The organism is Paracoccus shandongensis (assembly GCF_017315735.1).
Classification (GTDB): Bacteria; Pseudomonadota; Alphaproteobacteria; order Rhodobacterales; family Rhodobacteraceae; genus Paracoccus; species Paracoccus shandongensis.
Map to the genome: position 1 here is coordinate 1 of NZ_JAFLRK010000029.1, position 47,874 is coordinate 47,874.

Annotated in this window: 42 protein-coding genes; 31 read left to right on the forward strand and 11 right to left on the reverse strand. The window is 68.5% G+C overall.

From position 1 onward, the window contains the following. A partial coding sequence (locus JX613_RS15080; protein WP_237168605.1) for an ABC transporter permease occupies window positions 1-1,190 on the forward strand: 1,190 nt, incomplete at its 5' end. Window positions 1,191-1,196: 6 nt separating this feature from the next. Here JX613_RS15080 and JX613_RS15085 read toward each other — a convergent pair. Beyond that, the gene (locus JX613_RS15085) at window positions 1,197-2,246 is read right to left on the reverse strand and encodes an NAD(P)-dependent alcohol dehydrogenase (RefSeq protein WP_207102296.1); all 1,050 of its coding nucleotides are present in this window, start codon (window positions 2,244-2,246) and stop codon (window positions 1,197-1,199) included. A gap of 151 nt (window positions 2,247-2,397) precedes the next feature. Between JX613_RS15085 and JX613_RS15090 the strand changes: the two genes are divergently transcribed. The 13 genes from JX613_RS15090 to JX613_RS15150 all read left to right on the forward strand — a co-directional run bounded on the left by JX613_RS15090 (window position 2,398) and on the right by JX613_RS15150 (window position 13,476). Then, entirely contained in the window at window positions 2,398-2,586 is a 189-nt protein-coding gene (locus JX613_RS15090) for a hypothetical protein (RefSeq protein WP_207102297.1), read from the forward strand. A gap of 3 nt (window positions 2,587-2,589) precedes the next feature. Then, window positions 2,590-2,799: a hypothetical protein gene (locus tag JX613_RS15095; protein WP_207102298.1), complete on the forward strand. Its 210-nt coding sequence runs from the start codon at window positions 2,590-2,592 to the stop codon at window positions 2,797-2,799. A 135-nt stretch (window positions 2,800-2,934) separates the two neighbouring features. Continuing rightward, window positions 2,935-3,765 (forward strand): PaaX family transcriptional regulator, encoded by an 831-nt coding sequence (locus tag JX613_RS15100; protein WP_207102299.1) that lies wholly within the window; start codon window positions 2,935-2,937, stop codon window positions 3,763-3,765. A gap of 123 nt (window positions 3,766-3,888) precedes the next feature. Further along, on the forward strand, window positions 3,889-5,094 hold the full coding sequence (pcaF, locus tag JX613_RS15105) for a 3-oxoadipyl-CoA thiolase (protein WP_207102300.1): 1,206 nt from the start codon (window positions 3,889-3,891) through the stop codon (window positions 5,092-5,094). Window positions 5,095-5,106: 12 nt separating this feature from the next. Continuing rightward, window positions 5,107-6,105, forward strand: a complete 999-nt coding sequence (gene paaA / locus JX613_RS15110; protein ID WP_207102301.1) for a 1,2-phenylacetyl-CoA epoxidase subunit PaaA — start codon at window positions 5,107-5,109, stop codon at window positions 6,103-6,105. A 51-nt stretch (window positions 6,106-6,156) separates the two neighbouring features. Beyond that, window positions 6,157-6,441 carry a 1,2-phenylacetyl-CoA epoxidase subunit PaaB gene (paaB, locus tag JX613_RS15115; RefSeq protein WP_103174222.1) on the forward strand — a complete coding sequence of 95 codons (285 nt, stop codon included), beginning with the start codon at window positions 6,157-6,159 and terminating at the stop codon, window positions 6,439-6,441. Then, the gene (gene paaC, locus JX613_RS15120; protein ID WP_207102302.1) at window positions 6,441-7,292 is read left to right on the forward strand and encodes a 1,2-phenylacetyl-CoA epoxidase subunit PaaC; all 852 of its coding nucleotides are present in this window, start codon (window positions 6,441-6,443) and stop codon (window positions 7,290-7,292) included. The genes paaB and paaC overlap by 1 nt, the downstream gene beginning before the upstream one ends. A 4-nt stretch (window positions 7,293-7,296) precedes the next feature. Beyond that, a complete protein-coding gene (gene paaD / locus JX613_RS15125) occupies window positions 7,297-7,818 on the forward strand; it encodes a 1,2-phenylacetyl-CoA epoxidase subunit PaaD (protein ID WP_207102303.1) in 522 nt (173 codons plus the stop codon). 26 nt (window positions 7,819-7,844) lie between these two features. Then, window positions 7,845-8,918: a 1,2-phenylacetyl-CoA epoxidase subunit PaaE gene (gene paaE / locus JX613_RS15130; RefSeq protein WP_207102304.1), complete on the forward strand. Its 1,074-nt coding sequence runs from the start codon at window positions 7,845-7,847 to the stop codon at window positions 8,916-8,918. A gap of 7 nt (window positions 8,919-8,925) precedes the next feature. After that, window positions 8,926-9,678: a Phenylacetic acid catabolic protein gene (locus JX613_RS15135; RefSeq protein WP_207102305.1), complete on the forward strand. Its 753-nt coding sequence runs from the start codon at window positions 8,926-8,928 to the stop codon at window positions 9,676-9,678. Window positions 9,679-9,709: 31 nt separating this feature from the next. Beyond that, complete coding sequence (gene paaZ / locus JX613_RS15140) at window positions 9,710-11,773, forward strand: phenylacetic acid degradation bifunctional protein PaaZ (protein ID WP_207102306.1); 2,064 nt, start codon at window positions 9,710-9,712, stop codon at window positions 11,771-11,773. After that, the gene (locus JX613_RS15145) at window positions 11,770-12,387 is read left to right on the forward strand and encodes an acyltransferase (protein WP_237168606.1); all 618 of its coding nucleotides are present in this window, start codon (window positions 11,770-11,772) and stop codon (window positions 12,385-12,387) included. The genes paaZ and JX613_RS15145 overlap by 4 nt, the downstream gene beginning before the upstream one ends. 69 nt (window positions 12,388-12,456) lie before the next feature. Further along, a complete protein-coding gene (locus tag JX613_RS15150) occupies window positions 12,457-13,476 on the forward strand; it encodes a nucleotidyltransferase family protein (RefSeq protein ID WP_207102307.1) in 1,020 nt (339 codons plus the stop codon). Between the two features lie 295 nt (window positions 13,477-13,771). On the opposite strand, the gene JX613_RS15155 is transcribed toward JX613_RS15150, so the two are convergent. The 4 genes from JX613_RS15155 to paaG form a co-directional block, all read right to left on the reverse strand. Further along, window positions 13,772-14,371: a TetR/AcrR family transcriptional regulator gene (locus JX613_RS15155; protein WP_207102308.1), complete on the reverse strand. Its 600-nt coding sequence runs from the start codon at window positions 14,369-14,371 to the stop codon at window positions 13,772-13,774. A 78-nt stretch (window positions 14,372-14,449) separates the two neighbouring features. Then, entirely contained in the window at window positions 14,450-15,760 is a 1,311-nt protein-coding gene (paaK, locus tag JX613_RS15160) for a phenylacetate--CoA ligase PaaK (RefSeq protein ID WP_207102309.1), read from the reverse strand. Between the two features lie 22 nt (window positions 15,761-15,782). After that, complete coding sequence (gene paaI / locus JX613_RS15165; protein ID WP_207102335.1) at window positions 15,783-16,208, reverse strand: hydroxyphenylacetyl-CoA thioesterase PaaI; 426 nt, start codon at window positions 16,206-16,208, stop codon at window positions 15,783-15,785. Window positions 16,209-16,222: 14 nt separating this feature from the next. Next, a complete protein-coding gene (gene paaG, locus JX613_RS15170; RefSeq protein ID WP_207102310.1) occupies window positions 16,223-17,017 on the reverse strand; it encodes a 2-(1,2-epoxy-1,2-dihydrophenyl)acetyl-CoA isomerase PaaG in 795 nt (264 codons plus the stop codon). Between the two features lie 113 nt (window positions 17,018-17,130). Here paaG and paaN point away from each other — a divergent pair, with 113 nt between their 5' ends. From paaN to JX613_RS15235, 13 genes are all read left to right on the forward strand, one after another. Continuing rightward, window positions 17,131-18,756 carry a phenylacetic acid degradation protein PaaN gene (gene paaN, locus JX613_RS15175; RefSeq protein WP_207102311.1) on the forward strand — a complete coding sequence of 542 codons (1,626 nt, stop codon included), beginning with the start codon at window positions 17,131-17,133 and terminating at the stop codon, window positions 18,754-18,756. Between the two features lie 25 nt (window positions 18,757-18,781). Beyond that, window positions 18,782-19,924 carry an ABC transporter substrate-binding protein gene (locus JX613_RS15180; RefSeq protein WP_207102312.1) on the forward strand — a complete coding sequence of 381 codons (1,143 nt, stop codon included), beginning with the start codon at window positions 18,782-18,784 and terminating at the stop codon, window positions 19,922-19,924. Between the two features lie 60 nt (window positions 19,925-19,984). Further along, entirely contained in the window at window positions 19,985-20,857 is an 873-nt protein-coding gene (locus JX613_RS15185; protein WP_207102313.1) for a branched-chain amino acid ABC transporter permease, read from the forward strand. Further along, window positions 20,854-21,810, forward strand: a complete 957-nt coding sequence (locus JX613_RS15190; RefSeq protein ID WP_207102314.1) for a branched-chain amino acid ABC transporter permease — start codon at window positions 20,854-20,856, stop codon at window positions 21,808-21,810. The genes JX613_RS15185 and JX613_RS15190 overlap by 4 nt, the downstream gene beginning before the upstream one ends. Next, a complete protein-coding gene (locus JX613_RS15195; protein ID WP_207102315.1) occupies window positions 21,807-22,598 on the forward strand; it encodes an ABC transporter ATP-binding protein in 792 nt (263 codons plus the stop codon). Before JX613_RS15190 ends, JX613_RS15195 begins: the two co-directional genes overlap by 4 nt. Beyond that, window positions 22,585-23,286 (forward strand): ABC transporter ATP-binding protein, encoded by a 702-nt coding sequence (locus JX613_RS15200; RefSeq protein WP_207102316.1) that lies wholly within the window; start codon window positions 22,585-22,587, stop codon window positions 23,284-23,286. The genes JX613_RS15195 and JX613_RS15200 overlap by 14 nt, the downstream gene beginning before the upstream one ends. A gap of 1 nt (window position 23,287) precedes the next feature. Next, window positions 23,288-25,228, forward strand: coding sequence for a 3-hydroxyacyl-CoA dehydrogenase NAD-binding domain-containing protein (locus tag JX613_RS15205; protein ID WP_207102317.1), 1,941 nt, complete (start codon window positions 23,288-23,290; stop codon window positions 25,226-25,228). 88 nt (window positions 25,229-25,316) lie between these two features. After that, on the forward strand, window positions 25,317-25,733 hold the full coding sequence (locus JX613_RS15210) for an acyl-CoA thioesterase (RefSeq protein WP_207102318.1): 417 nt from the start codon (window positions 25,317-25,319) through the stop codon (window positions 25,731-25,733). A 106-nt stretch (window positions 25,734-25,839) separates the two neighbouring features. Next, on the forward strand, window positions 25,840-26,256 hold the full coding sequence (locus JX613_RS15215; protein ID WP_207102319.1) for a CopG family transcriptional regulator: 417 nt from the start codon (window positions 25,840-25,842) through the stop codon (window positions 26,254-26,256). A gap of 21 nt (window positions 26,257-26,277) precedes the next feature. Next, entirely contained in the window at window positions 26,278-27,303 is a 1,026-nt protein-coding gene (locus JX613_RS15220) for an extracellular catalytic domain type 1 short-chain-length polyhydroxyalkanoate depolymerase (RefSeq protein ID WP_207102320.1), read from the forward strand. Window positions 27,304-27,385: 82 nt separating this feature from the next. Next, a complete protein-coding gene (locus JX613_RS15225; protein ID WP_207102321.1) occupies window positions 27,386-28,537 on the forward strand; it encodes an alcohol dehydrogenase catalytic domain-containing protein in 1,152 nt (383 codons plus the stop codon). A 12-nt stretch (window positions 28,538-28,549) separates the two neighbouring features. Continuing rightward, window positions 28,550-29,083 (forward strand): hypothetical protein, encoded by a 534-nt coding sequence (locus JX613_RS15230; protein WP_207102322.1) that lies wholly within the window; start codon window positions 28,550-28,552, stop codon window positions 29,081-29,083. Window positions 29,084-29,239: 156 nt separating this feature from the next. Next, window positions 29,240-30,307, forward strand: a complete 1,068-nt coding sequence (locus JX613_RS15235) for a M42 family metallopeptidase (RefSeq protein WP_207102323.1) — start codon at window positions 29,240-29,242, stop codon at window positions 30,305-30,307. Window positions 30,308-30,467: 160 nt separating this feature from the next. On the opposite strand, the gene JX613_RS15240 is transcribed toward JX613_RS15235, so the two are convergent. Both JX613_RS15240 and JX613_RS15245 read right to left on the reverse strand, forming a co-directional pair. Next, window positions 30,468-33,653, reverse strand: a complete 3,186-nt coding sequence (locus JX613_RS15240) for a DEAD/DEAH box helicase (RefSeq protein ID WP_207102324.1) — start codon at window positions 33,651-33,653, stop codon at window positions 30,468-30,470. Between the two features lie 93 nt (window positions 33,654-33,746). After that, window positions 33,747-35,411: a thiamine pyrophosphate-binding protein gene (locus JX613_RS15245; RefSeq protein ID WP_207102325.1), complete on the reverse strand. Its 1,665-nt coding sequence runs from the start codon at window positions 35,409-35,411 to the stop codon at window positions 33,747-33,749. A gap of 121 nt (window positions 35,412-35,532) precedes the next feature. Between JX613_RS15245 and JX613_RS15250 the strand changes: the two genes are divergently transcribed. Further along, window positions 35,533-35,694, forward strand: a complete 162-nt coding sequence (locus tag JX613_RS15250) for a hypothetical protein (protein WP_207102326.1) — start codon at window positions 35,533-35,535, stop codon at window positions 35,692-35,694. Window positions 35,695-35,742: 48 nt separating this feature from the next. Here the strand turns inward: JX613_RS15250 and JX613_RS15255 are convergent, their stop codons facing one another. Genes JX613_RS15255 through JX613_RS15270 form a run of 4 tightly spaced genes read right to left on the reverse strand, consistent with a single transcriptional unit; the run spans window position 35,743 to window position 44,499 of the window. Then, window positions 35,743-37,020: an NAD(P)/FAD-dependent oxidoreductase gene (locus JX613_RS15255; protein WP_207102327.1), complete on the reverse strand. Its 1,278-nt coding sequence runs from the start codon at window positions 37,018-37,020 to the stop codon at window positions 35,743-35,745. Then, window positions 37,017-39,170 carry a 1,4-alpha-glucan branching protein GlgB gene (gene glgB, locus JX613_RS15260; RefSeq protein WP_207102328.1) on the reverse strand — a complete coding sequence of 718 codons (2,154 nt, stop codon included), beginning with the start codon at window positions 39,168-39,170 and terminating at the stop codon, window positions 37,017-37,019. Before glgB ends, JX613_RS15255 begins: the two co-directional genes overlap by 4 nt. Next, window positions 39,167-42,448 carry a maltose alpha-D-glucosyltransferase gene (treS, locus tag JX613_RS15265; protein WP_207102329.1) on the reverse strand — a complete coding sequence of 1,094 codons (3,282 nt, stop codon included), beginning with the start codon at window positions 42,446-42,448 and terminating at the stop codon, window positions 39,167-39,169. The genes glgB and treS overlap by 4 nt, the downstream gene beginning before the upstream one ends. Further along, window positions 42,448-44,499 (reverse strand): alpha-1,4-glucan--maltose-1-phosphate maltosyltransferase, encoded by a 2,052-nt coding sequence (locus tag JX613_RS15270; protein ID WP_207102330.1) that lies wholly within the window; start codon window positions 44,497-44,499, stop codon window positions 42,448-42,450. Before JX613_RS15270 ends, treS begins: the two co-directional genes overlap by 1 nt. A gap of 171 nt (window positions 44,500-44,670) precedes the next feature. Here JX613_RS15270 and JX613_RS15275 point away from each other — a divergent pair, with 171 nt between their 5' ends. From JX613_RS15275 to JX613_RS15285, 3 genes are all read left to right on the forward strand, one after another. Further along, window positions 44,671-44,952 carry a hypothetical protein gene (locus tag JX613_RS15275; RefSeq protein ID WP_207102331.1) on the forward strand — a complete coding sequence of 94 codons (282 nt, stop codon included), beginning with the start codon at window positions 44,671-44,673 and terminating at the stop codon, window positions 44,950-44,952. 67 nt (window positions 44,953-45,019) lie between these two features. Continuing rightward, window positions 45,020-46,540: an FGGY-family carbohydrate kinase gene (locus JX613_RS15280; protein ID WP_207102332.1), complete on the forward strand. Its 1,521-nt coding sequence runs from the start codon at window positions 45,020-45,022 to the stop codon at window positions 46,538-46,540. After that, window positions 46,537-47,874: glycerol-3-phosphate dehydrogenase/oxidase (locus JX613_RS15285; protein ID WP_207102333.1), on the forward strand; the 1,338-nt coding region annotated here is incomplete at its 3' end. The genes JX613_RS15280 and JX613_RS15285, both read left to right, overlap by 4 nt.

Sequence of the window (47,874 nt, forward strand, 5' to 3'; positions counted from 1 at the left end):
GGGAGTTGCGCGCCCTGGCGCGGCGGCTGGCGCGCCATCCGCTGTTGCGCGGGCGCACGGCGCTGCGGCTGGCCTTCGGCGCGGTGGGCAGCCCGCAGGAAGGGGCGACGGCGGTGGTGCTGTCGCTGGGCCTTGGCCTGACGGTGCTGGCGACCGTCGGGCAGATCGACGCCAACCTGCGCCGCGCCATCGCCACCGAGATGCCGGACCGCGCGCCCTCCTTCTTCTTCATCGACATCCAGCCCGACCAGTTGGAGGGCTTCCTGGACCGGCTGGCCGCCGATCCCGGCGCGCATGAGGTCGAGACCGCGCCATCCCTGCGCGGGATCATCACGGCGATCAACGACATCCCGGCGCGCGAATGGGGCGACCACTGGGTGCTGCGCGGGGACCGGGGCGTCAGCTTCGCCGCCGCCCCGCCGCCCGGCACGGCGCTGACGGCGGGCGACTGGTGGGCCGACGACTACACCGGCCCGCCGCTGGTCAGCTTTGGCGCCACCGAGGCCGCCGAACTGGGCCTGACCCTGGGCGACCGCATCACCGTCAACATCCTGGGGCGCGACATCACCGCCACCGTGGCGAATTTCCGGCAGCTGGATTTCCGCAGCGGCGGGATCGGCTTTGTCATGATCTTCGACGCGGCCAGCCTTGGGGCCGCGCCCCATACCCATATCGCCACCGTCCATGCCGAGCGGGGGGCCGAGGGGCGCATCGGGCGCGCCATCTCGAACGCCTATCCCAACATCACCGCCGTCAGCGTGCGCGAGGTGGCGGAACGGGTGGCCGAGGCGATGGCGGCGCTGGCTTCCGCCACGGCGATGGCGGCGATGGCGACGCTGGCGACCGGCTTTGCCGTGCTGATCGGCGCGGCGGCGGCGGGCGAAGGCCCCCGCGTCTTCGAGGCGGCGGTGCTGAAGACCCTGGGCGCGACGCGCGGCCGGGTGCTGGCCAGCTTTGCGCTGCGGTCGGTGCTGATGGGCGCGGCGGCGGGGCTGGTCGCGGTTCTTGTGGCCGCCCTGTCGTCCTGGGCGATCCTGACGCAGGTGATGGAGATGGACTATCGCCCCGCCCCCGGATCGGCCCTGACGATCATCGCGGGCGGGATCGGGGCGACCCTGGCGGCGGGCCTGGTCTTCGCGCTGCGCCCGCTGTCGGCCCGCCCGGCCAGGGTGCTGCGCGCTCAGGAATGACGCGCGTCAGCCCGCCATGGTGGCGATGTCCATGACAAAGCGGTATTTCACGTCGCCCTTCAGCATCCGTTCATAGGCGTCCTCGATCTGATCGGCGCGGATCATCTCGATATCGGCGGTGATGCCGTGCTTGGCGCAGAAATCCAGCATCTCCTGCGTCTCGGGGATGCCGCCGATCATGGATCCGGCCAGGCTGCGGCGGCGCATGATCAGGTTGAACACATTGGGCGAGGGATGCGGGGTGGCGGGCGCGCCCACCAGAACCATGGTGCCGTCGCGCTTGAGCAGCACCAGGAAGGCGTCCAGGTCATGGGGGGCTGCGACCGTGTTCAGGATCAGGTCGAAGCTTTGCGCATGGGCCGCCATCTCCTCGGGGTTGCGCGACACCACCACCTCGTCCGCGCCAAGCGCCCTGGCGTCGGCGATCTTGCTGGCCGAGGTCGTGAAGGCCACCACATGCGCGCCCATGGCGTGCGCCAGCTTCACGCCCATGTGGCCCAGGCCGCCGATGCCCACCACGCCCACCTTCCTGCCCGGCCCCGCGCCCCAGTGGCGCAGCGGCGACCAGGTGGTGATCCCCGCGCACAGCAGCGGGGCCACGGCGGCAAGCTGGTCCTCGGGGTGGGTGATCTTCAAGACATAGCGTTCGTGGACCACGATCTGTTGCGAATAGCCGCCTAGCGTATGGCCCGGCGCGTCGGGGGTCGGGCCGTTGTAGGTGCCGACCATGCCGTCGCAGTAATTCTCAAGCCCCGCGTCGCAATCGGGGCAATGCCCGCAACTGTCCACGATGCAGCCGACGCCCACCAGGTCGCCGACCTTGTGGCCGGTCACATGGCCGCCCACGGCGGCAACGCGGCCCACGATCTCGTGCCCCGGCACGCAGGGGTAAAGCGTGCCCGCCCATTCGCTGCGGACCTGGTGCAGGTCGGAATGGCAGATGCCGCAATAGATGATCTCGATCCGCACGTCATGGGGGCCCACGTCGCGGCGGGTGATCTCCATGCGGTCCAGCGGCTGGTCGGCGGCTTGGGCGCCGACGGCAAGAATGGTCATGGCGTTTTCCTTTTCCTGTCATGGACCGGCCCCGATGCGGCATCCGGGCCGGGGGCTAGCGTCGAACCCGCGCCGGGGGACAGGGTTCCGGCCCGCCCGTGAAACAAAATGCGCCCCGGGCGGGTTAACCCCGACCTAGAGGAGAAGCATCATGGCCCAGCGACTTCCACCCGTCCCCCCGGCGAACCGCAGCACCAAAGGCCCGGGCGACCCCGCCAAGGGGGGCATATCGACGGATGACGCCATCCCCGATCCCCGCCAGCGCAACCTGGACCAGCAGGGGCGGCAGGGCAACATCAAGCAGAACACCACCAACCAAGGCCACCAGCAGGACAGGTAACCGATGTCCACGTCGAAGAAAACCGATGCCGCCAACCGCCATCACGGCGGCCCCGGCAGCAGCCACCAGCGCCCCGACCTGCCCGATCCGACCGAGAACCGGGGCCCCGCCCCCGGCGAGCCGACCAACGGCCCGGATTCGGATGTCTCGGGCGGGGGCGGGGTGCGCGACAGCCACCACACCCATGACCCCAGGACCAAGGGCGGCCGCTGAGCCATCCGGCGCGGCATGACGTCAGGCGGCAGGGCGCGTTCCTGCCGCCGTTTCGCTGGCCCGGCGCAGGATGCCCTTGATGGGACAAGCGGTTTTCCCTTAGGCGTGGGGGCCCCAACGACGCCCGGACCCGCAATGACCCCCACACCCCTGATCCAGCGCCTGACGGCCGATCTTCCGGTCACCGCCGGATCCTTCATCGTCACCGTTTATGGCGACGTGGTGGTGCCGCGCGGCGAAGTCCTGTGGATCGGCAGCCTGATCGCGATCTGCGCGCGCATCGGCATCAGCGAAAACCTGGTGCGCACCGCCGTGTCCCGCCTGGTGGCGGGCGGGCGGCTGGAAGGCGAGCGTTCCGGGCGGCGCAGCTTTTACCGCCTGGCCCCCGCCGCCCGCGCGGAATTCGCCCAGGCCGCGCGGCTGCTTTATGCGCGGCCCCACGCCTCGGGCGACTGGCTGGTGGTGCTGGATCCCGACCTGCCCGAGGATCTGGCCCGCCGTCACCGCATGGCCCGGATGGGGGGCGACCTGTGGATCTGCCCGGCGCGGGGCGATCTGCCGGCAACAGACGGGCTGGCGTTGCGCGCGGTTCCGGTGGGGGGGCTGGACCGGCTGCCCGACCTGGCGCGGTTCTGGGATCTGGCGGCGCTTGCCCGGGGCTACCAGACCGTCCTGGACCGCTTCGGCCCGCTGGTGGGCGCAACCCTGTCGCCCGAGGACGCGCTGATCGCCCGGCTGCTGCTGGTGCATCTGTATCGGGGCGTGCTGCTGCGCGACCCCGGCCTGCCGCCCGAGGCCCTGCCCCCCGACTGGCCGGGAACCGAGGCGCAGGCCCTGTTCCGCAGCCTTTATGCCGCGCTGACCCCCCTGGCCGAAGGCCATGTCGCCCGTGTGATGGAGGGCGAGGACGGCCCCCTGCCCCAGGCCACCCCCCGGACCGAGGCGCGGCTGAAGGCCCTGGCTTGAAACATTACAGAGCCATGCACATTTTCCTTGGCGATGTAATGTGTGGCCTGCTATAAGCTGACCGAGCGGTCGGTGAATTGGGAGAATCACCGGCGTCATCTGGAAATCTCTGGGGGGTCTTGCATGTCCGAAGCCTTCATCTGCGACGCGATCCGCACGCCGGTCGGCCGTTACGGCGGGGCGCTTGCCACGATCCGCGCCGACGATCTGGCGGCAATCCCGTTGCAGGCGCTGATGGCGCGCAACCCCGATGTGGACTGGTCCGCCGTGGACGACGTGATCCTGGGCTGCGCCAACCAGGCGGGCGAGGATAACCGCAACGTCGCCCGCATGGCCGTGCTTCTGGCCGGGATGCCGATCGGCGTGCCGGGGACCACCGTGAACCGGCTGTGTGGCTCGGGCATGGACGCCATCGGCATGGCGGCGCGGGCGATCCGGGCGGGCGATTGCGATTTCGTGGTGGCGGGCGGCGTGGAAAGCATGACCCGCGCGCCCTTCGTGATGCCCAAGGCGGAAACCGCCTTCGCACGGGCGAACGCCGTCTATGACACCACCATCGGCTGGCGCTTCCCGAACCATGCACTGCGCAAGGCCTATGGCACGGATTCCATGCCCGAAACCGCCGACAACGTGGCCGCCCAATACGGCATCAGCCGCGCCGACCAGGACGCCTTTGCCGCGCGGTCTCAGGACCGCTGGGCTGCCGCGCAGGCGGCGGGCGTTTTCCGGGACGAGATCATCCCCGTGCATGTGCCCCAGAAAAAGGGCGACCATGTCACGGTGGACACCGACGAACATCCCCGCCCCGGCACGACCGTTGAAACGCTGGCGAAGCTCAAGGGCGTGAACGGTCCCGACCTGACGGTGACGGCGGGCAACGCATCGGGCGTGAACGACGGCGCGGCGGCCTTGGCGATCCTGTCCGGGGACGCGGCCAAGGCGCAAGGGCTGACGCCCAAGGCGCGCATCATCGCCATGGCGGCGGCGGGCGTGGAACCGCGTATCATGGGCATCGGCCCGGTGCCCGCCGTGCGCAGGGTTCTGGCCCGCGCAGGGATGTCGCTGGACCAGATGGATGTGATAGAATTGAACGAAGCCTTTGCCGCTCAGGGGTTGGCCGTGCTTCGTGACCTGGGGATTGCCGACGACGATCCGCGCGTGAACCCGAATGGCGGGGCCATCGCCATCGGCCATCCGCTGGGCATGTCCGGGGCGCGCCTTGTCACCACCGCGATGTACCAGCTGATCCGCACGGGCGGACGCTATGCCCTTTGCACCATGTGCGTGGGCGTGGGCCAGGGCATCGCCATCATCATCGAACGCGTCTGAGGGGGAATTGTCATGTATGCACAGATGGTCAAGTCCGAAGGTTCGAAATCGCGCGAGGAAATGACGCCCGAGGAACTCGCCTTCCAGGACCGCATCGACCGGGGCGAAAAGATCGAGCCCAAGGAATGGATGCCCGAGGGCTATCGCAAGACGCTGATCCGCCAGATCGGCCAGCACGCCCATTCCGAAATCGTGGGCCAGCTTCCCGAAGGCAACTGGATCACCCGCGCCCCCACGCTGGAACGCAAGGCGATCCTGCTGGCCAAGGTCCAGGACGAGGCGGGCCACGGCCTTTACCTGTATTGCGCCGCCGAAACCCTGGGCGTCAGCCGCGACGAACTGCTGGAAAAGCTGCACAGCGGCAACATGAAGTATTCGTCGATCTTCAACTATCCCACCCTGACCTGGGCCGACATGGGCGCGGTCGGCTGGCTGGTCGATGGCGCGGCGATCATGAACCAGGTGCCGTTGCAGCGCACGTCATACGGCCCCTATTCCCGCGCGATGATCCGCATCTGCAAGGAGGAGTCGTTCCACCAGCGGCAGGGCTATGACATCATGATGAAGATGTGCGCGGGCACCCCGGAACAGAAGGCGATGGCGCAGGACGCGCTGAACCGCTTCTGGTATCCGTCGCTGATGATGTTCGGGCCGTCGGACAAGGATTCGGTCCATTCCGCGCAGTCGATGGCGTGGAAGATCAAGATGAACACGAACGACGAGTTGCGCCAGAAGTTCGTGGACCAGACCGTTCCGCAGGCCGAATACCTGGGCCTGACCATCCCCGACCCGGACCTGAAGTGGAACGAGGAGAAGGGCGGCTATGACTTCAGCGAGCCGGATTGGTCCGAGTTCTTCGCGGTGATCGCCGGGAACGGTCCCTGCAACGCCGAACGGCTTGGCGCCCGCGTCAAGGCTTGGGAGGACGGCGCATGGTTCCGCGACGGCCTGATGGCGCACGCCGCCAAGGCCGAGGATCGCGCCCGCGCCGCCCGCCTCGCCGCCGAATAGGGACGCGCCCCCGCGCCCCAGCCACAACCCGCTTTCATGGGAGGAGCCATCATGTCCAGCGAATGGCCGCTTTGGGAAATCTTCATCCGGGGCCAGCACGGCCTGAACCACCGCCATGTCGGCAGCCTGCACGCGCCCGACGCCGAAATGGCGATCCGCAACGCCCGCGACGTGTACACCCGCCGCAACGAGGGCGTGTCGATCTGGGTCGTCAAGGCCAATGACATCACCGCGTCCTCGCCTTCGGAAAAGGGGCCGCTGTTCGATCCGTCCAACAGCAAGGTCTATCGCCACCCGACCTTTTTCGACATCCCCGACGAAGTGGGGCACATGTGATGCCGTCCCTTCCCGACATGACCACCCCGAACCTGACCGCGCTTGCCGGTCAGGCCCTGACTGAGAGCGGCCATGTGGCGGTGCCCGCTCCCGATGCCGGGCAGCCCGAATTCGTGGAGTTCCTGCAGCGGATGGGCGACAATGCCCTGATCCTGGGGCACCGCGTGTCCGAATGGTGCGGCCATTCCCCCGCGCTTGAGGAAGACATCGCGCTGGCCAACCAGGCGCTTGACCTGATCGGACAATGCCAGTTGTGGCTGGGCCTTGCCGCCGAGGTTGAGGGCAAGGGCCGCGACGCCGACGCGCTGGCTTATCTGCGCGACGCGGGGGCCTTCCGCAACCTGCTGCTGGTGGAACTGCCCAACGGCGATTTCGGCGTGACCCTGATGCGCCAGTTCCTGTTCGACGCCTTCCATATCGAGATGCTGCGGGCGCTGAAAACGTCGTCCGACAGCCGCGTGGCCGACATCGCCGCCAAGGCGGAAAAGGAGGTCGCCTATCACCTGGAACGGTCCGCCGACCTGGTGATCCGGCTGGGCGACGGCACGGACGAAAGCCGCGCCCGGATGCAGGCCGCGCTGACGAAGCTGTGGTCCTATACGGGCGAGATGTTCGTGGACGATGCCGTGGACCAGGCCATGGCCGATGCCGGGATCGCGCCGCTGCCGTCCTCTCTGCAACCGGCCTGGGACAAGACCGTCGCGGCGGTGCTGGAGGAGGCCACCTTGACCGCCCCCACCGGCGCCTGGCAACACAAGGGCGGCAAAAAAGGCATCCACACCGAACACCTGGGCTATATCCTGGCCGAGATGCAGTTCCTGCAGCGCGCTTATCCCGGCGCCAGGTGGTGATGCCATGTCCGTCACCACGCTGCCCCCAACCGACCAGATCTGGGAATGGCTGTCGCAGGTGCCGGACCCGGAAATCCCGGTCATCAGCCTGACCGACCTGGGCATCATCCGCGACGTGGAATGGCAGGGCGACACGCTGGTCGTGACGGTGACGCCCACCTATTCCGGCTGTCCCGCGACCAGCGTCATCAACCTGGACATCGAGGCCGCGCTGCGCGCCCACGGGATTCAGAAGCTTGACCTGAAGCGCCAGCTTTCCCCCGCCTGGACGACCGACTGGATCACGCCCGAGGGGCGCGAAAAGCTGCGCGCCTATGGCATCGCGCCCCCGGTGGACGGCACGGCGGCGGACGGGGTGCTGGCGGGGCGCGTGTCGCGGCTGATGGGCAACAACCTGACCATCCAGTGCCCCCGCTGCGGATCGACCCATACGCAAAAGGTCAGCCAGTTCGGCTCGACCCCCTGCAAGGCCAGCTATCGCTGCGCCGACTGCCTGGAACCCTTCGACTATTTCAAGTGCATCTGACTGCACGCCCAAGGAAAGACACCCCGATGGCACGCTTTCTGCCCCTGAAGGTCACCGATGTGCGCCGCGAAACCCGCGATGCGGTCGTGGTGACGCTGGCCCCGCGCGAGGAAGACCGCGCGCTGTTCGATTTCACCCAGGGCCAATACCTGACCTTCCGCCGCGACTTCGACGGAGAGGAGTTGCGCCGGTCCTATTCCATCTGCGCGGGCGTCGATGACGGCTGCCTGCAGGTGGGCATCAAGCGCGTCGATGGCGGGGCCTTTTCCACCTGGGCCAACGAGAACCTGGCCCCGGGCGATGAGATCGAGGCGATGCCGCCGATGGGCAAGTTTTCCCTGCCGCTGGACCCCGAAACCGCGCGCCACTACGTCGGTTTCGCCGCCGGGTCGGGGATCACGCCGGTCCTGTCGATCGTCAAGACCGTGCTGCGGCGCGAACCGAAATCGCGCTTCACCCTGGTCTATGCCAACCGCCAGATCAGCAGCATCATGTTCCGAGAGGAGCTTGAAGATCTGAAGAACCTCTATCTCGGCCGCTTCTCGGTCCTGCATGTGCTGGAGTCCGAGGCGCAGGAGATCGACCTGTTCACCGGCCGCATCGACGCCGCCAAGATGACCCAGCTGTTCGACCGCTGGATCGACGCGAAATCGGTGGACGCCGCCTTCATCTGCGGACCCGAGCCGATGATGCTGACCGTGGCGCAATCCCTGCGCGACCATGGCCTGCGCGACGACCAGATCCGGTTCGAGCTCTTCGCGTCAAGCCAGCCGGGCCGCGCCAAGGCCCGCCCGGTGTCCAAGGCGACCGAGGCGGGCGAAGGCACCCAGGCCACCGTCACGCTGGACGGCGCCACCCGCAGCTTTGCCATGCCGCGCGAGGGCCAGACCATCCTGGACGCCGCAATCGCCGCCAACCTGGACGCGCCCTATTCCTGCAAGGCGGGCGTCTGTTCCACCTGCCGCTGCAAGGTGCTGGAAGGCGAGGTCGAAATGGCCGTGAACCACGCGCTGGAAGACTACGAGGTCCGCGCGGGTTACGTCCTGTCCTGCCAGTCCTATCCGCTGACCGACCGCGTGGTCGTCACCTATGACGAATGAGGGCGCCATGAACGACACGATGAACATCGAGGATTATCTGGCCCAGGGCGGCGTGCTGACCGCGCCCGGCAACGTGCCCGCCCGTTACCGGGGCGAATTGATGCGGCTGATGTCGTCCTTCGTGGACAGCGAACTGGCGGCATCGGCGGGCTTTGCCTCGTCCATCAACTTCGCCCCCGGCATCCGCGAACGCATCGCGGCCAGCCGGATCACGCTGGAAAAGGCCGACCATGCCGAGCGCGTGCTGGCGGTGATGGGCGATTTCGGCACCGATACCCGCCGTTACCAGACCCAGCACGACTGGGCCGCCCGCGTTCCCCGCGACAGCGACCTGGGCACGGCGCGGCGCGAAGGCGACATGCGGCTGTCGGTGTTCCACTATCCGATCACCGGCTGGACGGACGCCGTGGTGATGAACGTGCTGCAAGGCCTCGCGACCGGCGTGCAGATGCAGGAGTTGACCCGCATCTCCTACGCCCCCCTGGCCGAGGTTTTCCGCGAGATCGCCCCGCGAGAGGCCCGCCATGCCGAACTGGGCCTGGAAGGTCTGGGCCGCATTGTGGAAACCGGCAAGGGCCGGGCCGAGGCGCATGCCAGCCTTGCCTATTGGCGGCCGCGCGTGGCTGCGGGCTTCGGGGTGGCGAAGTCGGCCCGCTACGACACGCAGGCGCGGTTCGGCATCCGCCATACCCCGAACGAAACGCTGCTGGCCCGCTGGGAAACGCTGGCCCGCGACCATCTGGGCGCATTGGGTCTGTGACCCCCGCGCGATTGACGAAAAAGGAACTGCCATGACCATCATGCCCCGCGCCCCGCGCCGCCTGGAAAGCTTTGTCTGCGGGGAATGGGTGCCCGGCGCAAAGGAAGGGCAGACCCTGCTGGACGCCGCCACCGGCGATCCGGTCGCCACCATCGATTCGACCGGCCTGGATTTCAGGGCGGCGCTTGATTACGGGCGCGCCACGGCCGGGCCCAGGCTGCGGGCCATGACCTTCCACGAACGCGCGGGGATGCTGAAGGCGCTTGGCCTGGCGCTGATGGCGCAAAAGGAAGACTTCTACACCGAGAGCCTGCACACGGGCGCGACCCGCGCGGATGGCTGGGTGGATATCGAGGGCGGCATCGGCACCATGCTGACCTTCGCATCGAAGGGCCGGCGCGAACTGCCCAACACCCGCGTCCTGACCGATGGGGACGTGGAGCCGCTGTCCAAGGACAACAGCTTCAGCGCCCAGCATATCCTGACGCCGCTGCATGGCGTGGCGATCCACATCAACGCCTTCAACTTTCCCGTCTGGGGAATGCTGGAAAAGATCGCGCCCACCCTGCTGGCGGGCGTCCCCTGCCTGGTGAAACCCGCCAGCCAGACCGCCTATCTGACCGAACTGGTGGTGCGCCGCATCGTGGACACCGGCATCCTGCCTGAAGGCGCGCTGCAACTGGTCTGCGGATCGGTGGGCGACCTGCTGGACCACGTCACCGAACAGGACGCCGTGACCTTCACCGGATCGGCGCATACGGGCCGCAAGCTGAAGACGCATCCGGCGATCGTCAACCATTCCGTCCGCTTCACGATGGAGGCCGACAGCCTGAACGCCACCATCCTCGGCCCCGACGCGGTTGCGGGCACGCCCGAGTTCGACCTGTTCGTGCGTGAAGTCGCGCGCGAGATGACCAGCAAGGCGGGCCAGAAATGCACCGCCATCCGCCGCGTCATCGCCCCGCGCGGGCAGGTCGACGCCCTGATCGCCGCCCTGCGCGACCGTCTGGACAAGGCCGCGCTTGGCCTGCCGGGGGATGAGGGCACCCGCATGGGTCCGCTGGCAAGCCTCGGCCAGCGGGACGAGGTCCGCGCGCGCATCCGCGAATTGCAGGCGGTGGCCGAGATCGTGGCGGGCAATCCCGACGACGTGCGCGTGGGATCGGGCGATGCCGAGAAGGGCGCGTTCCTGAACCCGGTCCTGCTTTATGCGGACAAGCCGTTTGACGCCGCCCCGGTCCATGACTGCGAGGCCTTCGGCCCGGTGTCCACCGTCATGGCCTATGAAGACCTGGAGGAGGCCGTGGCGCTTGCCGCGCGCGGGCGTGGATCGCTGGTGTCCTCGGTCTTCACCGACGACAAGGACGTGGCCGAACGCGTGGTCCTGGGCGTGGCCCCTTTCCACGGCCGGGTGCTGATCGGCAACCGCGCCTCGGCCAAGTCCTCGACCGGGCATGGCTCTCCGCTTGCGCCGCTGGTCCATGGCGGGCCGGGCCGCGCGGGCGGGGGCGAGGAGATGGGCGGCATCCGTGGCGTGAAACACTTCATGCAGCGCACCGCCGTCCAGGGCACGCCCCGCCTGCTGTCGGCGGTCACGGGCCGCTGGATCGAGGGGGCGGATACGCAGCAGGGGGAACACCCCTTCCGCAAGTCTCTGGCCGAGTTGCGCATCGGCGACCAACTGGTCACAGCGGCGCGTCAGGTGACGCAAGAGGATGTGGAGCATTTCGCCCATTTCACCGGCGACACCTTCTATGCCCACATGGACAGCGCGGCGGCCAAGGCCAACCCCTTCTTCGACGACCGCGTGGCCCATGGCTATCTGATCGCCAGCTTCGCCGCAGGCCTGTTCGTGGAACCCAATCCCGGCCCCGTTCTGGCGAACTATGGCGTGGACAACCTGCGCTTCCTGACTCCGGTCTATTTCGGCGACACGCTGCAAGTCCGCCTGACCTGCAAGGAAATCAACCCGCGCGAAAACGCCGGCCACGGGGAAGTCCGCTGGGACTGCCAGGTCACGAACCAGAACGGCGCCGTGGTCGCGCAATACGACGTGCTGACCATGGTCGCGAAGACATGGCCCCCGGTGGCATGATGGCGAAGGTCTATTCCTGGGACGGCATCGTGCCGGTGATCGACCCCGCGGCCTTCGTCCACCCCGAAGCCGTGGTGATCGGCGACGTGATCGTGGGGCCGGGCGTCTATGTCGGCCCCTGCGCCGTGCTGCGCGGCGATTTCGGACGGATCGTCCTGCACGCGGGGTCGAACGTGCAGGAAACCTGCGTGGTCCATTCCTTCCCCGGCAAGGATGTCGTGGTCGAGGAACTGGGCCATATCGGCCACGGCGCCGTCCTGCACGGCTGCCATATCGGCCGCAACGTCCTGGTCGGCATGAACGCCGTGGTCATGGACGAGGCGGTGGTGGGCGAGAACACCATCATCGCCGCCATGGCCTTCGTGAAATCCGGCGCGCGGATCCCGCCGAACAGCCTCGCGGTCGGATCGCCCGCGAAGGTCGTGCGGGAACTCTCGGCGGACGAGATCGCCTGGAAGCGACAGGGCACCGGCGTCTATCAGCAGCTTGCGGTCGAGGCGAAGGCGAAGCTGGCCCCCGCCGTGGCGCTGACCGAGGCCGAGCCGGACCGGCGGCGCGCCGAGGCGCCGCGCTTCGACCCGCTGGTGCTGGCGCGGCGGGGGTTCGAAAGCTAGGCCATATGCAGCAAAGATATCCTTGCTGCACACTTGCGCCTGTGTGCAGCAAAATGATATTTGATGCACATGGTCCTTCCTTCCCACTCTCGCGCGGCCCAGGTCGCCTACCAGGATCTGCTGCGGCTGCATCTGGACGACGCCGCATCCACCCTTCTGGGCAGCGTCGAGGAGCGGCGGCGCGGCGGCCGGACCTATCTCTACGACCGCTTCCGCCTGGGGACCGCGATGAAAAGCCGCTACCTGGGCGAGGGCACGCCCGAGTTGCGCGCCCGCCTGGCCCGCGCCCAGGACCTGCGCGCGGATGCCGAGGCGCGGCGCAAGACCATGTCCCGCCTGGCGCGCACCCTGCGGGCCGAGGGCTTCATCGCGACCGACCGGGACACCGGGTCGATGCTGGCGGCCTTCGCGCGGGCGGGCGTGTTCCGGCTGGGCGGCACCCTGGTAGGCACGGCGGCCTATGCGCTGTATCAGGGCGAGCTGGGCATCCGCTTCGATTCCGACGAACTGGCCCAGACCGGCGACATCGACTTTGCCAGCTTTGAACGCCTGTCCGTGGCCCTGGGCGACCAGGTCGAGGAAAACCCCGGCGACATCCTCAGGGCGCTGACCTTCGACCCGGTGCCCGGCCTGGGCGACCGGCAGGTCTGGAAATGGCGGCAGAACCGGGGGCAGGCCATGGTCGAGTTCCTGACGCCCGCCTTTGGCGACGAACGGGTGAAACCCCTGCCCGCCCTGGGGGTCAGCGCGCAGGCGCTGAACTACCTCAACTACCTGATCGCCGAGCCGATCCACGCGGTCGCGCTTTATCGGGCTGGCGTGCTGGTCCAGATCCCGCGCCCCGAGCGTTTCGCCATCCACAAGCTGATCGTCGCCGACCGCCGCCGGGGCGGGCCGGAGCAGCTGAAATCCCGCAAGGACCGCGGCCAGGCGGCCTTCCTGATCGAGGCCCTGGCCCAGGACCGCCCCGACGACCTGGCCGAGGCCTATGAGGATGCGCTGTCGCGCGGCCCCCGCTGGCGCGAGCGGATCGAGGCGAGCCTGAAGCGGATGCCCGGGACGGCGGGGATCTTGAAGGAGTTGGGGTAAGGGCCGTAGGGTGCGTGCTTGCACGCACCTTTTCCCGCACACCCCCCCTCATGGTGCGTGCAAGCACGCACCCTACGCCGGATTTCATGGCGGTCGCAGATGGCGTCGAATACCCGGCCCGCAGGCAGCCCGCGCGTGGGGTTGGCCTGCATCGCGTCATAGGCCGGGGCGACTTCCTCGCGCAGCCAGCGGTCGATGGCGGCATGTTCAGGGGGCAGGCCGACAGTGCGCTTCTCGACGGTGGGCATGGGCGTCTCCAGGCATGGGGAAGTCATGCCACATCCCGAGAGACTTGCTACCGCACCGCCTTGATCCCCTCCAGGATCAGCGTCGTGGCGACATCCGCGTAATCCTCGCGGCTGATGCGCCCGCCGTCCTTGAACCACATATAGACCCAGTTCATCATCCCGAACAGCGACATGGTGACAGGCATCAGCAGCGGGCGTTCGCGGGTATTGAGGTCCGGGTTGATCTGGTCCAGCACCGCCGAGAACCGCTTCACGATGCCGCGCTCCACCGCCATGATCCGCGCCTTCTGGTCGTCCGTCAGGGCGGCGGTGGCGTTCAGCTGCACCTTGTGCTGGTTATCGGCGCCGCGATAGCTTTCCAGGACCGCCCCCACCAGGCTGCGCAACCGCTGGTGCGGCGGCAGGGCGGGGTCGTCGGCGGCCTCGATGGCGTCCTGCAATTCCTCCAGATGCGTCATGATAATCGCGAAGATCAGCGCGTCCTTGGAAGGATAGTAATGATACAGCAGCGCCTTGCTGACCTGGGCCTGCTGGGCGATCTGCGCCATCGATGCCTTGTCCATGCCCTGTTCGGCAAAGACCAGCGCCGCATGGTCCAGGATGCTGCGGCTCTTTTCCTCGAAGTCCTGTGCCCGCGTTCGCGCCATGGGGTCACTTTCCTGTTGGTCGTGTGCCGCTTTAACCGGGGGTTGCGGCAAAGTCACCACCACCCCCGGGCGCGGGCGTCATTCTTTCGGGCGGTTGTCGATCACCCGCTTGGCCTTGCCTTCGGACCGGGCAATGGCGCCGGGGTCGCGCACCTCGATCCGGGTGGAGACACCCACGACCGACTTGATGTGATGCGCCAGTTCCTTGGCCGATACCGCGCGGGCATCGGCCGCCGCGTGATCCTCGGCGCATTCGACGCAGACGGTCATCGTGTCCATGCGGCCAGACCGGGTCAGTTCGATCTGGAAATGCGGGGCAAGGCCACGGCATTTCAGGATCTGCTCCTCGATCTGGGTGGGGAAGACGTTGACGCCGCGCAGGATGATCATGTCGTCGGACCGCCCGGTGATCTTCTCGATCCGGCGCATGGACCGGGCGGTGCCGGGCAGCAGGCGCGTCAGGTCGCGGGTGCGGTAACGCACCATCGGCAGCCCTTCCTTGGTCAGCGTGGTGAAGACCAGCTCGCCCAGCTGGCCATCCGGCAGCACCTCGCCCGTCACGGGGTCGATGATTTCCGGATAGAAGTGGTCTTCCCAGATGTGCAGCCCGTCCTTGGTTTCCACGCATTCCTGCGCCACGCCCGGACCCATCACCTCGGACAGGCCATAGATGTCCACGGCGTGCATGTCGAAGGCGTCCTCGATTTCCTGGCGCATGGCGTTGGTCCAGGGTTCCGCGCCGAAGATGCCGACCTGCAGCGACGATTCGCGCGGGTCCAGGCCCTGCCTGCGGAACTCGTCCAGGATCGACAGCATGTACGACGGCGTCACCATGATGATGCGCGGCTTGAAGTCGTGGATCAGCGTGACCTGCCGTTCGGTCATGCCGCCCGACATGGGGACCACGGTGCAGCCCAGCCGTTCCGCCCCATAATGCGCACCAAGACCGCCGGTGAACAGGCCGTAGCCATAGGCGTTGTGCAGCATGTCGCCGGGCCGCCCGCCCGCCGCCCGGATCGACCGGGCGATCAGGTTCGCCCAATGGTCGATGTCGGCCTGGGTATAGCCCACCACCGTCGGCTTGCCGGTGGTGCCCGACGATCCGTGGATGCGCACCAGCTTCGATTGCGGCACGGCGAACATGCCGAAGGGATAGCAGTCGCGCAGATCCTGCTTCACGGTGAAGGGGAACCTAGCGATGTCCTTCAGGGTCTTCAGATCCTCGGGGTGGACATCGGCCTTGATGAACTGGTTGCGGTAGAAGGGCGAGTTCTCGAAGGCGTGCTTCAGCGACCGCTTCATGCGGTGGAACTGCAGCGCCTCGATCTCGTCACGGGACGCGGTCTCGATCGGGTCGAGATCCTTGGGGTTCGGGGTCAGGTCTTCCATGGGTCTCCTCCCTCGGAATGGGTCAGGCGGGCAGGTGGGTGCCCTTGACGATGCGCGAATGGCCGCGGAATTCGGCCACATGCGCGCCGTCCTGGTTGGTGATGCGGATGTCGTAGATGCCCGACCGCCCCCGGCGCGACGTTTCCGTGGCCGTGGCGGTCAGCCGGTCGCCGATGCGGCCGGGGATCAGGTAGGTGATGGAACAATGCTGCGCCACGACCATCTGGTTGTAGCTGTTGCAGGCGAAGGCGAAGGCGCTGTCGGCCAGGGTGAAGATGTATCCGCCATGGCAGTTGCCGTGCCCGTTCGACATGGCGTCCGTGATGGTCATGGACAGCGTGGCCTGACCAGGGGCGATGTGGTCCAGGGTCATGCCAAGCCGCTGGCTGGCCGAATCGTCGTTCCACATGGCGCGGGCGGATGCTTCGGCGATCTCCTGCGGGGTCATGTCGGTGACGGGTTTCATTGGCCGCTGAACCTTGCCGGGCGCTTTTCCAGGAAGGCGGTGACACCCTCGGCATAATCCGCGCTGCGGCCCGCCTGCTGTTGCGCGTCGCGTTCGGTGTCAAGCTGCTGGTCCAGGGTGGTGGTCGCCGCCTGCTGGATCAGCCGCTTGGTCAGGCCAAGGCCCAGGGTCGGGCCTGCGGCCAGCGACCGGGCCAGGGCTTCCGCCTCGGCCATCAGGTCGGCGTCGTCAACGGCCTTCCAGATCAGGCCCCAGTCGGCGGCTTTTTCCGCCATCAGCGGCTCGGCGGTCAGGGCCAGCGCCTTGGCGCGGGGTTCGCCTAGGATGCGGGCCAGCTGCCAGGTGCCGCCCGCGTCGGGGACAAGGCCGATCTTGGCAAAGGCCTGGATGAAGCGCGCCGACTTCGCGGCCAGCACGATGTCGCAGGCGAAGGCGATGTTGGCCCCTGCCCCCGCCGCCACGCCGTTGACCGCGCAGACGACCGGCTTTTCCAGGGACCGGATCAGCCGCAGGGTGGGGTTGTAGAACGTCTCAAGCGTATGGCCCAGATCCGGCGCGGGCCCGCCCTTGCGGGGATCGCGGTCGCCCAGGTCCTGGCCCGCGCAGAAGCCGCGCCCGGACCCGGTCAGCAGCACCGCCCGCACGTCCGAATCGTCATGTGCCCGCCGAATGCCTGCACGCAGCGCCAGGTGCATGTCTTCGTTGAAGGAATTCAGCTTCTCGGGCCGGTTCAGCGTCAGCACCAGCACGCCATCGGCAAGCGCCGACAGCACCGTGGGGGATGCGGTCATGGTGTTTCTCCCTTCGTGCCGATTTCTCGGCCTCCTCGAAGAAATCTGTTGCATAAACCGACCGGCCGGTCAATGATATTCGCAAGCCGGAGGAGGAACCGGCGGAGGAGCCCATGACCGATTTCTTTGCCCGCCATCGCCCGATGCTGGAGGATGCCGTTCAGGCGCTGCACGCGCGCGGCTTCTGGACCCCCTTCCCCGAGGTGCCCAGCGGCAAGGTCTATGGCGAAACCGCCAAGGCGGATGGCGAGGCGACTTATGCGGCCCTGCCGGGTCAGCCCTTCGCCCTGCCCGGCCACCCCGAACAGCGCCGCCTGGGCGCCGAAGTCTCGCCTTGGGGCGAGGCGCTGCGAATCACCTATCCGGCGGCGGATGCGCCCGCGCTGATCGCGGCGGCGCAGGGGGCGGCTGAGCCCTTGGCAGCGGCAGGCGTGGAAACCCGCGTGGGCGCCTGCCTTGAAATCCTGTCGCGCCTGAACCGGATCAGCTTCCTGCTGGGCCATGCGACCATGCACACCACGGGCCAGGCCTTCGCCATGGCCTTCCAGGCGGGCGGGCCGCACGCCCAGGATCGCGGGCTTGAGGCGGTCGCGGTCGCTTACACCGAAATGACCCGCTTTGCCGATGCCGCCCGCTGGGAAAAGCCGCAGGGCAAGGCCGCGCCGCTGGTGATCGACAAGCACTGGACGCTGGTGCCCGCCGGGATTTCGCTGGCGATCGGCTGCAACACCTTCCCCACCTGGAACAGCTATCCCGGCATCTTCGCCAGCCTCGCCACCGGCAACCCGGTGATCGTGAAGCCGCACCCCGCCGCGATCCTGCCGCTGGCCCTGACCGTGCAGGTCGCGCGCGAGGTGCTGGCCGAGGCTGGCCTGCCCGCCGATGCCGTTCTGCTGGCCGTGGACGAACCGGGGGCCGAGATCACCAAGGAACTGGCGACGGATCCCGCCGTACGGCTGATCGACTATACCGGGTCGTCCACCTTCGGGAACTGGCTGCGGGAACACGCCAGGCAGGCGCAGATCTTCACCGAGGAGACCGGCGTCAACAGCGTGGTCATTGCCGCAACCGACGATTTCGACGGGATGTGCGCGAACCTGGCCTTCTCGCTGTCGCTCTATTCCGGGCAGATGTGCACCTCGCCGCAGAACCTTTATGTTCCGCAGGGCGGGATCGAGACGGATCAGGGACACAAGTCCTTCGACCAGGTGGCCGCCGGTCTGGCCCGGGCCATCGACAGCCTGCTGGCCGATCCCAAACAGGCGGCGGGCATCTGCGGCACCATTGCCAACCCCGCCACGAAGGACCGCGTGGCCCGCGCCCGCAACCAAGGCCGCATCCTCCGCGACGGCACGCCGCTGCTGCTGGCGGTGGACGCCGATGCCGCCATCGCGCAGGACGAATGCTTCGGCCCTGTCGCCTTCCTCATCCCCTGCGCGGACGCCGACGACGGCATCGCCCGCGCCGCCCATCTGGCCGCGACCAAGGGCGCCATCACCGCCGCGCTTTACGACACCGACGAGGCCCGCATCCATCGCGCGGCCCAAACCTTCGCCCGCGCGGGCGTCAACCTGTCGGTCAACCTGACAGGCAACATCTTCGTCAACCAGTCGGCGGCCTTCAGCGATTTCCACGTGACCGGGGCCAACCCGGCCGGAAACGCCAGCCTGACCGACACCGCCTTTGTCGCGACCCGCTTTCGCCGCGTGATGTGGCGCAGGCCCGCCGCCGCTGTTTAACCAAGTTCTCTGGGGAGGAGACGACATGCAGAAGACCCTGACCACCACGGCCCTTGCCACGCTGCTGGCCCTTGGCGCCACCGCCGCATCCGCCGAAATCCGCATCGGCGCCTCGGTATCCGCCACCGGCCCCGCCGCCTTCCTGGGCGACCCCGAGGCGAAGACCCTGGAGATGCTGGTCGAGCAGATCAACGAAAAGGGCGGCATCAACGGCGAGGAAATCGCCCTGACGCTTTACGACGACGGCGGCGATCCGAACAAGGCGCGCACCTTCGCCACCCGCCTGATCGAGGATGACGAGGTCGTGGCAATCATCGGCGGATCCACCACCGGCACCAGCATGTCGATCCTGTCGGTGGCCGAGGACAACGAGATCCCCTTCATCTCGCTGGCGGGCGCCATCGAGATCATCGACCCGGTGAAACCCTTCACCTTCAAGACGCCCCATACCGACCGCATGGCCTGCCAGAAGATCTTCGAGGACATGCAGAAGCAGGGCATCACCACCATCGGCATGATTTCCGGCACCGATGGCTTCGGCGCGTCCATGCAGGCGCAGTGCAAGGACGTAGTGGGCGAATACGGCATCACCGTCGCGGCGGATGAAACCTACAACCCCACCGACGCCGACATGACGACCCAGCTGACCAAGATCCGCAACACCGAGGGCGTGCAGGCCGTGCTGAACCCCGGCTTCGGCCAGGGCCCGTCGATCGTGACGCGCAACTATCGCCAGCTTGCCATCGACCTGCCGCTCTATCAGTCGCACGGCGTGGCGTCCGACGGGTTCATCGAACTGGCGGGGGCCGAGGCCGCCGAGGGCGTGCGCCTGCCCGGCACCGCCCTGCTAATCGCCGACCAGCTTGGCGCGGACGACCCGCAAAAGGCCGTGGTCGATGCCTACAAGACCGCCTTCGAGGAAAAGACCGGCACCTCGGTCGGCACCTTCGGCGGCTATGCCCATGACGCCTTCCTGATCCTGACCGACGCCATCACCCGGGCAGGCAGCGCCGAGCCGCAGGCCATCCGCGACGCCATCGAGGCGACCTCGGGCCTCGCCGGCACCACCGGCGTCTATACCATGTCGCCTGAGAACCACCTGGGCCTGGACCTGTCGGCCTTCCGGATGCTGGAGATCAAGGGCGGCGAATGGACCGTGGTGGAATGATCCGCTGACCGCCGCGTCCCGTTGGGGACGCGGCATCCCCTTGCCAGACAGAGGGTCATCATGCCGGAACTGCTGCAATTCCTTTTCTCGGGCGTGACGGTGGGCGCGGTCTATGCGCTTGTCGCGCTTGGCTTCACCATCATCTACAACGCATCCGACGTGGTGAACTTCGCCCAGGGCGAATTCGTCATGCTGGGGGGGATGCTGACCTTTGTCTGCCACGCGGCGGGCCTGCCCCTGCCGCTGGCCGCGCTGATCGCCATTGCCGCGACATCCGCCATCGGCGTCGCCATGAACAAGCTGGCGATCGAGCCCGCGCGCGGCGCGCCGGTAGTGTCGCTGATCATCATCACCATCGGCGCGTCGATCTTCATCCGGGGCGGCGCGCAACTGCTGTTCGGCAAGCAGATCCACAGCTTTCCGGCGTTTTCCGGCGACACGCCCCTGCGCATCGGCGGGGCCACGATCCTGCCGCAAAGCCTGTGGGTGATTGGCGGGGCGGTCGTGGTCTTCGTGGGCCTGTGGCTGTTCTTCACCCGCACCCTGACGGGCCGGGCGGTGCTGGCCACGTCCAACAACCGCCTGGCCGCGCAGCTGGTGGGCATCAACACCGGCTTCGTGATGACGCTGTCCTTCGCGCTGTCGGCGGGCATCGGCGCGCTTGCCGGCGTGCTGGCGACGCCGATCACGCTGACCTCGTACGACGTGGGCCTGGCCTTTGCGCTGAAAGGGTTCGCCGCCGCCATGCTGGGGGGCATGGGCAACCCCAAGGGGGCGCTGGCTGGCGGCTTCCTGCTGGGCCTGATCGAGGCGCTGACGGCGGGGTATCTCTCTTCGCAATACAAGGACGCCGCCGCCTTCGTGGTGATCCTGCTGGTGCTGTTCTTCATGCCGCAGGGCCTGTTCGGCCAGAAATCGGTGGACCGGGTATGAGAGTTTCCGCCAAATCCGCGACCCTGCTGGTCCTGGTCGTCCTGATCCTGCTGTCGCCGGTGCTGTTCCCCTCGGGTTACTATTACCGCGTCGGCGCGCTGATCTTCGTCAACGCCATCGCCGTCACGGGCATCGTGATCCTGACCGGATATGCGGGCCAGATCAGCCTGGGCCATGCGGGCTTCGCCGGGATCGGCGCCTATGCCTGCGCGCTTGCCCCGGTGCATCTGGGCCTGCATCCCTCGCTGGCGATGATCCTGGGCGCGGCGATTTCCGCCGTGCTGGCTTGGCTGGTCGGGCGGCCCATCCTGCGGCTCAAGGGATACTACCTGGGCGTCGCCACCCTGGGTTTCGGCATCCTGGTGTCGATGGTGCTGAACAACGAACGGCAACTGACCGGCGGCCCGGACGGGATGGAGGTGCCGGATCTGGGCCTGCGCGGGCTGCTGAAGGACGCGGGGCTGGACCTGACCAACGGCCAGTTCTGGTATTTCCTGTGCGGCATCGTCCTGATCGCTGCCGCCTGGCTGGCGCTGAACCTCTACAACAGCCCTACCGGGCGCGCCCTGCGCGCCCTGCACGGGTCCGAGGTCGCGGCGCGCACCGTCGGCGTCGATGTGGCGCGGCTGAAGCTTCAGGCCTTCGTGATTTCGGCGGTCTATGCGTCCGTGTCGGGTTCGCTGCTGGCGCTTCAGAACAAGTTCATCACCCCGGACGTGGCGGGCTTCATGCACTCGATCGAGATGGTGACCATGGCCGTCCTGGGCGGCGTGGGATCCATCCTGGGCGCGATCTTCGGCGCGGCGGTGCTGACGCTGCTGCCGCAGGTGCTGACGGTCTTTGCCGAATACGAACAGCTTGTGCTGGGCCTGGTGATGATGGGGGTGATGATCTTCCTGCCGCAGGGGCTGCTGCCGTCGATCCTGCGCCGCGTCCGGGGGAAAGACGAATGACCGCGCTTCTGTCAGTCGAAGGCCTGGGCATCACCTTCGGCGGCCTCAAGGCCGTGAACGATGTCAGCTTCACCGTCCAGCCGGGGGAAATCACGTCCGTGATCGGGCCGAACGGCGCGGGCAAGACGACGCTCTTCAACATGATCTCGGGCGTCTACCAGCCGGGCCGGGGCCGCGTGGTTCTGGGGGGCGAGGACGTGACCGGCATGGCCCCGCATCTGCTGGCCCGGCGCGGGCTGTCGCGCACCTTCCAGAACCTGCAGATCTTTCAGTCCATGACGGTGCTGGAAAACGCGATCTCGGGCTATCACCTCAAGGAACGGGGGCCGGTGCTGGCGGATCTGCTGGGCCTGCCCGCATCCCGCCGCCGCGCGGCGGCTGCGGCATCGGGCGCGCGCGAGTTGCTGGCCCGGGTGGGGCTTGAAAGGGCGGCGGAGCGGGAGGCCGGGAACCTGTCCTATGGCGCGCTGAAACGCCTGGAAATCGCCCGCGCCCTGGCGCTGTCGCCCCGGATCCTGCTGCTCGACGAACCCGCCGCAGGCTGCAACGCCGTGGAGACCGAGGAGATCGACCACCTGATCGCCGAGGTCGCGGCATCGGGCGTGGCGATCCTGCTGGTCGAACATGACATGAAGATGGTCATGCGCATTTCCAACCACATCGTCGTGCTGGACCATGGCGAAAAGATCGCCGAGGGCGACCCGGCCAGCGTCAGCCGCAACCCGGCGGTGATCGCCGCCTATCTGGGAACTGATGCAGAAACGGGGGCCGCCCATGCTGACGGTTGAGGGACTGCGGTCGCGCTATGGCCGGATCGAGGTTCTGCACGGCATCGACCTGCATGTCGATTCCGGGGAAATCGTCACCGTGGTCGGCGCCAACGGCGCGGGCAAGACGACGCTTCTGAAATGCCTGTCGGGCACGCAGCCGGTGTCCGGCGGCACGATCACCTTCCGGGGCGAGACGCTGACCGGCGTGCCCGCCCATCGCCGCCCCGCGCGCGGGTTGACCCAATCGCCCGAGGGCCGGCAGATCTTCACCAACCTGACGGTCGAGGAGAACCTGCGCCTTGGCGCATACCTCTTCACCGACGACCGGGTGGAAAAGGACATGGGCGACGCCTTCGCCATGTTCCCGATCCTGCGCGAAAAGCGCAACCTGGCGGCGGGCGGCCTGTCGGGCGGGCAGCAGCAGATGCTGGCCATGGCCCGCGCGCTGATGGGCCGCCCCTCCTGCCTGCTGCTGGACGAGCCGTCGATGGGCCTGGCCCCGATCATCGTGCAGCAGATCTTCAATGTGGTCAGCGGGCTGAAGGCGCTTGGCGTGACCGTCCTGCTGGTCGAACAGAACGCCTTTGGCGCGCTGAAGATCGCGGACCGGGGATACGTCATGGAAACCGGCCGCATCACCATGGAGGGCGCGGCGGCCGACCTGATCGCCGACCCGCGCATCCGCGAAGCCTATCTGGGGATTTGACATGTCCGTTGTAAGCATCAGCCACGAAGGCGACATCGCCATCGTCACCGTGGACAACCCGCCGGTCAACGCGCTGTCGCAGGCGCTGCGGCAGGGGCTGTGGGATGCGGTCGAGACGCTGGACGCCGACCCCCAGGTCCGCGCCGCCGTGCTGATCTGCGCGGGCCGGACCTTCATCGCCGGGGCCGACGTGACCGAATTCGGCAAGCCCCCGCAGGAACCGCACCTGCCCGACCTGGTGGACCGGATCGAGGGCGCGGCAAAGCCTTGGGTGGCGGCCATCCACGGTTCCGCCCTGGGCGGCGGGTTCGAGGTCGCCATGGGCTGCCGCTTCCGCGTGGCGATTGACAGCGCATCCGTGGGCCTGCCCGAGGTGTCCTTGGGCATCGTGCCCGGCGCATCGGGCACCGTGCGCACGCCGCGCCTGGCGGGGGTCGAGGCTGCCGTCGATCTGGTCACGTCGGGCAAGCCCGTGCGCGCCGCCAAGGCGCTGTCGCTGGGCCTGATCGACGCGGTGTTCACGGGCGATTTGCAAGCCAACGCTGTGGCCTTCGCCCGCGACGCCCTGACCCGCGACCTGCCGCCCCCCGTGTCGGCCCGCCCCATCGCCGCGCCCGATCCCGGCTTCTGGGACGACCGCCGCAAGGCCGTGGCGAAGGCCGCCAAGGGCGCGGATGCACCGCTGCGCGCGCTCGACTGCCTGCGCAAGGCGGCGGAGGCGCCCTTTGCCGAAGCCATGGCTTACGAGCGCCAGACCTTCCTGGACCTGCGCAGTTCCGATCAGGCTGCCGCCTTGCGCCATGTGTTCTTCGCCGAACGCGCCGCCCCCCGTCCCGCGCATCTGCGGGACATCGACCCCCTGCCCCTGCGCCGCGCAGGCGTGATCGGCGGCGGCACCATGGGCGCAGGGATAGCTGCCGCCCTGCGCGACGCGGGGCTGCACGTCACCCTGATCGAACGCGACGACCAGGCGCTTGAACGCGGGATCGCAAACCTGCGCACCATCTTCGACGGTGCCGTCAAGCGGGGCAAGCTGACCCCTGCGCAAGCCGCCGACCGCATGGCGGGCGTAACGGCCACCACGGACTATGCCGCCCTGGCCGACGCCGATCTGGTCATCGAGGCCGTCTTCGAGGACATTGCCGTCAAGCGCGCCGTCTTCGACCAGCTTGCCACGGCCTGCCGCCCCGATGCGGTGCTGGCGACGAACACGTCCTATCTCGACCCCCGGCTGATCGCGGACGGCCTGCCGAACCCCCACCGCTTCATCGGCCTGCATTTCTTCAGCCCCGCCAATGTCATGCGCCTGCTGGAGATCGTGCCGGTCCCGGACACCTCACCGCAGACGCTGGCCACCGGCTTTGCGCTAGCCCGGATGCTTGGAAAAATCCCCGTCCAGTCCGGCATCTGCGAGGGCTTCATCGGCAACCGCATCCTCAAACGCTATCGCGCCAGCGCCGAAATCCTGGTCCGCCAGGGCGTCGCCATCGCGGATATCGACGCGGCCATGCGCGCCCATGGTTTCGCCATGGGCCCGTTCGAGGCGCAGGACCTGGGCGGCCTGGACATCGCCTTCCTGCAACGCGAAGGCGCACGGGCGGCGGGGCAGGAGGTGCCGGAGACGCTGGGCGACATCCTGGTCCGCGTGGGCCGCAAGGGGCAGAAGACCGGCGGCGGCTGGTATGACTATGCCCCGGGCGAGCGCAGGCCGCAGCCCTCGGCCGCCGTGGCGGACCTGCTGGCGGGACAGATCACCGGCACGGCCCGGATGGACCGGGACGCCATCGCCCGCCATCTGGTGGGCGAAATGGCCGCCGAGGGCCAGGCCATCCTGGACGAAGGCATCGCCGCCCGGGCCTCCGACATCGACCTGGTGGAAATTCACGGCTATGGCTTTCCCCGCTGGCGCGGCGGGCCGATGTTCGCGGCCGCGCAAGCCTGAGCGTTCGGCGCCCCTGCCCATTGCAGGGGATCGCCGCGCATGGCAGATGCGCCGGGCCGAAGCCCGTACTGCCACAAGGACGCCCCGCATGACCTTTCGCCAGACCCGCATTGTCGAGTTCCAGCACTGCGACCCGGCGGGGATCGTCTTTTATCCGCGCTATTTCGAGATGGTCTCCTCGGTCGTCGAGCGGTTCTTCACCGACGCGCTGGACCACGGCTTTCACCGGATGCACGTGACGCGCCGGATCGGGGTGCCGACGGCGCGGATTGCGGTGGATTTCCACACCCCCTCGCGGCTGGAGGACCGGCTGGACTTCGCGCTGGCGATCACCCGCATCGGCACCAGTTCGGTGGACTATCGCCTGGCGTGCACCGGCCCGGACCCCCGCTTCACCGCCACCGGCACGCTGGTCCATTTCGACTTCAACACCGGCCGTTCCGCGCCCTGGACCGACGACCTGCGCGCAGGCCTGGCCCGGTATCTGGAAACGGAACCCGCCTGACAAGCGGTGCACCGGCCCTCGGCCCTGACCCGGGAAAACGGCAGCCACGGCCCTTGACTCCATCCATGGGCAATCCATATACCATCCATATGGATGGAGAAAACCCTTGGCAGAGATACGCCCCCTGCGCGACAGGGTTCCCGACAGCGAGAAGATCACCATCAACCTGGGCTATGTCGATCTGGGCCGTATCGACCTGCTGGTGCAGGAAGGCTTTTATTCAAACCGCAGCGACTTCATCCGCACGGCGATCCGCAACGGGCTGGACAGCCACCGCGACGTGCTGTCCCGGTCGGTCGAACGCCACATGATGGACATGGGCCTGCGCGACTTCACCCGGGCCGAGCTTGAGGCTGCCCGAAAAGCGGGCGAGGTGCTGCATGTCAAGGTCGTGGGCCTTGTGCGCTTCGACCCGGACGTATCCCCGGAACTGGCGCGGGCCACGATCGGTTCGATCTCGGTCCTGGGCGCGCTGCAGGCCAGCCCCGAACTTCGCAAGGCCCTGGCCGACCGTATCCTGTAGCCCCTGAAAGGGACATGAACCATGAAGACCTTCAACGTCGGCGCCCTGCGCCAGGCGATGGGAGAGCTTCGCCTTGACGGCGCAAGCGACCTGGTGCAGCGCACCCTGGCCCGGCACGGGTTGAGCCTTGCCGGACAGCCCACGGGCTTTCAGCCGCCCTTTGCCGCCCCGGCAGCCGATCCCGTGCCGCCGGGGGCCAGCGTCGCCTCTGGCCGCTTTTCCTGCGCGGCGGGCAGCCGGGATTACCTGGCCTATGCGCCCGCCTCGGCAGGCAAGGGCATCCGGGGCATGGTCGTCATGCTGCATGGCTGCACGCAGGATCCGGCCGATTTCGCGCGCGGCACGGGCATGAACGCCCTGGCCGAGGAACACGGGCTGGTCGTCCTTTATCCCCACCAGTCGCGGGGCGAGAACGCGCAGTCCTGCTGGAACTGGTTCAGCGCCGGCGACCAGCGCCGCGGCCGGGGAGAGCCCGAGATCCTGGCCCGGATGACCCTGGACCTGGCTTCCCGCCACGACGTGCCGCGGGGCCGGATCTTCGTGGCGGGCCTGTCGGCGGGCGCGGCCATGGCGGTGATCCTGGGCCAGACCCATCCCGATGTCTTCGCCGCCGTGGGCGCCCATTCCGGCCTGCCCTTCGGCGCGGCCCGCGACGTGCCCTCGGCCTTTACGGCGATGAACGGCCAAGGGGCCGAACCCCCGACGCGCGCCCATGCCGTGCCCACCCCCACCATCGTCTTTCACGGCAGCGCCGACCGCACCGTGCACCCCCTGAATGGCGACCGCATCGCCCAGGCCACGCTGGCCGCCGGGCCCGTCCAGACGATGCTGGACCGCCGGACAGGCACGACGGGCACGCGGCGCTTCACGCGCGAGACGACCAGCCTACCCGATGGCCGCGTCCTTCTGGACCACTGGCGCATCGACGGCCTGGGCCATGCCTGGTCCGGCGGCAAGCCCGGCGGTTCCTACATCGACCCGCAAGGCCCCGATGCCAGCGCCGAGATGCTGCGCTTCTTCCTGGCCCAGGGGCAGGCCAAGGGCTGAAAGGCAGCCGGTCCCGGTCCCGGGGCCGGAACCAGTTCCGCCCGGCGCAGTTGCACAACAGGTCTGCAAGGAGGGATCGACCGTGCTCGCTGCCGATTACAGGGGACCGCACCGCGTGCGGGCCAGTTCCAAGCCCGAACCCGTCATCCGGCACCCGCGCGACGCCATCGTGCGCGTCACCCGGTCCTGCGTCTGCGGATCGGACCTGCATCTTTACCACGGCCTTGTGCCCGACACCCGGATCGGCATGACCTTCGGCCACGAATTCTGCGGCATCGTCGAGGAGGTGGGCGCCGAGGTCACGAACCTGAAACCCGGCGATCACGTCCTGGTGCCCTTCAACATCGCCTGCGGGCAATGCCATTTCTGCAAGCAGGGCCTGTTCGGCAACTGCCACGAATCCAATCCCCAGGCCACGGCCGTGGGCGGCATCTTCGGCTATTCGCACACGGCGGGGGGCTATGACGGCGGGCAGGCGGAATATGTGCGCGTGCCCTATGCCGACGTGGGGCCGACCCTCATCCCCGACTGGATGGATCCCGACGACGCGGTGATGCTGACCGACGTGGTGCCCACCGGCTATCAGGCGGCGGAAATGGGGGGCATCCAGATGGGCGACACCGTTGTCGTCTTCGGCGCGGGGCCCGTGGGCATCATGGCCGCGCGCTGCGCCTGGCTGTTCGGCGCGGGCCGGGTCATCGTGATCGACCACCTGGATTACCGGCTGGACTTCGCCCGCCGCTACGCCCCGGCCGAGGTTTACAACTTCCAGGCCATCGACGACATGGCGGTCTTCATCAAGAAGCAGACCGACGGCCTGGGCGCGGATGTCTGCATCGACGCCGTGGGCGGGGACGCCTCGGGCAGTGGGGTCCGCACGGTCCTGGGCAAGAAGATGAAGCTGGAGGCCGGATCGGCCATCGCGCTGCATTGGGCGATCAATTCCGTCAAGAAAGGCGGGGTCGTGTCCATCGTGGGCGTCTATGGCCCCACCGGCAACATGATCCCCATCGGCAATGTCCTGAACAAGGGCATCACGATCCGCGCCAACCAGGCATCGGTGAAACGGCTGCTGCCGCGCCTGATCGAACACGTCCGCGAAGGCCGCATCGACCCCAAGGCGCTGATCACCCACCGGATCCCGCTGGAAGAAATTTCCGACGCCTATCATATGTTTTCCGCCAAGCTTGACGACTGCATCAAGCCGGTTCTCTACCCCAACGGCGGACGCTAGGAGGACACGCACATGGCGCAGAAATCGCGGCAGATGATCGACCCGGCCGAGGTGAACGGATGGGGCGTGGACGCCGATCCCCGCAACGATCCGACCTATCCCATGCGCAACCGCGCGGGCGACACCAAGGGAGGCATGGACTGGGACCGCCCGCCCCTGCAACGGGCCGATATCGAGGTGCTTCGGTCGATGGAATACAACCGCCGCCCTGCCGTCTTCGGCACCTCGTCGGCGCCCTCGGGGATCAGCGGCATGGTGCGGCGCGCGGCCTTCGGCTACAGCGAATCCGACTGGCGGCACTGGCTGATGCTGCTGGGGGCCGACCGGATCAACATGGTGGAAGGCATCGTCGAGGATCTGTCCCGCGGCCATGTCCCGAACCTGCCCGCCGAGATGGGCATGGGCGCCGAATGGCGCCACAACCGCGACGGGCTGGTCCGCAAGCTGGCCATCGGCGCGGGGGTCGTCGTGGTGGCGGCGGCGCTGTGGGGCCGCAAGGACCACCACCGCAGCCACGCGCGCAGGCCCCTGCGGCGGCTGCGGTAAGGGCCAGCCGAAGCGGACGGACAGGCCGGGGCCCGTGCTGGCACCGGCCTTTTTCCGTGCGTCCCGCCCCGATTCCCCCTTTCGCCGTTTCCTGCCGCGACCGCTGGAACATCGCGCCAGCCCAGTGGTTCGGTCGGCCAAAGAAAGGTGTTTTCCATGGATGAACAGGCACTTGATTTCCTGAAGGCCATCATCGCGGCCCCCTCGCCCAGCGGCTTTGAACAGCCGGTCGCCTGGCTTTTCCGCGACTATGTACAGCCCGCAGCCCACAAGGTCACGACCGACATCATGGGCAATGTCAGCGCCGTCATCAACCCGGATGCGCCGGTGCGCTTCATGTATGCCGGCCACATGGACGAGGTGGGCTTCATCGTCCACCACATCGACGAAAACGGGTTCCTGTTCTTCAACACCATCGGCGGCACCGATGTCGCGACCGAGATCGGCCAGCGCGTCCAGGTCCACGGGCACGAAACCGTGCCGGGCGTGGTCGGGCGCAAGGCGATCCAGACCTTCAAGGCCAAGGACAGCAACGAGACGCCGACGCTGAAGGATCTGTGGATCGACATCGGCGCCTCGTCCCGGGCAGAGGCCGAGAAGGTCGTCCATGTCGGCAGTCCCGTGACCCTTGATGCCGGATTCGCGACCCTCAGCGGCCAGTTGGCCGTGGGCCGGGCCTTCGACAACAAGGTGGGCCTGCTGATCGGCGCGCAGCTGGTGCATCGCCTGGCCCGGGACGGCGGGCTGCACCCCGAGGTCGGGTTCCACATCCTGGGCACCGTGCAAGAGGAGATCGGATCGCGCGGGGCCAAGACGGCGGGGTTCAACATTGCGCCCCGCACCGCGCTGGCCGTCGACATGGGGGTGGCGATGGACTATCCGCGCGCCCGTCCCGAGGATCAGGGCAGGCTGGACCTGGGCCGCGGCCCGGGCATCCTGCAGGGGGCCAACACCAACCCGGTGGTGTTCGACCTGCTGGTCGCGGCCGCCGAGGAAAAGGGCATCCCCTGGCAGCACCAGGCCTCGGGCGGCACAAGCCCCACGGATGCCCGCGTGATCCAGGAACTGCAGGGCGGCGTCGCCACCGGCCTGATCTCGGTGCCGCTGCGCTACATGCACACCCCGTCCGAGGTGGTCTGCCTTGACGACATCCAGGCGACCATCGACCTGGTCCACGAATACTGCCTGCGCCTGCGCCCCGATACGGATTTCACGCCGATGTAGGAAAGGTACCGGGGCGGATCGGCATTTACACATGCGCCGCGTCCGCTTTGGCGAAGGCCATCGCCTTCGCCATGCGATGCCCTATTCACCAGAACCACCGGGCCCAAAAGGCCCGGCCAGCGCCCGGCCCGAGGCGGGCGCTGGCGTAGCGTCCCCCCTGTCAGGCCATGCGTTCCAGCAGGTCCGCCGCCACCTCCAGCCGGTCCTCGGGGCCGGTGTGGCGCAGCACCAGGCGCATGTCCTGCCAGGACAGCCCTTCGCAGCCTGACAGTTGCGCGGCATAGTCCTCGATCCGCACCCCGTCGCGCAGGTCCAGCGCCACCCCCTCGGGGCCCATGCTCAGCGCCGCCACCCCCAGGCTTGCGGCCAGGGCGCGCAGTTCGGCGGCGCGCAACAGCGTCTCGACCGGCGGCGGGGGCGGGCCGAAGCGGTCCGCGATCTCGTCGGCCAGGCGCGCCACATCGTCGGACCGCGCGGCGCGGGCGATGCGGTGATACAGGTCGATGCGGGTTTCGGGTTCGGGGATATAGTCGGCGGGGATATGGCCGGGTTCGCCCGGAACCTGGGGCGGCGGCGGGGCGTCGGCCTCGCCCTTGGCGCGGCGCAGGGCCTGCGCCAGCATCTCCTGGTAAAGGCCAAGGCCGACGCGCTGGACATGGCCCGCCTGCTTGTCGCCCAGAAGGTCGCCCGCCCCGCGCCGGTCCAGGTCGGCGGCGCTGATCGCCATGCCCGCCCCCAGCCGGTCCATGGCCTGCAGGGTGCCAAGCCGCTTTTGCGCGTCAGGGGCCAGATCCTCGCCCGGGGCGGTCAGCAGATGGCAATAGGCCTGCGCGGCCCCGCGCCCGACCCGCCCGCGAAGCTGGTGCAACTGCGCCAGCCCGAACAGCGCGGGACGCAGGACCACCATGGTGTTGGCCCGCGCCACGTCCAGCCCGCTTTCGATGATGGCGGTCGCCAGCAGCACGTCGCCCTCGCCCCGGGCAAAGCCCACCATGGTCGCGTCGATGTCGCGCGCGGGCAGGTCGCCATGGGCGATGCGGATCGCCAGGTCGGGCAGCAGGCGTTCCAGGCGTTCAGCCACGGGGGCGATATCCTCGACGCGCGGGACGACCACGAAGCTTTGCCCGCCGCGCCGCTTTTCGCGCAGAAGCGCCTGGCGCAGGGTGGCGTCGTCCGCGTCCGCGATCAGGGTGCGGATGGCGCGGCGGCGGGCCGGGGGCGTGGTCAGATAGCTGAGATCCTGCAACCCCACCAGCGCGGCCTGAAGGGTGCGGGGGATGGGGGTCGCGCTCATCGACAGGACGTGCAGGCCCTGGCCCAGGTCGCGCAGCTTCTGCTTCTGGGCCGCGCCGAACCGCTGCTCCTCGTCGATGACCAACAGGCCCAGATCCTGGAAGTGGACGCCCTTGCCCAGCAGGGCATGGGTGCCCACGGCGATGCGGATGGACCCGTCGGCAAGGCCCGCGCGCACCGTGGCGGCGGGCTTGCCCGTGACCAGACGCGACAGGTGCCCGACGCTGATCCCCAGGGAGGCGAAGCGGCGGCGGAAGGTCTCAAAATGCTGGCGGGCCAGGACCGTGGTGGGCGCGCAGACGGCCACTTGGCGCCCGGCCAATGCGGCGGCGGCTGCGGCGCGCAGGGCGATCTCGGTCTTGCCAAAGCCCACGTCGCCGATCACCAGCCGGTCCATGGGCCGCCCGGATGCCATGTCGGCCAGCACCGCGCGCACCGCCTGGTCCTGGTCGGGCGTCGGCTGAAAGGGAAAGCGCGCGATGAACCGTTCGTAATCGCGCGCGGGCGGCACCAGTTTCGGCGCGGTCGCCGCATCCCGCGCGCGGGTCAGCCGCACCAGGTGATCGGCCAGGTGGGCCAGCGCCTCGGCGGTGGCCGCGCGGCGCTTGGGCCAGGCCACCCCGCCCAGCCGGTCCAGCGTCACGCCCGCATCCGTCGTGCCATAGCGCCAGATGCGGCCCGCGTCATGGGTGGGGACCATCAGCCGCTGGTCGCCCGCGAAGGTCAGGCGGATCGCCTCGGGGCCGGGGTTGGCGGGATCCAGCGCCTCCAGCCCGTCCAGGCGGGCCAGGCCGTGATCCTCATGCACCACGATGTCGCCCAAGGCAAAGCCGATCGGGGGCAAAAGGGGCTGCACCGGCGCATGGCGGCTGCCCCCCGGGGCCGCACGGCTGCCCAGCAGATCCTGCGCCGTGACAAGGACCACATCTTCGGTGACGGCCCCCTGCCCCCCATCGGCCACCAGCACCGCGCGGTCATGGGCTGCGCAGCCCGCCCAGTCGGGGGCGGCTTCGGGCGGTTGCCCGCCCGCCTGCGCCACCATGCGGGTGATGCGCGCCTGTTCCACCGTGGATCCGGCGACAAAGACCACCCGCCGCCCGGCCACCGCATCGCTGGCCAGGAACTGCGCCAGCCGGGCGCGCGGCCGGGCGGCGGCGGCGAAGGCGGGGACCGGGCTCCATTCCGGTTGCGGCAAAGGGTCGATGCGGGACGCGAGATCCGCCCATTCCCCCGCCCCCAGATAGAGGGCATCCACCGGCAGCGGATAGGCGCCGTCATCCTCGGCCTCGGCGCGCGCTTCCTCCAGCCGGGCAAGGCGGCGGGGGGCGGCCTCCAGCGTTTCGGGCAGGGCGGTGATGCGGGCGCCCGCCATGTGGTCGGGCAGGATCGTCAGGGCGTCCCAGGCCTTGGGCAGCCGGTGTTCGGCGCCCCGGTCCCAGGGTTCCTCGGCGGGGGGCAGCTCGGTGACGGGGACGATCTCCAGCGCCTCGATCTCTCCGGTGGACCGCTGGGTGGCGGGATCGAAGCAACGCAGGGCGGTCACCACCCCCTCGTCCATCTCGATCCGGCAAGGCTGGCCGTTCCCGCCCACGAAGACCTCGACGGTGGTGCCGCGGATGGCGATCTCTCCGGGTTCGTCCACGCGGTCGTCGGCGTCATAGCCGCCCTCGCGGGCGAAGGTTTCCAGCGCCTCCACGTCCAGCGGCTGGCCCATCTGCACCGGAAAGCTGCGCAGGGCCCCCTGCGGCGGCAGGCGCTGCATCAGCACGGCAAGCGGCGTGACCAGGATGTCGCCCGGGCGCGCATCCCGCAACTGGTGCAGCACGGCCATGCGGCGGCCCATGGCGTCGGGCGTGGGCGAGGCGCTGTCGAAGGGCAGGCAGTCCCAGGGCGGCAGGAACAGCACCCGCCGCCCGGGCAGCGCCCCGCGCAGAAAGGCGGCCAGGGCCTCGCCGCTGCGTTCGTCGCGCGTGACGTGCAGGATCCGGTCGTCGGGGCCGAGGCCGCGCAGAAGGGCCAGCGCCTCGACGCAAGCGGGGGTGGGGTCGGGCATGGAACACCTCTGATCGTCGCTTCGGTCAGGGGATCTGCCCGGCTTGCCTTTAGAAATCCGGCCGCCGGGGATCGGTTCCAGGGGGGTGCGGACTCAGGCCTTTTCCCTTGCGGCAAGGGCTGCGTCGCGCATCTGGGTCAGGGTCTGGCGCGGGGTCAGCGCCTCGGGCGAAATGTCCAGATCCAGCAGCGCCCCGGTGGGGGACGCGAGCGCGCGGGCGAAGGCCGCCGGGAAATCCTCGGTCCGTTCGACGCGTTCGGCGTGATAGCCATAGGCCCGGGCCAGCATCACGAAGTCGGGGTTCACCATGGTCGTGCCCGACACGCGGGCCGGGTAATTCCGTTCCTGATGCGCGCGGATGGTGCCGTAGATGCCGTTGTTCAGCACCAGCACGATGGGTTGTGCGCCCGCCTGCACGGATGTCGCAAGCTCCTGGCAGGTCATCTGGAAATCGCCGTCGCCCGCGAAGCACAGGACCGTGCGGTCGGGATGGGCCACCTTCGCGGCGATGGCGGCGGGCAGGCCGTATCCCATGGCGCCCGATTGCGGCGCCAGCAGCCGCGCGCGGGGGCCGAACTTGTAGAACTTGTTGGGCCAGACGGTGAAGTTGCCCGCGCCGTTGGTCAGGATCGCATCGGCGGGCAGCACGTCGCGCAGATGCGCCGTGGCCAGCCCCATGTCCACGGGCGAGGGCTGCGGGGGCAGGTCGAACCCGGCCTCCCACGCCGCGCGGGCCTTGCCGCGCCAGTCGGACCAATCGCCCTTGACCGGCGACAGCGCGGCGGCAAAGGCGTTCGGCCCGGCTTGGATACCAAGGGTCGGCTGGTAGATCTTGCCGATCTCGCGGTCCGAGGCATGGACATGGACCAGCCTTTGCGCGGGCACCGGCACGGACAGAAGCGTATAGCAGTCGGTCGTCATCTCGCCGAAGCGGAGATTGATCGCCAGGATCGTGTCGGCGTCGCGGATCAGCGCCTTGACATGCGGCGGCATCCCCACGCCCGCCTCTCCGGCATAGACGGGCGAAAAGTTGTCGAACTGGTCCTGATAGCGGAAGGCGCAGACGACCGGAATGTCGCTGGCTTCGGCAAAGGATTGCAGCGCCTGCTTTCCCGCCTCCGTCCAGTTGCAGCCGCCGATCAGGATCAGCGGGCGGGCGGCGGTGGACAGCATCGCGCGGGCCTCGGCCACGGCGTCGGGCGTGGGCGCAGGCTCGGCCAGGCGCGCAGGCCCGGTCAGGGGGGCGGCGTCGGTCAGGCTTGTCAGCATGTCCTCGGGCAGGGCAATGACCACGGGGCCGGGGCGGCCGGTGGTGGCGGTGGTCCAGGCGCGGGCCAGGATTTCCGGGATGCGGTCGGCCCGGTCGATCTCGACCGCCCATTTCGCCATGGTGCCGAAGACGGCGCGGTAGTCGAGTTCCTGGAACGCCTCGCGCCCCTTCATGTCGGTCCCGACCTGGCCCACGAACAGGATCATCGGCGCGCTGTCCTGCATGGCCGTATGCACCCCGATCGCCGCATTGGTCGCCCCCGGCCCCCGCGTCACCATGCAAAGGCCGGGCTGGCCCATAAGCTTGCCCCAGGCCGCCGCCATGAAGGCCGCGCCCCCTTCGTTGCGGCACAGCACGAAGTCCAGACGCCCCCGCGTGTCGTGCAGCGCATCCAGCACCGCCAGATAGCTTTCGCCCGGCACGCCAAAGGCCTTGGTCGCGCCAAGCGCCACCAGGCTTTCGACCAGAAGCTGACCACCGTTGCGCATCCCGTTTCCCTTTCCCTTGGCTGGCGCGATCCTGCCCGGGGATGGCGCAGGGGGCAAGCCGCCCCGCCCGGGCATGGAACGCGCGCGCCCGTCGCGGGTTGTCCCGGCAGGAGGACCAGCCATGACCCGCGAAACACCCAAGCAGCCCAACCCCGCCACCGATCCCCCCCGCCAGCACGGCCAGGGCGACCACGAGGGCATCCCCCATTCGCCCGAGGAGTTCGACGTGATGAACCCCGCCAAGACCGGCAAGACCCCCGGCAATCCGCAGGAAAACCAGTAAACCGGCAAGCCCGGGAAACCCCGTGCCTCCCGCGCGGGGTTTTCCCGCTCACCCGCGCGGGGCGGTTTCCCTTTGCGTGATCAGGCGCGCGGAATTCTGGCGGGACAGGAAGCTCCACAGCCAGCTGATCGCCACCGCCAGGCGAGAGCGGACGCCGATCAGGTAATAGATATGGGCGATGCCCCAGATCCACCAGGCCAGCCAGCCCGTCAGCCTGACGCGGCCAAAGTCGATCACGGCGGCGTTGCGCCCGATGGTGGCCAGGTTCCCCTGATGGGCATAGCGGAAGGGCCCCGGCGCGGGCTTGCCCGCCAGCCGCGCCCGGATCACTGCCGCCGCATACTTGCCCTGCTGCTTGGCCGCCGGGGCAAGGCCGGGCACGGGCTTGCCGTCGATGTCCACATGGGCGGTGTCGCCCAGGACGAAGATGCGCGGATCGCCGGGCAGGGTCAGATCCGCGTCCACCATCACCCGCCCCGCCCGGTCCGCCGCGGCCCCCAGCCATTCCGCGGCGGGCGAGGCCTGCACGCCTGCCGCCCAGATCACCGTCCGGCAGGGCACGGCCTCGTCCCCGATGGTGACCGCGCGGTCCGAGATGGCGGTGACGGGCCGCCCGGTCAGCACCTGCACGCCGCGCCGCTGCAAGGCCGCCGCCGCATAGTCGGACAAGGATTGCGCAAAGACCGGCAGGACGCGCGGCCCCGCCTCGATCAGCATGATCCGGGCGGTGCGGGTGTCGATGTGGCGGAATTCGCGCGGCAGGACGCGGTGGGCCAGGTCGGCCACGATCCCGGCAAGTTCCACCCCCGTGGGTCCGCCGCCGATGATGGCGAAGGTCAGGTTCGCGTCGCGTTCGGCGGGGTCAGGGGTTAGCTCGGCCCGCTCGAAGGCCAGCAGAAGGCGGCGGCGGATGGTGGTCGCGTCCTCCAGCGTCTTGAGGCCCGGGGCATCGGCTTCCCATTCGTCATGGCCGAAATAGGCGTGGCGGGCGCCGGTGGCCAGGACCAGCGTGTCAAAGGGGACGCGGTCGCCCGTGTCCAGCAGCACCTGGGCCCCGGCGCGGTCGATGCCGGTCACGCGGGCCAGCAGGGTTTCGACATCGGGGCGGTCGCGCAGGACGCGGCGGATCGGCCAGGCGATCTCGGACGTGGCCAGAAGCGTCGTGGCGACCTGGTACAGAAGCGGCTGGAACAGGTGGTGGTTGCGCCCGTCGATCAGCGTGATGGCGCAACCCGCGCCCTTCAGGTCCTGCACCAGTTGCAGGCCCGCGAAACCGGCCCCGACCACCACGACGCGATGCCGCCCGGATGCCGGGGCGGCGGTCATGCGGGCACCAGCACGACCACGGCAAGCGGCGGCAGCGTCAGGGCCAGGGACGCCTGCCGCCCGTGCCAGGGGATGTTATCCGCCGAAAGCGGCCCGGGATTTCCGACGCCCGAGCCGCCGTAAGCCGCGTCATCGGTGTTGAGGATCTCGCGCCAGCCGCCCGGCTGCGGCAGGCCGATGCGGTATCCGTGGTGGACCTGGGGCGTCAGGTTGCACACGATCACCGCAGGCGGCGCGCCGTTGTCGGACTTGCGGAGGTAAACCAGCACGCTCTGGTCCGCGTCGCTGGCGTCGATCCATTCAAAGCCGCCCGGGTCGCAGTCCAGCCGGTGCAATGCGGGCCGGTCGCGGTAAAGGCGGTTCAGGTCGCGGACCAGCGCCTGCATCCCGGCGTGCAGCGGGTCGTCCAGCAGGTGCCAGTCCAGCGACTGGTCGTGGTTCCATTCGCGGTCCTGCGCGAATTCGCCCCCCATGAACAAAAGCTTCTTGCCCGGATGGGTCCACATGAAGGCGAAATAGGCGCGCAGGTTCGCGAATTTCTGCCAGCGGTCGCCCGCCATCTGCCGGATCAGGGATCCCTTGCCGTGGACCACCTCGTCATGGCTCAGCGGCAGGACGAAATCCTCGGACCAGGCATAGACCAGGCCGAAGGTCAGGTCGTTCTGGTGGTGGCGGCGGTGGATCGGATCGCGGCGGAAATAGCCCAGGGTGTCGTGCATCCAGCCCATGTTCCACTTGAACCCGAAGCCCAGGCCGCCGTCGTCCACCGGGCGGCTGACCTTGGGAAAGGCCGTCGATTCCTCGGCGATGGTGATGGCGCCGGGGTAATCGGCGCAGACGCGGCAGTTCACGTTGCGCAGGAAGTCGATGGCCTCCAGGTTCTCGTTCCCGCCGAACTGGTTGGGGATCCATTCGCCCGGCTTGCGCGAGTAATCCAGATACAGCATGGACGCCACCGCATCCACCCGCAGCGCGTCGATGTGGAACCTGTCCAGCCAGTAAAGCGCGCTAGCCTGCAGGAAATTCGCCACCTCGCGCCGGCCGAAGTTGTAGATCAGCGTGTTCCAGTCCTGGTGAAAGCCCTGGCGCGGATCGGCATGTTCGTAAAGCGCGGTGCCGTCGAAGCGGCCCAGGCCATGCGCGTCGGTCGGGAAATGCGCGGGCACCCAGTCGATGATGACACCGATGCCCGCCGCGTGCAGCCGGTCCACCAGCCGCGCGAACGCCTCGGCCGAGCCATAGCGGCTGGTCGGCGCGAACAATCCGATCGGCTGATAGCCCCAGGATCCGGTGAAGGGATGTTCCGACACCGGCAGGAATTCCACATGGGTGAAGCCCATGTCGGTGACATAGGGCACCAGCAGGTCGGCGATGGCTTCGTAATCCAGGATCCCGCCCTCGGCCCCGCGCCGCCAGGATCCCAGGTGGACCTCGTAGATCGAGATCGGGGCGGTGCGGTCCTGCCGCGCCGCGCGGGTTTCCATCCAGTCCCGGTCCCCCCAGGGGTGATCGGGCAACCCGCTGATGACGGATGCGGTGCCGGGCGACTGTTCATGCGCAAAGCCCACCGGGTCGGCCTTCAGCGGCATCCGTTCGCCATGGGCGCTGATGATCTCGTATTTGTAAAGCTCGCCCACGGTCAGGCCGGGGATGAACAGTTCCCACAGGCCCGGGCCAAGCCGCCTGCGCATCGGGTGGCGGCGGCCGTCCCAGGCGTTGAAGTCGCCCACCACGCTGACGCGGCGCGCATTGGGGGCCCAGACGGCGAAGGCCACGCCCTTCACCCCCTCGTGGGTGATCGGATGCGCGCCCAGCTTTTCGTAAAGCTGGCGGTGGCGGCCTTCGGCGATCAGGTATTCGTCCATCTCGCCCAGGACCAGGCCGAAGCGATAGGGATCCTCGGCCGCCCAGGTCCGCTCGCCCGAGGACATCTCAAGCTGGTATTGGTGGCCCTCGAAGGGTCCGGCAAAGAAGCCCTCGGGGTGGACGCGCTCCAGGGGCGTGCGCTGGCCGTCGTGAAGGACCGCGACGGCCGAGGCCTGGGGGGCGAAGACCCGCACCTCGCCGTCATGGGGACCAAGCACGGCGAAGGGGTTGGCATGGCTGCCGCGCAGGATCGCCTCGATGTCGCTTGCCGATGCGCTGGTCATTCGCCGCTCCGTTCCAGAAGATCGAGAATCCCGCGCACGGGTATGCCGATCCAGGCGGGCCGGTTGCTCAGTTCATAGCCCGCCTCGTAGATTGCCTTGTGCAGCAGGAAGAAGTCCAGCAGCGCCTGCCGCGATGCGGCATCTGCGGGCAGGTTCACAGCGCCTTGCGAATGGGCGTCATAGGCGGCCAGGAAATCGCGCATGGCCGTCTGCCGCCAGGCCTGGACCCGTTCCATCCCGCGCTCGGCCCCGCTGCCGAAGCTGTCGCGCTGGCGCGAGGCCACCGTCATCGCGGCATAGTCGAAGGACCGCAGCATCCCCGCCACGTCGCGCAGGGGCGAGGATTTCCGCCGCCGCTCGTCCAGGCTGCGGGCGGGCTCGCCCTCGAAGTCGATGATCGCCACGTCGTTCTGGGCCAGCAGAACCTGCCCCAGGTGGAAGTCGCCATGGATGCGCGACAGCTTGAAATCGGGCGCAAGGTCGGCCACCGCCCGCAGCCGCGCCAGCAGCGACTCTCGCCGGTCCAGCAGATTCTGCGCCAGGGGGGCGACCTCGTCGGGCAGGTGCGCCTGCTCCAGCCGGCTGATCAGCGCCTGCGCCTCGGATTCGGCATCCGCCGCCCATTGGCCAAGCTGGTCGGGCGTCAGATCGGCGGTCGCAAAGGCCGGGTCGTCGGTGTCCACGGCCAGCGCCTTGTGCAGTTCCGCCGTGCGCTGCCCCAGAAGCGCCCCCAGGCCAAGCGGGAAGTCGAAGGCGAACACCTCGGGCCGCGCCTCTCCGGCCGAGGACCAGGTTTCGTGTTCGTGCATCTCCAGTTGCAGGGCGTCGATGATGCCGGTCCAAGCATCGCCCCGGTTCGGGACAAAGGCGAAGGCGGCGGCCAGGATCGTGGATCCATGCGCGGCATGACCCAGATAGCGGGGGGTGTGCTTGTATCCCGCGACCTCGGTCAGGAACTTCGCCACCTCCACGTCCGGCTGCTCGCCCTCGCGGATGCGGCGGTACAGTTTCAGGATGATCTTGTCGCCGAAGGCGATGGACAGGTTCGACTGTTCCGCGCCAAGCTGGCGGGGATCGCCCGGATCCTCGATCTGGCGCAGGGCCTCGGTCCCCTCGAACCGCAGGGGCCCGTCCGCGCGGTTCTGGTTCAGCGCGTCCAGCAGCAGGTGCGGCAGGCGTTCGTCATAGGCCCCATCGATCAGGGCGCCCACGCGCGCGGTGTGGCGGATCTTGGCCAGCGTCCAGGACAGCTTTGGCGCGCCGGGACGCAGGTTCTCGTCCCCCCAGCGGGCCGAGATCGGCAGAAGATAGCGTTGCTCCTCGTCGCCCACCGTCACGTCGAGGGACACCAGTTCGTGTTCCCCCTGCCCCAGGCTGCCCAGGGGGGTCATGCGCACCGCGCCGATCGCCTTGTCCTTGCCCGCGAACCAGCGTTGCAGGGGCAGCCATTGCGGCAGCACGTCGCGCTTGAACTGCGTCCCCTCGCGCCCCTTGATCGCGGTGGACACGCGCCCGTCGCGGGTGGTCAGCGTCATGAACTCGGGCAGGATGTCGGGCACGGTTTCATGCCAGGACGGGGTCTCCTCCTCGGCGCTGAGCATGAACCAGAAAAAGCCATAGGCGGGCAGCGTCAGCATGTAGGGAAGATCGCCCACCGGCGGAAAGACGGACCGCCCGGTCAGTTCGATGGGCACGGTGCCGCGATGGCGCGACAGGTCCAGTTCCACCGCCTGCGCGCTGTCGGCCAGGTTCGCCACGCACAGATAGGTCCGCCCCTCGTGTTCGCGCAGGTACGCCAGGATCTTGCGGTTGCGGGGGTAAAGCAGGATCATCGTGCCCCGCCCGAAGGCTGGATGCTGGCGGCGCACGGTGATCATCCGGCGCATCCAGTTCAGCAGGGACGAGGGGTCGTCGGCCTGCGCCTCGACATTGATGACCTGGTGGCCGTAAACGGCGTCGATGATCGCGGGCAGGTAAAGCTGCTGGGGCTTGGCGCGGGAAAAGCCCGCGTTGCGGTCGCCCGACCATTGCATCGGCGTCCTGACCCCGTCCCGGTCGCCCAGGTAATAGTTGTCGCCCATGCCGATCTCGTCGCCGTAATAGATGATGGGCGTGCCGGGCATGGACAGCAGCATGGAATTCATCAACTGGATCTTGCGCCGGTCGTTCTGCATCAGGGGGGCCAGGCGGCGGCGGATGCCCAGGTTGATGCGCGCGCGCGTGTCGGCGGCATAGGTCTGCCACAGATAGTCGCGTTCCTCGGACGTGACCATCTCCAGCGTCAGTTCGTCGTGGTTGCGCAGGAAGATGCCCCATTGGCAGATATCGGGGATTTCCGGCGTCTGGCGGATGATGTCGGTGATCGGGTGCCGGTCGGCCTGGGCCAGCGCCATGTACATGCGCGGCATCAGGGGGAAGTGGAAGCCCATGTGGCATTCGTCCCCCTCGCCGAAATAGGGGCGGGTATCCTCGGGCCATTGGTTCGCCTCGGCCAGCAGCATCCGGTCGGGGAAATGCTTGTCCAGGTCGGCGCGGATGGCCTTCAGCACGTCATGGGTTTCGGGCAGGTTCTCGTTGTTGGTGCCGTCGCGTTCGACCAGATAGGGGATCGCGTCCAGCCGCAGCCCGTCCACGCCCATCTCCAGCCACATGCGCATGACCTTCAGCACTTCCTCCAGCACCTTGGGATTGTCGAAGTTCAGATCCGGCTGGTGCGAATAGAAGCGGTGCCAGTAATAGGCCCCCGCCACCGGATCCCAGGTCCAGTTCGACTTTTCGGTGTCCAGGAAGATGATCCGCGTCTCGGGCCATTTCTCGTCGGTGTCCGACCACACATACCAGTCGCGCGCGGCCGATCCGGGCTTTGCGCGCCGCGCCCGCTGGAACCAGGGATGCTGGTCCGAGGTGTGGTTGATCACCAGTTCGGTGATCACGCGGATGCCGCGCCGGTGGGCTTCCTTCACGAAGGCCTTGAAATCCTTCATCGAGCCATAGGACGGGTTGATCGAGCGGTAATCCGCGATGTCGTATCCGTCGTCGCGCAGCGGCGAGGGGTAGAAGGGCAAAAGCCAGATCGCCGTGACGCCCAGTTCCTGCACATAGTCCAGCCGCTGCATCAGGCCCGCGAAATCCCCGATGCCGTCGCCGTTCGAATCCTGGAAGGCCTTGATGTGCAACTGATAGATGACCGCGTCCTTGTACCAGTCGGCCTGGCTGCGGTCGATTCCGTCGGTGCGGACGGCAAAGGTCGCGTCGGAAGGGGTCGTGGCGATGTTCATCAGCGGGGAACTCCGGGGGCGAAAAGCTGCCAGATGGCATAGGGTCGGGTATGGGGCTCAAGCTCCAGCCACTGGTTCTTGCCGTGCCAGGTGAAGCTGTTGCCGTGGATCAGGTCGCGCACCTCGACCGAGGCCTCGTCGGGCAGGCCGAATTCCCACAACGGCACCTCGAATTCAAAGACCTGCGTGGCGTCGGGGTCAAGGTTGACATGGACCAGCACGAAGTCGTTGCCGGTCTGCTTGCCATAGGACAGCACCTTGTCGTTGAAGGCGTTGTAGAACGTCACGTTGGTGAAGTCCTGCAGCGCGGGATGGGTCCGGCGCAGCCGGTTCATCAGGCGGATGTCGTCCTGGATATGGCCGGGCTTGTTCATGTCCCATGCCCGGATCTCGTATTTCTCGGAATCGAGGTATTCCTCCTTGCCCGGCACGGCGGCGGCCTCGCAGATCTCGAAGCCGTTGTAGACGCCGTAGTTGCCCCCCAGGGTCGCGGCCAGCACCAGACGCGTGCGAAAGCCCGGGCGGCCGCTGGATTGCAGGAAGCGCGGGTTGATGTCGGGGGTGTTCACGAAGAAGTTCGGCCGCATGTATTCGCGGCATTCCTCTTGCGTCAGCTCGGTCAGATAGTCGGTGATTTCCTGCTTTTCGTTGCGCCAGGTGAAATAGGAATAGGACTGCGAAAAGCCGACCTTGGCCAGCCGCTTCATCACCTTGGGCCGGGTAAAGGCCTCGGCCAGGAAGATCACGCCGGGATCCTTGCGGCGCACCTCGTCGATCATCCATTCCCAGAACGGGAAAGGCTTGGTGTGGGGGTTGTCCACGCGGAAGATGCGCACCCCCTGGTCCACCCAGAACAGCACCACGTCGCGCAGCGCATACCAGATCGAGGGCAGCGCGCCGCGATAGAAATGGACGTTGACGATGTCCTCGTATTTCTTGGGCGGGTTCTCGGCGAACTTGATGGTGCCGTCGGGGCGCCAGTCGAACCATTCGGGATGCTCGCGGATCCAGGGATGGTCGGGCGAACACTGGATGGCGAAATCCAGCGCGATTTCCAGGCCGTGGTCCTTCGCGGCGGCGATCAGGCGGCGGAAATCGTCGAGGCTGCCCAGTTCCGGGTGGATGGCGTCGTGGCCGCCGTCCTCGCTGCCGATGGCATAGGGGCTGCCGGGCTCGCCCTCCTGCGCGGTCAGGCTGTTGTTGCGGCCCTTGCGGTTGGTCTTGCCGATGGGGTGGATGGGCGGGAAATACAGCACGTCGAAGCCCAGGTCGCGCACATAAGGCAGCCGCGCGATCACGTCGTCAAAGGTGCCGTGGCGGTTCGGATCGCCCGATTGCGACCGGGGCATCAGTTCATACCAGGCGCTGAAGGCGGCGGCCTTGCGGTCCACGAAGACTGTCAGGGTCTTGTATTCGGTCAGGTGGGTGCGCGGCCCGAACCGCTGCATCAGGGCCAGCACCGCCGGGTCGCCCATGCGGGCGAAGCGGGCGGCATCAGTGGATGCGTCCTCGCCCCCGGCCTCGGCATGGGCCGCGTCCGCCGCGAGAACCCCCACAAGGGTCGCGCGCGCCTCGCCCGGGGGGTGGCCCTTGTCCAGCCCGTCCTGCAACAGCCTGCGGCCTTCCTCCAGTTCCAGCGCGATGCGCTGCCCGGCGACCAGCTTCTTCGTCACCTCCTTGTGCCAGGTGGTGAACAGGTCGCGCCAGGCGAGGATCGTGCAGTCGTAAAAACCGTTTTCGGGAAAGACGACGGTGGTGGCCCAGCGGTCGTTCTCGACAAAGGTCATGGGGGCTTCCTGGCTGTCCCCGGCGCCTTCGCGCCGCCAGGCGATCGCGGCGGCGATCGAATCGTGCCCGTCCGAGAAGATGTCGGCTTCTATGGTCGTGGGCTGGTCTGCCACGGCCTTGGCGGGAAAGCGGCCGCCGTCGATCTCGATCGAGACGCCCTCGATGGCGATGCGCTGCGCGGCCAGCGCCCGCAGCCGCGCGTCCGACGATGCCGCAGGATCGGTGTCCTGCTTTGCCTTGTCCGTCAAGTCGTTGCCCAGCATGGTTCCTTCCCCGGCAGCCACCAGTCACCACAACCGGCTTTGCACCGCGAAGGTTCCTGTCCGATCACGCCCCAGTGACCGGCCCGTTTTTCGCGCGGAAATTCCCGCAAGGGCGGGAACAATCCTTCCGCCGGATCGTTATGGCTTCCCTTCAAAGGGCATGGTGCCAACATGCGCGTATTGATCCAGGATCGGGACGCCGTCCGGCTTGAGGAAATCGACCTCGACCCCGTGCCGCTGGCCGGGGACAGCATCCAGGTGATCACCGGCAACAAGACCATCCATTACGATGTCCTGTCCCGCCGCTATCTGGTCGGTCCGTCCCGGGGGCCGGATGCCGCGCCGCGGGACGTGCAGCTTGTGATCCTGGTCCGGCAGGCCTGCGTGGCGGGCAGCAAGGGCTATGACTGGGGCGCGGAATGCCCGGGCAGCCAGGCCGCCCGGCTAAGCTGAGCGCGCCCCTTGCCTTGGGCATGGGGGCGGCGTAGGGCTGCCGGGTGCTTCCTGGCAGGAACAAGACATGCCGCTGCTGCTTGGCATCGACAACGGCCTGACCGTCACCAAGGCGGTGATCTTTGACGAAACGGGCCGCGTGCTGGCGACCGCGCGCCGCCGGGTGGTGCAGTCCATGCCCCGGCCCCGCCATGTCGAACGCGACATGGACGCGCTGTGGACCCAGACCGCCGCCGCCGTGGCCGAGGCCGTCGCCGCCTGCGGCCGCCCCGCGTCCGACATCGCGGCGGTGGCCGCCACTGCCCATGGCGACGGGCTTTACCTGCTGGACCGGGCCGCGCGCCCGCTGGGCCCCGGCATCCTGTCGCTGGACAGCCGCGCGGGCGATCTTGCGGAACGCTGGCACCGGGACGGCACCGCCGACGCCGCCCTGGCCCGCACCGGGCAGATGCCCCATGCCTCGGCCCCTTCCGCCATCCTGGCCTGGATCCGGGACCACCAGCCGGACCGCTTCGCCCGCATCAAGCATGTGCTGGCCTGCAAGGACTGGCTGGCCTTCTGCCTGACCGGCAAGATCGGCACCGACCTGACCGAGGTCAGCACCGCCTTCACCGATGTCGGGACGCAGGCCTTCGACGCGCAGGCGCTGGCGATCTTCGGCCTTGGGGCGCTGTGGGACGCCCTGCCCGCCATCGCCCTGCCCGACCAGGTGATCGGCCATGTCACCCCTGCGGCGGCGGCCCTGACCGGCCTTGTCCCCGGCACGCCGGTCGTGGCCGGGCTGCACGACGTGACCGCGTCCGCCCTGGGCGCTGGCGGTTACGGGGAAGGCACGGTGGCCATCGTCGCCGGCACCTATTCCATCAACGAAACGGTGACGCGGGCGCCGCGCGTCGATCCCCGCTGGTTCTGCCGCAACGGGCTGCGCCGGGGCGAATGGAACGCCATGTCGATCTCGCCCGCGTCGGCCGCGAATTACGACTGGTTCCTGGACACGCTCTGCGGCGGCGACAGGGCTGCGGCCGAGGCGCAGGGCCGCCCCTTCCACGCCGCCATCATCCCGGAAATCGAGGCCGCGATGGCCCGCCCTTCCACCGTGATCTTCCACCCCTTCCTGTTCGGATCCCCGCATGGCCCCCAGGCCAGCGGCGGCTTCCTGGGCCTGCACGGCTGGCACGACCGGGGCGCCATGCTGCGCGCCGTGGTGGAAGGCATCGCCTTCAACCACCGCCACCATGTCGATGCCCTGCGCGACGGCTTTGCCCCGCAGGCCGCGCGGCTGACGGGGGGCATTTCCCGCAGCCCGGTTCTTGCCCAGCTTTTCGCGGATGTTCTGGCGATGCCGGTCGCGACCTCGGACACCGAGGAAGCGGCGGCCTGGGGCGCGGCCCTCTGCGCCGGATCCGGCGTCGGGCTGTTCGCCAGCCCCCGCCATGACCCGCGCGACATGGCGGCGCTGTCCACGACCTGGCACCCCGATCCGGGACGGTCCGCCGACCTGTCGCGCCGCTATGCCGTCTTTGCCGATCTTGTCCATGCGCTGTCCCCGCTCTGGCCACGGATCGAGGCCTTGGGAGACCCCGCATGACCGACATCCAGGACATCGACGTGCTGATCCTTGGCGCGGGGATCAACGGCGCGGGCCTGTTCCGCGACCTGTGCGACCAGGGCCTGCGCTGCGTGATCGCCGACAAGGGCGATTTCGGGGGCGGCACATCGGCCGCGCCCTCGCGGTTGATCCATGGCGGCATCAAGTATCTGGAAACGGGCGAATTGCGGCTGGTCGCGCAATCGACGCTGGAACGGAACCTGCTGCTGAAGAACGCGCCGCATCTGGTGCGCCCGCTGCCCACGGTGATTCCGATCTTTTCCTGGCTGAAGGGCGTCACGGCGGCCCTGCGCACGCTGCTGGGATCGACCACCGCCCCGCGCAGCCGGGGCGCGGTGCTGATGAAGACCGGGCTGGCGATGTATGACTTCTATGGCCGCCGCCACCGGGTCATGCCGCGCCACCAGATCTGGTCCCGCAGGCGCGCGCTTCGGGAAATCCCGCCGCTGACCTCCCGCATCGTCGCGGCGGGCCAGTATTACGACGCCGCCGTCACCCTGCCCGAACGCCTGGTCTGGGAACTGCTGGCCGAGGGGATGCGCGCCAATCCCGCCGCGCGCGCCTGGAACTATACCATGCTGGAAGGGACCGACGGCGACACGCTGCGCCTGGCGACCCCCGGAGGGCTGCGGGTGCTGCGCCCCCGGATCGTCGTGAACGCCGCCGGTCCCTGGATCGACCGGGTGAACGCGGCGCTTGGCGCGCCCTCGCGCCTGATCGGCGGCACCAAGGGGTCGCATATCCTGCTGGACCATCCCGGCCTGATCGCCGCGCTGAAGGGCCGCATGATCTATTTCGAGGCCGACGACGGCCGCATCTGCCTGGTCTATGACTATCTGGGCCGGGCGCTGGTGGGATCGACCGACATCCGCGACGACGATCCCGACAACGTGGCCTGCGATGATGCCGAGATCGACTATTTCCTGGATGCCCTGCGCGGGTTGCTGCCCGGCCTGTCCTTCGACCGGGGCCAGATCGTCTATGCCTATTCCGGGATCCGCCCCCTGCCCGCGTCGGATGCGGCCAATCCCGGCCTGATCAGCCGCGACCATTCCGCCCCCGTGGCCGAACCCGCAGGCGCGCGGCGCTGGCCGATCATCTCTCTGGTGGGCGGAAAATGGACTACCTTCCGCGGCTTTGCCGAGGAGGTGGCCGACGTGATCCTGTCCCGCCTGGGCCAGCCCCGCCGCCGCGACACCCGGCTGTCCCCGATCGGCGGCGGGCGCGACTATCCCGCCGATCCGCAGGCCTGGGCGCGTCAGGCCGCCCGCGACAGCGGGGCCGCGCCCGACCGCGCGGCGGCCCTTCTGGCG

Bases quoted from the DNA above. Each gene is read 5' to 3' on its own strand.
- JX613_RS15085 (WP_207102296.1), bottom strand. From the start codon at position 2,246: ATGACCATTCTTGCCGTCGGCGCCCAAGCCGCCGACCAGCCGCTGGAC.
- JX613_RS15090 (WP_207102297.1), top strand. From the start codon at position 2,398: ATGGCCCAGCGACTTCCACCCGTCCCCCCGGCGAACCGCAGCACCAAA.
- JX613_RS15095 (WP_207102298.1), top strand. From the start codon at position 2,590: ATGTCCACGTCGAAGAAAACCGATGCCGCCAACCGCCATCACGGCGGC.
- JX613_RS15100 (WP_207102299.1), top strand. From the start codon at position 2,935: ATGACCCCCACACCCCTGATCCAGCGCCTGACGGCCGATCTTCCGGTC.
- pcaF (WP_207102300.1), top strand. From the start codon at position 3,889: ATGTCCGAAGCCTTCATCTGCGACGCGATCCGCACGCCGGTCGGCCGT.
- paaA (WP_207102301.1), top strand. From the start codon at position 5,107: ATGTATGCACAGATGGTCAAGTCCGAAGGTTCGAAATCGCGCGAGGAA.
- paaB (WP_103174222.1), top strand. From the start codon at position 6,157: ATGTCCAGCGAATGGCCGCTTTGGGAAATCTTCATCCGGGGCCAGCAC.
- paaC (WP_207102302.1), top strand. From the start codon at position 6,441: ATGCCGTCCCTTCCCGACATGACCACCCCGAACCTGACCGCGCTTGCC.
- paaD (WP_207102303.1), top strand. From the start codon at position 7,297: ATGTCCGTCACCACGCTGCCCCCAACCGACCAGATCTGGGAATGGCTG.
- paaE (WP_207102304.1), top strand. From the start codon at position 7,845: ATGGCACGCTTTCTGCCCCTGAAGGTCACCGATGTGCGCCGCGAAACC.
- JX613_RS15135 (WP_207102305.1), top strand. From the start codon at position 8,926: ATGAACGACACGATGAACATCGAGGATTATCTGGCCCAGGGCGGCGTG.
- paaZ (WP_207102306.1), top strand. From the start codon at position 9,710: ATGACCATCATGCCCCGCGCCCCGCGCCGCCTGGAAAGCTTTGTCTGC.
- JX613_RS15145 (WP_237168606.1), top strand. From the start codon at position 11,770: ATGATGGCGAAGGTCTATTCCTGGGACGGCATCGTGCCGGTGATCGAC.
- JX613_RS15150 (WP_207102307.1), top strand. From the start codon at position 12,457: ATGGTCCTTCCTTCCCACTCTCGCGCGGCCCAGGTCGCCTACCAGGAT.
- JX613_RS15155 (WP_207102308.1), bottom strand. From the start codon at position 14,371: ATGGCGCGAACGCGGGCACAGGACTTCGAGGAAAAGAGCCGCAGCATC.
- paaK (WP_207102309.1), bottom strand. From the start codon at position 15,760: ATGGAAGACCTGACCCCGAACCCCAAGGATCTCGACCCGATCGAGACC.
- paaI (WP_207102335.1), bottom strand. From the start codon at position 16,208: ATGACCCCGCAGGAGATCGCCGAAGCATCCGCCCGCGCCATGTGGAAC.
- paaG (WP_207102310.1), bottom strand. From the start codon at position 17,017: ATGACCGCATCCCCCACGGTGCTGTCGGCGCTTGCCGATGGCGTGCTG.
- paaN (WP_207102311.1), top strand. From the start codon at position 17,131: ATGACCGATTTCTTTGCCCGCCATCGCCCGATGCTGGAGGATGCCGTT.
- JX613_RS15180 (WP_207102312.1), top strand. From the start codon at position 18,782: ATGCAGAAGACCCTGACCACCACGGCCCTTGCCACGCTGCTGGCCCTT.
- JX613_RS15185 (WP_207102313.1), top strand. From the start codon at position 19,985: ATGCCGGAACTGCTGCAATTCCTTTTCTCGGGCGTGACGGTGGGCGCG.
- JX613_RS15190 (WP_207102314.1), top strand. From the start codon at position 20,854: ATGAGAGTTTCCGCCAAATCCGCGACCCTGCTGGTCCTGGTCGTCCTG.
- JX613_RS15195 (WP_207102315.1), top strand. From the start codon at position 21,807: ATGACCGCGCTTCTGTCAGTCGAAGGCCTGGGCATCACCTTCGGCGGC.
- JX613_RS15200 (WP_207102316.1), top strand. From the start codon at position 22,585: ATGCTGACGGTTGAGGGACTGCGGTCGCGCTATGGCCGGATCGAGGTT.
- JX613_RS15205 (WP_207102317.1), top strand. From the start codon at position 23,288: ATGTCCGTTGTAAGCATCAGCCACGAAGGCGACATCGCCATCGTCACC.
- JX613_RS15210 (WP_207102318.1), top strand. From the start codon at position 25,317: ATGACCTTTCGCCAGACCCGCATTGTCGAGTTCCAGCACTGCGACCCG.
- JX613_RS15220 (WP_207102320.1), top strand. From the start codon at position 26,278: ATGAAGACCTTCAACGTCGGCGCCCTGCGCCAGGCGATGGGAGAGCTT.
- JX613_RS15230 (WP_207102322.1), top strand. From the start codon at position 28,550: ATGGCGCAGAAATCGCGGCAGATGATCGACCCGGCCGAGGTGAACGGA.
- JX613_RS15235 (WP_207102323.1), top strand. From the start codon at position 29,240: ATGGATGAACAGGCACTTGATTTCCTGAAGGCCATCATCGCGGCCCCC.
- JX613_RS15240 (WP_207102324.1), bottom strand. From the start codon at position 33,653: ATGCCCGACCCCACCCCCGCTTGCGTCGAGGCGCTGGCCCTTCTGCGC.
- JX613_RS15245 (WP_207102325.1), bottom strand. From the start codon at position 35,411: ATGCGCAACGGTGGTCAGCTTCTGGTCGAAAGCCTGGTGGCGCTTGGC.
- JX613_RS15250 (WP_207102326.1), top strand. From the start codon at position 35,533: ATGACCCGCGAAACACCCAAGCAGCCCAACCCCGCCACCGATCCCCCC.
- JX613_RS15255 (WP_207102327.1), bottom strand. From the start codon at position 37,020: ATGACCGCCGCCCCGGCATCCGGGCGGCATCGCGTCGTGGTGGTCGGG.
- glgB (WP_207102328.1), bottom strand. From the start codon at position 39,170: ATGACCAGCGCATCGGCAAGCGACATCGAGGCGATCCTGCGCGGCAGC.
- treS (WP_207102329.1), bottom strand. From the start codon at position 42,448: ATGAACATCGCCACGACCCCTTCCGACGCGACCTTTGCCGTCCGCACC.
- JX613_RS15270 (WP_207102330.1), bottom strand. From the start codon at position 44,499: ATGCTGGGCAACGACTTGACGGACAAGGCAAAGCAGGACACCGATCCT.
- JX613_RS15275 (WP_207102331.1), top strand. From the start codon at position 44,671: ATGCGCGTATTGATCCAGGATCGGGACGCCGTCCGGCTTGAGGAAATC.
- JX613_RS15280 (WP_207102332.1), top strand. From the start codon at position 45,020: ATGCCGCTGCTGCTTGGCATCGACAACGGCCTGACCGTCACCAAGGCG.